Source organism: Gilliamella sp. Pas-s27, assembly GCF_009795865.1.
Taxonomy (GTDB): domain Bacteria; phylum Pseudomonadota; class Gammaproteobacteria; order Enterobacterales; family Orbaceae; genus Gilliamella.
Genome location: NZ_WTEW01000020.1, coordinates 1 through 47075 on the forward strand (window position 1 = coordinate 1; position 47075 = coordinate 47075).

The 47075-nt window shown below is 35.0% G+C and carries 46 protein-coding genes, 3 pseudogenes and 1 CRISPR repeat array; of the genes and pseudogenes, 24 read left to right on the forward strand and 25 right to left on the reverse strand.

All coding sequences use genetic code 11. The features are described from left to right. Both GQ589_RS12295 and GQ589_RS08600 read left to right on the forward strand, forming a co-directional pair. On the forward strand, window positions 1-243 hold a 243-nt coding region (locus GQ589_RS12295; protein WP_237399205.1), incomplete at its 5' end, for a hypothetical protein. A 115-nt stretch (window positions 244-358) separates the two neighbouring features. Next, window positions 359-664: pseudogene (locus GQ589_RS08600) on the forward strand (phosphoribosylglycinamide synthetase C domain-containing protein); the annotation flags it as partial. A 781-nt stretch (window positions 665-1445) separates the two neighbouring features. Continuing rightward, window positions 1446-1773: direct repeats of the CRISPR family, unit length 28 nt; unit sequence CCTTAACGCCGTATAGGCGGTTTAGAAA. Window positions 1774-2184: 411 nt separating this feature from the next. On the opposite strand, the gene ilvA reads toward GQ589_RS08600, so the two are convergent. From ilvA to ilvG, 5 genes are all read right to left on the reverse strand, one after another. Further along, complete coding sequence (gene ilvA, locus GQ589_RS08605) at window positions 2185-3729, reverse strand: threonine ammonia-lyase, biosynthetic (protein ID WP_160425629.1); 1545 nt, start codon at window positions 3727-3729, stop codon at window positions 2185-2187. Window position 3730: 1 nt separating this feature from the next. Beyond that, entirely contained in the window at window positions 3731-5581 is a 1851-nt protein-coding gene (gene ilvD, locus GQ589_RS08610; RefSeq protein WP_160425631.1) for a dihydroxy-acid dehydratase, read from the reverse strand. Between the two features lie 115 nt (window positions 5582-5696). Further along, entirely contained in the window at window positions 5697-6626 is a 930-nt protein-coding gene (locus GQ589_RS08615) for a branched-chain amino acid transaminase (protein ID WP_160400131.1), read from the reverse strand. A 131-nt stretch (window positions 6627-6757) separates the two neighbouring features. Further along, window positions 6758-6988, reverse strand: a complete 231-nt coding sequence (ilvM, locus tag GQ589_RS08620) for an acetolactate synthase 2 small subunit (protein WP_160400130.1) — start codon at window positions 6986-6988, stop codon at window positions 6758-6760. Window positions 6989-6991: 3 nt separating this feature from the next. Beyond that, window positions 6992-8671 carry an acetolactate synthase 2 catalytic subunit gene (gene ilvG, locus GQ589_RS08625; protein WP_160400227.1) on the reverse strand — a complete coding sequence of 560 codons (1680 nt, stop codon included), beginning with the start codon at window positions 8669-8671 and terminating at the stop codon, window positions 6992-6994. A gap of 459 nt (window positions 8672-9130) precedes the next feature. Between ilvG and GQ589_RS08630 the strand changes: the two genes are divergently transcribed. The 6 genes from GQ589_RS08630 to GQ589_RS08655 all read left to right on the forward strand — a co-directional run bounded on the left by GQ589_RS08630 (window position 9131) and on the right by GQ589_RS08655 (window position 13115). Then, entirely contained in the window at window positions 9131-9373 is a 243-nt protein-coding gene (locus tag GQ589_RS08630) for a hypothetical protein (RefSeq protein WP_160425633.1), read from the forward strand. After that, on the forward strand, window positions 9366-9581 hold the full coding sequence (locus tag GQ589_RS08635) for a hypothetical protein (protein ID WP_160425635.1): 216 nt from the start codon (window positions 9366-9368) through the stop codon (window positions 9579-9581). Before GQ589_RS08630 ends, GQ589_RS08635 begins: the two co-directional genes overlap by 8 nt. 382 nt (window positions 9582-9963) lie before the next feature. Next, window positions 9964-10854: an SDR family oxidoreductase gene (locus GQ589_RS08640; RefSeq protein ID WP_160400128.1), complete on the forward strand. Its 891-nt coding sequence runs from the start codon at window positions 9964-9966 to the stop codon at window positions 10852-10854. A 153-nt stretch (window positions 10855-11007) separates the two neighbouring features. Next, window positions 11008-11670 (forward strand): hypothetical protein, encoded by a 663-nt coding sequence (locus GQ589_RS08645; RefSeq protein WP_160425636.1) that lies wholly within the window; start codon window positions 11008-11010, stop codon window positions 11668-11670. Between the two features lie 214 nt (window positions 11671-11884). Beyond that, on the forward strand, window positions 11885-12331 hold the full coding sequence (locus GQ589_RS08650) for a hypothetical protein (RefSeq protein ID WP_160411207.1): 447 nt from the start codon (window positions 11885-11887) through the stop codon (window positions 12329-12331). Between the two features lie 256 nt (window positions 12332-12587). After that, window positions 12588-13115, forward strand: coding sequence for a hypothetical protein (locus GQ589_RS08655; protein ID WP_160411208.1), 528 nt, complete (start codon window positions 12588-12590; stop codon window positions 13113-13115). 117 nt (window positions 13116-13232) lie between these two features. Here GQ589_RS08655 and GQ589_RS08660 read toward each other — a convergent pair whose 3' ends face one another. The 7 genes from GQ589_RS08660 to GQ589_RS08690 all read right to left on the reverse strand — a co-directional run bounded on the left by GQ589_RS08660 (window position 13233) and on the right by GQ589_RS08690 (window position 20401). Continuing rightward, window positions 13233-14441 (reverse strand): PLP-dependent aminotransferase family protein, encoded by a 1209-nt coding sequence (locus GQ589_RS08660; RefSeq protein WP_160411209.1) that lies wholly within the window; start codon window positions 14439-14441, stop codon window positions 13233-13235. 269 nt (window positions 14442-14710) lie between these two features. Then, complete coding sequence (locus tag GQ589_RS08665) at window positions 14711-15952, reverse strand: MFS transporter (RefSeq protein ID WP_160425638.1); 1242 nt, start codon at window positions 15950-15952, stop codon at window positions 14711-14713. A 184-nt stretch (window positions 15953-16136) separates the two neighbouring features. Then, window positions 16137-17249, reverse strand: coding sequence for a cupin domain-containing protein (locus GQ589_RS08670; protein WP_160425641.1), 1113 nt, complete (start codon window positions 17247-17249; stop codon window positions 16137-16139). Next, window positions 17239-18024 (reverse strand): YchF/TatD family DNA exonuclease, encoded by a 786-nt coding sequence (locus tag GQ589_RS08675; protein WP_160425643.1) that lies wholly within the window; start codon window positions 18022-18024, stop codon window positions 17239-17241. The genes GQ589_RS08670 and GQ589_RS08675 overlap by 11 nt, the downstream gene beginning before the upstream one ends. Before the next feature lie 12 nt (window positions 18025-18036). Further along, window positions 18037-19215, reverse strand: coding sequence for a lipopolysaccharide assembly protein LapB (lapB, locus tag GQ589_RS08680; RefSeq protein ID WP_160425645.1), 1179 nt, complete (start codon window positions 19213-19215; stop codon window positions 18037-18039). 12 nt (window positions 19216-19227) lie between these two features. After that, window positions 19228-19533, reverse strand: a complete 306-nt coding sequence (locus tag GQ589_RS08685) for a LapA family protein (RefSeq protein WP_202112418.1) — start codon at window positions 19531-19533, stop codon at window positions 19228-19230. A gap of 148 nt (window positions 19534-19681) precedes the next feature. Then, entirely contained in the window at window positions 19682-20401 is a 720-nt protein-coding gene (locus GQ589_RS08690) for a phosphatase PAP2 family protein (protein WP_160425647.1), read from the reverse strand. Between the two features lie 101 nt (window positions 20402-20502). Between GQ589_RS08690 and ribA the strand changes: the two genes are divergently transcribed. Beyond that, on the forward strand, window positions 20503-21114 hold the full coding sequence (ribA, locus tag GQ589_RS08695) for a GTP cyclohydrolase II (RefSeq protein ID WP_160400118.1): 612 nt from the start codon (window positions 20503-20505) through the stop codon (window positions 21112-21114). 182 nt (window positions 21115-21296) lie between these two features. Here ribA and GQ589_RS08700 read toward each other — a convergent pair whose 3' ends face one another. From GQ589_RS08700 to zipA, 4 genes are all read right to left on the reverse strand, one after another. After that, window positions 21297-21485: a 2-hydroxymuconate tautomerase gene (locus GQ589_RS08700; RefSeq protein WP_160425649.1), complete on the reverse strand. Its 189-nt coding sequence runs from the start codon at window positions 21483-21485 to the stop codon at window positions 21297-21299. 9 nt (window positions 21486-21494) lie between these two features. Further along, a complete protein-coding gene (gene luxS / locus GQ589_RS08705) occupies window positions 21495-22010 on the reverse strand; it encodes an S-ribosylhomocysteine lyase (RefSeq protein ID WP_160411215.1) in 516 nt (171 codons plus the stop codon). A 70-nt stretch (window positions 22011-22080) separates the two neighbouring features. Continuing rightward, the gene (gene ligA / locus GQ589_RS08710) at window positions 22081-24159 is read right to left on the reverse strand and encodes an NAD-dependent DNA ligase LigA (protein WP_160425651.1); all 2079 of its coding nucleotides are present in this window, start codon (window positions 24157-24159) and stop codon (window positions 22081-22083) included. Window positions 24160-24333: 174 nt separating this feature from the next. Beyond that, on the reverse strand, window positions 24334-25266 hold the full coding sequence (zipA, locus tag GQ589_RS08715) for a cell division protein ZipA (RefSeq protein WP_160425653.1): 933 nt from the start codon (window positions 25264-25266) through the stop codon (window positions 24334-24336). A gap of 404 nt (window positions 25267-25670) precedes the next feature. Here zipA and GQ589_RS08720 point away from each other — a divergent pair, with 404 nt between their 5' ends. Then, on the forward strand, window positions 25671-26879 hold the full coding sequence (locus GQ589_RS08720) for an efflux RND transporter periplasmic adaptor subunit (protein WP_160425655.1): 1209 nt from the start codon (window positions 25671-25673) through the stop codon (window positions 26877-26879). 16 nt (window positions 26880-26895) lie between these two features. Continuing rightward, a complete protein-coding gene (locus GQ589_RS08725) occupies window positions 26896-30105 on the forward strand; it encodes an efflux RND transporter permease subunit (protein WP_160425663.1) in 3210 nt (1069 codons plus the stop codon). 133 nt (window positions 30106-30238) lie between these two features. On the opposite strand, the gene ruvC is transcribed toward GQ589_RS08725, so the two are convergent. The 7 genes from ruvC to GQ589_RS08760 all read right to left on the reverse strand — a co-directional run bounded on the left by ruvC (window position 30239) and on the right by GQ589_RS08760 (window position 35527). Beyond that, the gene (gene ruvC / locus GQ589_RS08730) at window positions 30239-30727 is read right to left on the reverse strand and encodes a crossover junction endodeoxyribonuclease RuvC (protein WP_160425665.1); all 489 of its coding nucleotides are present in this window, start codon (window positions 30725-30727) and stop codon (window positions 30239-30241) included. Next, the gene (locus GQ589_RS08735) at window positions 30727-31470 is read right to left on the reverse strand and encodes a YebC/PmpR family DNA-binding transcriptional regulator (RefSeq protein WP_160400110.1); all 744 of its coding nucleotides are present in this window, start codon (window positions 31468-31470) and stop codon (window positions 30727-30729) included. The genes ruvC and GQ589_RS08735 overlap by 1 nt, the downstream gene beginning before the upstream one ends. Window positions 31471-31641: 171 nt before the next feature. Further along, complete coding sequence (gene fis / locus GQ589_RS08740) at window positions 31642-31938, reverse strand: DNA-binding transcriptional regulator Fis (RefSeq protein WP_160400103.1); 297 nt, start codon at window positions 31936-31938, stop codon at window positions 31642-31644. Between the two features lie 7 nt (window positions 31939-31945). Beyond that, window positions 31946-32953 (reverse strand): tRNA dihydrouridine synthase DusB, encoded by a 1008-nt coding sequence (gene dusB / locus GQ589_RS08745; protein WP_160425667.1) that lies wholly within the window; start codon window positions 32951-32953, stop codon window positions 31946-31948. 37 nt (window positions 32954-32990) lie between these two features. After that, complete coding sequence (gene prmA, locus GQ589_RS08750; RefSeq protein ID WP_160425669.1) at window positions 32991-33857, reverse strand: 50S ribosomal protein L11 methyltransferase; 867 nt, start codon at window positions 33855-33857, stop codon at window positions 32991-32993. Then, window positions 33832-35283 carry a sodium/pantothenate symporter gene (gene panF, locus GQ589_RS08755; protein WP_160425671.1) on the reverse strand — a complete coding sequence of 484 codons (1452 nt, stop codon included), beginning with the start codon at window positions 35281-35283 and terminating at the stop codon, window positions 33832-33834. The genes prmA and panF overlap by 26 nt, the downstream gene beginning before the upstream one ends. A gap of 7 nt (window positions 35284-35290) precedes the next feature. Further along, window positions 35291-35527, reverse strand: a complete 237-nt coding sequence (locus GQ589_RS08760) for a YhdT family protein (protein WP_160425673.1) — start codon at window positions 35525-35527, stop codon at window positions 35291-35293. 165 nt (window positions 35528-35692) lie between these two features. Here GQ589_RS08760 and ilvC point away from each other — a divergent pair, with 165 nt between their 5' ends. Together ilvC and GQ589_RS08770 are read left to right on the forward strand one after the other, a co-directional pair. Then, window positions 35693-37171, forward strand: a complete 1479-nt coding sequence (gene ilvC, locus GQ589_RS08765; protein WP_160425675.1) for a ketol-acid reductoisomerase — start codon at window positions 35693-35695, stop codon at window positions 37169-37171. A gap of 295 nt (window positions 37172-37466) precedes the next feature. Beyond that, a complete protein-coding gene (locus tag GQ589_RS08770; RefSeq protein WP_160400097.1) occupies window positions 37467-38030 on the forward strand; it encodes a cell division protein ZapC in 564 nt (187 codons plus the stop codon). A 38-nt stretch (window positions 38031-38068) separates the two neighbouring features. Here the strand turns inward: GQ589_RS08770 and GQ589_RS08775 are convergent, their stop codons facing one another. Together GQ589_RS08775 and GQ589_RS08780 are read right to left on the reverse strand one after the other, a co-directional pair. Then, complete coding sequence (locus GQ589_RS08775; protein WP_160425677.1) at window positions 38069-39766, reverse strand: SEL1-like repeat protein; 1698 nt, start codon at window positions 39764-39766, stop codon at window positions 38069-38071. 92 nt (window positions 39767-39858) lie between these two features. Further along, on the reverse strand, window positions 39859-40959 hold the full coding sequence (locus GQ589_RS08780) for a YcbX family protein (protein WP_160425679.1): 1101 nt from the start codon (window positions 40957-40959) through the stop codon (window positions 39859-39861). 700 nt (window positions 40960-41659) lie between these two features. Between GQ589_RS08780 and GQ589_RS12300 the strand changes: the two genes are divergently transcribed. The 11 genes and pseudogenes from GQ589_RS12300 to GQ589_RS08825 all read left to right on the forward strand — a co-directional run bounded on the left by GQ589_RS12300 (window position 41660) and on the right by GQ589_RS08825 (window position 46410). Next, window positions 41660-41797, forward strand: coding sequence for a hypothetical protein (locus tag GQ589_RS12300; RefSeq protein ID WP_237399206.1), 138 nt, complete (start codon window positions 41660-41662; stop codon window positions 41795-41797). After that, window positions 41745-42062, forward strand: a pseudogene (locus GQ589_RS12565) (RHS repeat-associated core domain-containing protein); the annotation flags it as partial. The gene GQ589_RS12300 and the pseudogene GQ589_RS12565, both read left to right, overlap by 53 nt. A 311-nt stretch (window positions 42063-42373) precedes the next feature. Continuing rightward, a complete protein-coding gene (locus tag GQ589_RS08790; RefSeq protein ID WP_160425681.1) occupies window positions 42374-42667 on the forward strand; it encodes a hypothetical protein in 294 nt (97 codons plus the stop codon). A gap of 96 nt (window positions 42668-42763) precedes the next feature. Beyond that, window positions 42764-42982: a hypothetical protein gene (locus GQ589_RS08795; protein ID WP_160425683.1), complete on the forward strand. Its 219-nt coding sequence runs from the start codon at window positions 42764-42766 to the stop codon at window positions 42980-42982. Window positions 42983-43084: 102 nt separating this feature from the next. Then, window positions 43085-43327 (forward strand): hypothetical protein, encoded by a 243-nt coding sequence (locus GQ589_RS08800; protein ID WP_202112474.1) that lies wholly within the window; start codon window positions 43085-43087, stop codon window positions 43325-43327. Window positions 43328-43844: 517 nt separating this feature from the next. Next, window positions 43845-43973, forward strand: a pseudogene (locus GQ589_RS12570) (RHS repeat-associated core domain-containing protein); the annotation flags it as partial. A 33-nt stretch (window positions 43974-44006) separates the two neighbouring features. Beyond that, a complete protein-coding gene (locus tag GQ589_RS12575; RefSeq protein WP_237399207.1) occupies window positions 44007-44228 on the forward strand; it encodes a hypothetical protein in 222 nt (73 codons plus the stop codon). Window positions 44229-44264: 36 nt separating this feature from the next. Then, a complete protein-coding gene (locus tag GQ589_RS08810) occupies window positions 44265-44576 on the forward strand; it encodes a hypothetical protein (RefSeq protein WP_160425685.1) in 312 nt (103 codons plus the stop codon). A 66-nt stretch (window positions 44577-44642) separates the two neighbouring features. Then, window positions 44643-45206: a hypothetical protein gene (locus GQ589_RS08815; protein WP_160425687.1), complete on the forward strand. Its 564-nt coding sequence runs from the start codon at window positions 44643-44645 to the stop codon at window positions 45204-45206. Window positions 45207-45433: 227 nt separating this feature from the next. Further along, window positions 45434-45919 (forward strand): RHS repeat domain-containing protein, encoded by a 486-nt coding sequence (locus GQ589_RS08820; protein WP_202115062.1) that lies wholly within the window; start codon window positions 45434-45436, stop codon window positions 45917-45919. Window positions 45920-46161: 242 nt separating this feature from the next. Further along, window positions 46162-46410 (forward strand): hypothetical protein, encoded by a 249-nt coding sequence (locus tag GQ589_RS08825; RefSeq protein WP_160425689.1) that lies wholly within the window; start codon window positions 46162-46164, stop codon window positions 46408-46410. The last annotated feature ends 665 nt before the right edge of the window (window positions 46411-47075 follow it).

Sequence of the window (47075 nt, forward strand, 5' to 3'; positions counted from 1 at the left end):
TCGGGATATATTGCAATGGACTATGAAAATGATAAGACTTTAAATCGTAAACGACGTTTAGCTCTTTTTTATTTTTATTTTATTTTTTTATATAGCCTGTTTATGATAAGTCAGCCTGGAGAAGGGCTTTTTTTAGAACTTGTTTTTTTCTGGTCAGCTGTTTTTATTTTTATATTGTATGTATTTTTTATTAGTTTTCTCGAAACCCCACGTAGATACAAAAAAAGAAAAAAATGGAAATGATTAATTGAAGTTAAATAGAAGCTGTTGATATTTTGTATTAATCATATATCTATTTATATTTTTAGCCATATTATGCAACATGCTAATGTGGCTATACCGACATAATTTCTAGCCAAGACCTGCATTAGGTGTGGTGCTTGCCGCTGGCGGTTACCCAGGCAAATATAATACCAAAGATGTCATCCTTGGATTGCCTGCCGAATCAACCGAAGATTGCAAAATCTTTCATGCGGGTACTAGTTTAGAAAAAGGGCGTGTTCACACTAATGGCGGGCGAGTATTGTGCATAACCGCACTTGGTAACACGGTACTTGAAGCCCAACAACGTGCTTATCAGCAAGCCAAAGACATCTATTGGCATGGTTGTTTTTATCAGCATGATATTGGTTACCGTGCGATTGAGCGGGAACAAAACAAATAGTGATGATTGGGTGTTTTTTTAAGAAAAACACCCAATAAAAACTTTAATAAAATCAATACCTTTCCTGACTGTTTTTTTAGCGGAAAATCAGCTTTTTTGTTTTTGTGAATAGAGTGGATTGAGTGCGGTGGTTTCGGACGTTTTGACTTTTTGTGAACAAAATAGCTACAGTGACAACGTCCGAGTCAGGGAATTAAAGCGAATTCCCTGACAACCCACGCTTTGGCTACAGAATGTGGCCTACGGCTAACCCTCCGCCGTCGCTCGGTCTTAACGCACCGTTTGTGGAATTACTCGTATCATCCTGATACTCGCCCCTACGAGGCATCTTCGCCGTGCTCAAATGTTCAAATTTGTTCCAGACAAATTTGTCCTCCACCGACGCTCGGTCTTAACGCACCGTTTGTGCAATTACTCGTATCATCCTGATACTCGCCTCTACGAGGCCACCTTCTCTATGCTCAGGTGTTCAAATTTGTTCCAGACAAATTTGTCCGACGCCGAAACAAGACAACAACATAACCTTAGGTCTTTTTTGTGAGTTGTTTTTGTGTTAAAAAGCAATGCAAAAACCCCAAAAAAGTGGTCAGGAAAGGTACTAATTTTATTAAAGTTTTTTCTATCCGTTTTTTTGAATATAAACCTCTCCAAACCCTTTTTTTTACGATAATTTAAAGTTCAATAAAATCAATACATTAGAAAATAGCTTAAAAAAAGGGTTTTCAAAGTCAAAATTGTTGTTTATCTTTATATAACAAGATTTATCAAATCTTGAGTTCTACCTTAACGCCGTATAGGCGGTTTAGAAAGAACATCTATAGAGTCAACAGCGTAACCGTCACCTTAACGCCGTATAGGCGGTTTAGAAATAGCTCCCTCTAAGCTGAGGAAAGGATAACGCCCTTAACGCCGTATAGGCGGTTTAGAAAGTTTGGTTGACTGGTTAGCTGATTATTACGATCCTTAACGCCGTATAGGCGGTTTAGAAAAACAGTTCGTGAGACTAACTCCGAAATATGGGCCTTAACGCCGTATAGGCGGTTTAGAAAAAAAGGCGCTAGAGTAACTATAAAATACAACTCCTTAACGCCGTATAGGCGGCAATAAAAAATAAAGTTAATCACATAATTAAAAAGCAATCGGCTATGTTATCTGTTTTATTCCGGCGTCAGAATGTGGCAACAACAGAGCGAGTTTGTGGCGCGCTTGACAAATTTGTCTGGAACAAATTTGAACATCTGAGCATAGCGAAGAAAGCGAATATCAGGATGATACGAGTATTGCCGAAGGCCACATTCTGCAGCCAAAGCGTGGGTTGTCAGGGAATTTGCTTTAATTCCCTGACTCGGACGTGGGCACTGTAGCCATTTTGTTCACCAAAGGTCAAAACGTCAGAAACCACCGTACCAACCCCATTCTATGCACCAACAAAAAAACATCATTTTGATGAAAAAATTGGTCAGGAAAGGTGTTGATTTTATTGATGTTTTTTCTTGTTGTTTTTTAACAAAAAAACAACATTACGCCCCCTGATTTGTCAAAAACAACCCAAGTGATGGATTTTGCGTTTCGTTATGAAAACCATACCCCAAAGCTTTCAAATGCTGATTAAATTCACTACTATCACTTTCGCCAATTTCAAACGCAGCAAGTACTCTACCATAATCAGTCCCATGGCTACGGTAATGGAACATCGAAATATTCCAATTTGTCCCTAATGTTTGCAAGAATTTAAGCAAAGCGCCTTGTGATTCAGGAAATTCAAAACTATACACTTGTTCTTGAAGCGATTTGCACGGTTTGCCGCCAATCATGTAACGAACATGCAGTTTTGCCATTTCATCTTCGGTCAGATCCACAACAGGGTAGCCTGCGGCGGTAAGTTCTTGCATGATGTCGTCTTTTTCGTTGCTTTGCGCAATTTTGATGCCGACAAAAATATAGGCGGACTTGTCGTCGTGGTAGCGGTAGTTAAATTCGGTCACTGAGCGTCTGCCAAGGAGTTGGCAGAATTTTAAAAAACTGCCTTTCTTTTCGGGAATGGTGACTGCAAAGAGTGCTTCACGCTTTTCGCCAAGTTCGCAACGTTCTGATACATAACGTAAGTTGTGGAAATTTAAATTTGCCCCCGATAATATGTGGGCAAGATTTTCGCCGCTGATGTTGTGGTGCTCTACGTATTTTTTTAGCCCTGCTAAGGCAACTGCGCCAGAGGGTTCAGCTATGGCACGTACATCGTCAAATAGGTCTTTTACTGCTGCGCAAATTTCGTCGCTACTGACGGTGATAATATCGTCGATATATTGTTGGCAAAGCCTGAATGTTTCGTCTCCAATTCGTTTAACGGCGACACCTTCGGCAAAAAGTCCAACACGATCTAAATCAACAGGGTGGCCGGCATCTAACGCCGCTTTTAAGCAAGCGGAATCTTTAGGTTCGACCGCAATAACTTTGATTGATGGCATGATTTGTTTGATTAATACCGCAACGCCAGCAGCAAGCCCTCCACCACCGACGGGTACAAAGATGCGGTCGAGTTTGGCATTTTGTTGTAATAATTCCATCGCAATACTGCCTTGTCCTGCAATGACAAGTGGGTGGTCAAAGGGTGGAATAAAAATGCGTTTTTGTTCTTTGGCAAGCGCCATGGCTTTGGCTTTGGCTTCGTCAAAATTGGCTCCGTACAAAAGTACTTCACCGCCGAAGCTTTTTACTGCTTCTACTTTGATGTCGGCGGTTGTTAGCGGCATAACAATTAAAGAACTGATGCCTAATTTAGTCGCCGAAAAAGCAACGCCCTGCGCATGGTTGCCTGCTGATGCGGCAATAACACCGCATTTGCGTTCATCTTCACTTAGGCTTGCTATCATGGCTTGTGCGCCACGGATTTTGAAACTGTGGACGAGTTGGCGGTCTTCGCGCTTGACAAAAATTTGATTATTTAATCTTGTTGAGATTTTTTCCATCTTTTCAAGTGGAGTGACTTCGGCCACGTCATAAACGGCACTGCAAAGTGTTGCTTTTAAGTAGTCGGCGCCTGTGAATTGTGTGTTTTGTTGTTTCACATTAACCTCCAAGTTTGCTTTTATCACGAACTGCCCCTTTGTCTGCGCTGGTTGCTAAGCTAGCGTAAGCTTTAAGTGCATAAGAGACTTGGCGGTTGCGGTGGTGAGGCGTAAAGGCTTTGTCACCACGGGCAAGTTCGGCGACTCGGCGGCGTTCAAGTTCATCATTAGGGACATCTAGTACGAGTTTTCGATTTGGAATATCAATATCGATTATATCACCATCACGAACTAGCCCTATAACTCCACCACTTGCTGCTTCTGGTGAGATGTGTCCGATTGATAAGCCCGATGATCCTCCTGAAAATCGTCCATCAGTAATAAGGGCACAAGCTTTGCCAAGTCCCATTGATTTTAGATAGCTGGTTGGGTAGAGCATTTCTTGCATGCCCGGTCCACCTTTTGGTCCTTCGTAAATAATGACAACTACATCGCCTGCTATTATTTTTCCACCTAAAATGGCATCGACAGCATCTTCTTGGCTTTCAAATACTTTGGCAGGGCCTCGGAAAATGAGATTTTCAGCAGCAACGCCTGCAGTTTTAACAATTGCTCCATCCAGTGCTACGTTACCATAGAGTGTGGCAAGTCCACCATCTTGACTATAGGCATGGGCTATATCACGAATACACCCCTCTTGACGGTCATCGTCAAGTGTGTCCCAATAGCAGTCTTGTGAAAATGCTTTGGTAGTGCGAATGCCGGCTGGGCCACTACGGTACATTTTTTTGACGGTTTCGTCGTTAGTTTGTTTGATGTCGTATTTAGTAAAGGTTTCTTGTAATGATAAACCGAGTACGTTGTGAACATTAAGATTGAGTAGGCCTGCTTTGTCTAATTCAGACATGATTGATACCACGCCACCAGCACGGTGTACATCTTCCATATGATATTTTGCAGTACTTGGCGCCACTTTGCATAGGTGTGGGACTTTGCGGGATAATTTGTCGATATCTGACATAGTAAAATCGATTTCACCCTCTTGTGCTGTTGCTAGCAGATGTAAAACGGTGTTGGTCGATCCCCCCATGGCAATATCGAGTGACATGGCGTTTTCATATGCGGCTTTAGTTGCGATAGCGCGTGGTAGGTAAGATTCATCATCATGTTCGTAATAGCGTTTGGTAATTTCAACAATGCGTTTTGCTGCTTGTAAAAAGAGTTGTTCACGCTGTTTGTGTGTGGCAACTAATGAGCCGTTGCCGGGTAGGGATAGGCCTAAGGCTTCAGTTAAGCAGTTCATGGAGTTAGCGGTAAACATGCCTGAGCAAGAGCCACAAGTTGGGCAGGCTGATTCTTCGATTGCTTTGCTGTCTTCGTCGCTGACATTTGGGTTAGCACTTTGGATCATGGCATCGACCAGATCTAATTTTATAATTTGATCTGAAAGTTTGGTTTTTCCCGCTTCCATTGGTCCACCAGAAACAAAAATGGTGGGAATATTTAAACGAAGTGAGGCCATTAACATGCCGGGAGTGATTTTGTCGCAGTTCGAGATGCAGATCATTGCATCGGCACAATGTGCGTTAACCATATATTCAACCGAATCGGCAATAAGTTCGCGCGATGGTAATGAATAGAGCATACCACCATGCCCCATGGCGATGCCGTCATCAACGGCGATTGTGTTGAATTCTTTGGCAATACCACCCGATGCTTCAATTTGTTTTGCAACCAGTTGACCAATGTCTTTTAGATGGACATGCCCTGGTACGAATTGTGTAAATGAGTTAACCACCGCAATGATGGGTTTACCAAAGTCTTCATTTTTAACGCCTGTTGCACGCCATAATGCACGGGCGCCAGCCATGTTTCGGCCTTCGACCGAGGTTGCTGAACGATATTTAGGCATTTTTTGCTCCCAAGTTTTTATTATGCATACGATTTTATTTTGTCTCGATAATAAATCAATATAGCTAATTCGATGTTTAAAAAATTCCCACCAAATTAGTTGGTGGGAGTGATTTTTATTTAATTGGATCTAACCAACCGTATTTGTCTTCGGTTTTACCACTAAATAAGCCAAAAAATGTTTGTTGTATTTGTTTGGTGATTGGGCCGCAACGACCAATACCCACTTGAATGCGGTCAACACTGCGTACGGGGGTGATTTCGGCTGCGGTGCCTGTCATAAACACTTCGTCGGCTAAATAAAGTGATTCACGAGATAGTGTTTGTTCACGCACTTCTATGCCAATGTCTCGTGCTAATGTTAATACTGCATCACGTGTAATACCCGGTAGCGCTGAAGACGATAGCACTGGGGTATATAAAATGCTATCTTTTATGATGAATAGGTTTTCGCCTGCGCCTTCTGATAGGTGACCATGCACATCTAATGCGATACCTTCTTGGAAACCATTTGCTCGTGCTTCAGATCCAATTAGTAATGACGATAAATAGTTACCGCCCGCTTTAGCTGCTGCGGGAATGGTGTTTGATGCGACACGATGCCACGATGAGACCATTGCATCAATACCTTGGTCTAATGCTTCTTCGCCAAGATAGGCACCCCATGGGAATGCGGCAATCATGACATCGGTTTGATAACCTGCTGGTGGGTTGACTCCCATGCCTACATCACCAACAAAAACAAGTGGGCGGATATAAGCACTTTTTAAATTATTTTTTTTGATGGTTTGGCGAGTTGCTTCCATAATTTCTTCAAGCGAATAAGGAACAGGAAAACGATAAATTTTGGCTGAGTTTAATAGTCGTTGTGCGTGTTCTTTATGGCGAAAAATAGCAGGGCCTTTATGGGTGTCATAACAACGTACCCCTTCAAATACTGAAGTTCCATAATGTAAGGCGTGCGACATAACATGTACTTTGGCATCTGCCCATGGAACCATTTCGCCATTAAACCAAATATAATCCGATTTTGCTGTAGAACCCATTTTTGTTTTCCTCTTTATTTTTTATTTGATAAGCATTTTTTGCTGTAAGTATTTTGCTTTAATGGTTAAGCATTATACTCTGAACTTGTGTTTGTTTAACTGTTAAGTTATTTATTAATTTGGTTAATCTTTTATTCAACTGTAATGACATCTTCTAATTTTGCGACTTGGTTTTGTAATGTTGATAGTGATCTTTCGGTCGTTAAGTGTAGCGTCATTGTTATTGTGTTGTTTTCGAATGTTTGCATTTGCATTGATTCGATGTGTCCACCTCGATGGCGGATTACACGCAATATTCGTTCAAGTGTTCCTAAGGCGTCATTCGCTTTTATGGTTAATTGATGTTGCGTTTGTTGGTTCATTGCTTACTCCTTGCCACTTTTGTCTAACATGTTTTCGTTGGCCGCACCAGGTGGTACAAGTGGCCATACGTTTTCTAATTCGTCTATGCATACATGTAAAAGGTAAGCACCTTTGGAATTGAACATGTTGTCAAGCGCACCGTTTATTTGTGACTTTTTGCTGATGGTTTGCCCCGGTATGTCAAACGCTTTGGCTAGCGTTAAAAAATCGGGATTATCAGATAGGTTTGTTTCGCTGTATCTTTCGTTAAAAAATAGCTCTTGCCATTGGCGAACCATGCCTAAGCGTTGGTTATCAATTAATACAATTTTTATTGGTAGCTGTTTGCGTTTGATGGTGGTGAGTTCTTGAACATTCATCATGAATGAACCATCGCCCGATACACAAATAACGCAGTCATTCGGTCTTGCCATTTGTGCACCAACGGCAGCAGGTAAACCAAATCCCATAGTGCCAAGCCCACTTGATGTGATAAAGTTTTGTGGGTGGGTAAAGCGCATGTGCTGGGCTGTCCACATTTGGTGTTGTCCAACATCGGTTGTAATAACTGCATCGGCCGATTTACGCTCTGATAGGGTTTTTAATAATGCTGGTGCATAAATGGCTTCGCCTGGGTGATCATAACGGGTTGGATGCTGTGCTTTTAATTCATCAATCCTTTGATGCCATGCATTTATTGATACAGTTTGATTTAGCAAGGGTAACACGTGTTTTATGTCACCTTGCAATCCTAAATGGCTTTGGCGTAATTTGTTGATTTCGGCTTGGTCAATATCAACATGAAGCACTTTAGCATGTCGTGCAAATTCGTTAAGATTGCCCGTTACTCTGTCATCAAATCGCACCCCTAACGCAATTAGTAGATCGCACTCTTGCACTGCTAAATTAGCTGCTTTGGCGCCGTGCATGCCAATTAGTCCTAAATAATAAGGGTTATTAAGATCGGCTACGCCAAGTCCTTTTAGTGTTGATACACTTGGGATGTTTGTTAGTGCCATGAATTGTCTTAGTTCGGCTATTGCTCCAGAAAGTCCAACACCACCACCAATGTAAAGGATTGGTTTTTTAGCTCGGGCGATCATTTGTTTGGCTTGGTTTATATCATCAGGCAAGATTGGATATAATTGAGAGTTATCTTGTTGAGAAGTTTTGGTTAAGGATGGCGATAAATAGTTTTGGTACTCTAGGTTTGCAAGCTGTATGTCTTTGGGGATGTCAATTAATATTGGTCCCGGCCTGCCTGAATTGGCTAAGTCAAAGGCCTGCTCTAAGGTGTTGGGTAAGTCTTTAGCCTCATCAATTAAGTAACTGTGTTTGGTGCAAGCAAGTGATAATCCTAAAACATCTACTTCTTGAAAGGCGTCAGTACCAATAAGGTTGGTGGGAACTTGTCCTGTTATGGCAACAATCGGTACTGAATCAATTAAGGCATCGGCAAGACCTGTGATGATGTTTGTTGCACCAGGGCCAGAGGTTGCAATGCAGACACCTGTTTTTCCTGTTGCTCGGGCATAGCCTATGGCTGCCATGGCTGCACCTTGTTCGTGGCGACACAGTACATGCTCAATACCACCATCATAAAGCGCATCATATAGTGGCATAATTTGTCCGCCAGGATATCCAAAAACGGTAGTTACGCCTTTCTCTTTTAAAGTTTTTACTATCCACTGTGTTCCTAACATTGATTCCTCACTTATTTTGCCCATTTATTTTTCATAAAAAATAAGGTTCATAAAAAAACCCCCGCTTTTTGAGGGCGGGGGTTTTTGATCTATGTATGAACATATTTTTAATTCAAAAAACGCCCCCGCGCAGGAATAATGACCACGCTGACAATAATGTTGATGAGGACGATTTTGAGTGAAAATTTCATAATGTTATATAATTAACTTTTTGTCATTTTTAAAAACTATTCTTAACAAAATACTCGTTTTTAAAAAAAGTGCAACCGTTTTTTGACGTTTTTGTCATGTGTATCAATAATCTGTTGAAAAGGTTTGGCGATTTTTTTGTTGTAGTATAAAAAAACATCATCTTTGATGCTTTGTTTTGGTGTTTTTGATGATGTGGTGTATAAATAGTAAACATGAGTAATATTAAGAAATATCGTATATCTAAACCATTAAAAATGAGATATCAGTATGAAAATATTGCAACTAATTCTTTTTGCACTTTTAAATCTAGCTTTAATCAGCTGTGATAATGCTAAAAGCCCTTCACAAAGTGCGTCCAATACAGATTCAAAAAACAGCGAGCTTAGCGATACTCAAAATGAAGTGATTGAACCAATAAAAAAAGCGTTACCGATTGATATTGATGAGTTCACTACGTTAGTTGGGGTAGAAAAAGATCATAATACAATTAATTATACTTATAGTGTTTAGTGTTCGAAATACGCCTGAACAAGCTCTATTATTACCAACAACAATTGATGCTATTCGTCAAAAATTGCTTAAGACGTATTGTGAAAATAGTGATGAGATGAAAACACTAAAAAATGATTTTCCGGATGGTATTAACTATCACTACGATATTAATAATAAAGAAATCATTATAATTGAATTAAAATCAACAGATTGCGAAGTTAATTGATCTTTTTTTTAATGCGCTATATCTAGCTTAGTTAATTTTAATTTGCTACACTAAATCCAATACAAAATTATACAACGATCATGGCTTTGATATGACTATTTTCACCGTTCTCACCAAGCCCACTCAAAGCCAGCTTTAATGAATTTTTAGTCCTTATTTTTAATTTTTTTGAAAATTTAGAAGGTGTTACCAAGTAGCAAAATTCAGTTTTAAAAGCAAAAGTCTTTAAAAAAGTCCCAATCTTAAACTATATAATTTATTGAGTTGATTAAGTATTTTTAACATTGATATGAGTACACATAGGATTTTGTGAGTCTTAATTGATTTTATTTAAATTATATTAAGGTTTTATAAAAAATATAGATTAACTTAGGAGCATATTATGCGTAAACAAAAAATCTATAATCCACTTACCAAATATCATCATGACAAGTTTCCAAAACAAAAACAGGTTGCACCAGCTTTACAGTGTGAAATGACCCCAATTCCTGATTGTGGCGAAAAGAGCTATCAAGGACATAATCGTTTAGAAGGGCGTAAAATGCTTGTGACTGGCGGCGATTCAGGCATTGGACGTGCAGCAGCGATTGCTTATGCTAAAGAAGGCGCTGATGTGGCTATCAATTATCTTCCTGTTGAACAAAAAGACGCGGAAGAAGTTGCTAAAGTTATTGAGGCCGCTGGGCGTAAAGTGGTGTTAATTCCCGGTGATTTAAGTGATGAGGCGTTTTGTAAAAAATTAGTTGATGAAGCTCATGATAAATTAGGTGGGTTAGATAATTTGACGTTAGTTGCCGGTAAGCAAACTGCAGTCGAAAATATTATGGACCTTACCACAGAGCAAATTAAAAAAACGTTTGAAGTGAATGTGTTCTCGCTTTTTTGGATGACTAAAGCAGCTTTAGGATATTTAAAACCCGGTTCGACTATTATTACTACTTCGTCAGTTCAGGCTTATCAACCTAGTGGTAATTTATTAGATTATGCTTCAACTAAGACGGCTATTATTGCGTTTACTCGTGGTTTAGCTAAACAATTAGCACATAAAGGTATCCGTGTAAATAGCGTGGCGCCGGGACCAGTTTGGACTCCACTACAAATTTGTGGTGGTCAACCAAGTGATGTGATTCCTGAATTTGGTAAACAAACCCCATTACAACGAGCAGGTCAACCTGTTGAGCTTGCTGGTGTTTATGTGCATTTAGCATCAGAAGAGTCAAGCTATACAACAGGCGAAACGTATGGTGTTACTGGTGGTATGCATATTAACTAATTAAGTAATTAGCTAATAGATAATGGTCACTGTAAAAGTGCTTTTTATGCGCTTTTACAGCTGATTTATAGGTAATCAATTTTTAAAATCAATAGGTTATTGCGAATCCAAATCACTATAGCCAATATAAATTAAAAATAGAAGGGGAATAATATGAAACTTTTTAAAGTAATCTCTTTAGTAGTATTAGGGTTTTTTTTAGTTAATTGTGATAATTCAAAATCAAAAGCTGATGATATCAAGCAGCAAGCCGAGCAGACAAGTTCAGAAATAAATGACAAGGCTAATCAAGTAGGATCTCAAATTAGCGAAAAAGCGAGTCAATTAAGCTCTGAAATTGGCGATAAAGCAAGTCAATTAGGCTCAAAAATTGGCGATCAAGTTAAGCAAGTAAGTTCAGCCATTAGTGATAAGGCTAAAGATTTGTATGAACAAACAAAATCGGAAAAAGAAGATATGCTTAATAAGATTAAAGAAGGTAATTATGGTGTTGCTCAAGGTTTGATGATCAAGGCGATTAAAACAAAATTGCCTGCAACTATTGATTCGAGTATGACTTTGGTTGATGTATCAACAGATAGTAATGCAATTAATTATAAATATGTTGTGAATAATATTACTAAAGATGCATTGCTAGCTGAAACTAATCAAAAAAATTTACAAAATAAATTAGTTGCGTTTTATTGTGGTGATGATGCTAGTATGAAGACGCTAAGATTAGTATTCCCTAGAGGTGCTAATCATAATTATTACATCAATGACGATAAAGTTTTTTCAGTGGATGTAAAACCGACTGATTGTGATGATAATGATTAAATATGGTTTGATTAGATCCAATAAGTATAAATAGTTAAAACTCATTAGCAATAAAAGGGCTTATTAAAGCCCTTTTTATTTATTATTTATTTTTGTTTAAAAATGTAAAATATGACAATTTTTATACCTATTTGCTTTCAACTATTTTACAATACTAATGCCTGAATAATCGGCAAAAATAAAATTAGTAACTTTAAAATAAAAAGGAATATTGATGAACGATTTAAAACCAGCGGCAGTAGTCGCAATTTTGATGAGCTTAGCTCTTTTTGGTTGTGATAACTCAAAATCCGATGCCAACAAATCAGTTGGTGATTCTTCAAAAAATACTGATCTTACTCTTGTACAAGATACTATTATTAATGAAGCTAAAAAAATGCTTCCAGTTAAAGTTGATGCAAACACTAATTTAGTTGAAATAGCAAAAGATAGTGAATTACTGAATTATAAATATATTATTAATGCTTCAAAAGATGAGATATCAATCTCTGACACAAAAAATCAAACAGGAGAGGCATTGAAAAAAGTTTATTGTGGTAATAACCCACAACTTAAACAGTTTAGAGACGCATTTCCAAATGGTGTCAGTCATAACTATTATATTGGAGATGAAAAAGTAATGTCATTTGAGTTAAAACCGAGCGATTGTGATACTAAATAACGATATATTTATTTTGTATTATTTTGTTTAAGATTATCAAAAAAGTTAAAGTTTATGGATTATATCTATCAATTTTGACGAGTTTAGATAAAAAGGGCCTATTAGAGCCCTTTTTATTGGTTATTTATTTTTGTTTAATATGTAAAATATGATAATTTTTATACCTATTTGTTTTCAAAAATTTTACAATGATAATGCCTGTATTTTAAATAATTGGTAAAAATGAAATTGGTAACTTTAATAAAAAGGAATATCAATGAAAGGTTTAAAACTAGCAGTAGTTGCAATTTTGATGAGTTTAGCTCTTTTCGGTTGTGATAATTCGAAATCTGATGCCAACCAAGTAGTTGGTGATTCTTCAAAAAATACTGATCTTGCTATTTTACAAGATACCATTATTAATGAAGCTAAAAAAATGCTTCCAGTTAAAGTTGATGCAAAAACTAATTTAGTTGAAATAGCAAAAGATAGTGAATTGCTGAATTATAAATATATTATTAATGCTTCAAGAGATGAAATATCAATCTCTGATTTAGTTGAAATAGCAAAAGCTAGTGAATTACTGAATTATAAATATATTATTAATGCTTCAAAAGATGAGATATCAATCTCTGACACAAAAAATCAAACAGGAGGGGCATTGAGAAAAATTTATTGTGGTAATAACCCACAAATTAAACAGTTTAGAGACGCATTTCCAAATGGTGTCAGTCATAACTATTACATTGGAAACGAAAAAGTAATGTCATTTGAGGTAAAACCGAGCGATTGTGATACTAAATAACGATATATTTATTTTATTTAAAATTATGAAAAAGTTAAAGTTTATGGATTACATCTATCAATTTTGACGAGTTTAGATAAAAAGGGCTCTATTTGAGTCCTTTTTATTGGTATGAATCTACATTATTATTGGGCTTTCTTCTAGTATATCTGACCAGTTAGCGATTAATTTAGCTAATGTTTTGATGCCTTGTTCAATTTTTTCTTCTGGTACTGTGACAAAAGCAAGTCGCATGCAATTAGTTCGAATAGCATTAGCAAAAAAGGTTTCACCCGGTACAAAAGCAACTTTATGTTGGATTGCTTCGCTAAGTAGTTCTGTCGCATTGATATTTTTTGGTAATTCAATCCAAATAAACATGCCTCCTTCGGGTTTATTCCAAGTGACTGTGGTTGGCATGTATTTTTGTAATGCATTTAACATTGCTTGGCAACGATGACCGTATAATTCACGAATAGTTGGAATATGCTTATCAAGAAAGCCATCTTTTATTACATGGTAAGCAATACGTTGAGTTAGACTTGGGGTATGTAGATCTGCTGCTTGTTTTAGTTGTACCAATTTGTTGATTAATTTTTCATTGGCAACGATATACCCAAGGCGTAGTCCTGGGGCTAAGATTTTTGAGAAAGAACCTAAATAAATAGTGTTTTCTGGCGCTAATGTGTATAAGCTTGGTAAACGATGTCCTTGGTAATCTAATTCTCCATAAGGATCGTCTTCGACCAATGCAAGGTTATTGCGGATTGCTTTTTCTGCTAATTGTTGGCGTCGTGCTAATGGTAAACGGCGTCCTGTCGGGTTTTGAAAGTTAGGGATTACATACATAAAATTGGCATCGGCTGCCGTTTTGTCATCAAGTTTTTCAGGAATAATGCCTTGTTCATCACCTTCTAGCGAAATATACTCAGGCTCATATTGAGTGAAAGATTGTAATCCACCTAAATAGGTTGGGGTTTCAACTAGGACTTTACTTCCTTTGTCTATCAGTGCTTTGCCAATAAGATCTAAAGCTTGTTGAGAACCAGTGACTATCAAAATTTGGTTAGGTTTTACGTTAGTGTTATCACGCTGAGATAAATATTCAGCTAACCAGATGCGTAGCGGTGCATAACCTTCGGTTGGTCCATATTGTAAAGAACCACTCATTTCGTCAGCGGTAATAATATGGTCGAAGGCGTCTTTTATTTTTTGAACTGGAAAAGTATTTGGCGAAGGTAAACCTCCAGCAAATGAAATAACATCAGGCTGTTCGGTAATTTTTAAAATTTCACGAATAGCAGAGCTTTTCAATGCTATAGCTCGGTTAGATAGTTTCCACAACATAAATACTCACCTTTATCTTGTTTATAGTTTTATAGTCGGTTTTATCAGTGCATTATTGTATTTTAATGAATAATGCTTTTTTAGAATGATTTAGATATCGACAATATTTTAGTTACAATATTATTTTCGTGCTCACTATAATATGGCATATTTAATTTGTCATTAAAACAAATTAAACAATTTAGCCGTATTTTAATTGTTTAATATAATAAGTTTGTATTGATATAAAAAAACAGGGCTGTTGCCCTGTTTTTTATTTTTGAGATATTTTATTCGAGTGCTTTGCCTTTTGTTTCAGGTATTAAAAAGACAAATGCAGCAGCCGATAATAAATAAGCGGCAGACAATAAAGCTAATGCATAGCTAATTGAGTAGACAGTGGCCAAATAGGCAATAAGCACTTGTGATACGCCAGCAAGACCTCGACCTATATTGAAGATAATGTTTTCAGCACTTGATCGTGCATCTGTTGGGTAATGCTCAGCAAGCAACGCACCATATCCACCCATCATGCCATTGACAAAAAAGCCAATCACTGAACCAAATATAATAAGTATAACCATATCAGTTTGTTGGAAATAGAACCAAATCGAAACGGCTGAAACAAATAAAAACAGAATGTAAGAAGGACGACGGCCAAATTTATCGCATAACCAACCAAAAATTAAAATCCCTAATGACATGCCAATAGTGGTTGAAATGGTCCAAAACATGGTGTTTTTAAATGGCAATTTGAGTTCGGATGCAATCATGTTTGGCATCCAAACCATGAGTCCATAAAAGCCAAAGTTTTGTACTGCACAAGCAATGGTTAATCCTATTGTTGTTGCTATTGTTCGGGGATTTTTAAATAATTTGCCAATGGCAATTTTATTTTTGTTTTGGTTTTTAAGGTTTTGCCAAATTTCAGGTTCTTTTAGACCTTTACGAGTCCATGCAACAAATAAAGCAGGTAATACACCCATGGCAAAAGCCCAGCGCCAGCCATAAATTTCACCAATAAAATTGACAGTCAATGCGGCTAAAATAATACCTACTTGAAAGCCTAGTGCAACAATTGATGTTGCTCTTGAACGTTTATTTTTAGGCCAGCTTTCAGAAACTAGCGTCATGCCAATACCAAATTCGCCACCAAGACCAAGCCCACTTAAAAAGCGAAATATTAAAAAGCACTCATAGTTGGGTGAAATTGCGCATAGTCCAGTAAAAAAGGAAAATATTAAAATCGTCCATGAAAAAACTCTAACTCGACCATATTTATCAGCAAGTACACCAAATAAAATGCCACCTAATACTGCGCCAAGTAGGGTCACTGATGTTAAGGTGCCTAAATCTGCTTTAGTTAGGTTAAAGCTTGTCGAAATCAGGCTAAAACAAACACCTAAAATCATCATATCCATGCCATCAAGTGCATAACCAACGGTGGAAGCAAAAAGTGTTTTCTTTTGGTATGGCGTTGTTTGTTCACTTTCGCTTTTAGCTTGCTGGGCTGTGTTTGCTTCAGTTTTCATGTATACCTCTAGTTTTTAAAATTAGATAGTTACTTAAAATTTTCATTTTATAATGTTTAATTTGTGATTAAACGGCGGGTAAATAAAAGCGGGGGAAAGTATATACTTAAAACTCATAAAAAGCCAAACTTAAAGCTTAAGTAGCTGTTTTATCCGCCGATTTTAATATCGGCGGGATGTTATGTCATTCTTCTGCAAAATACCAGTAACCTTTGTTAACAAACTCAAGCATTATTTGAAGCACGTTTTTATTTTGTAAATGCTTGTAATATAATGTTTCTGTTTCACAAAGTAGATCGATGATAGGCATTGGTAAGTCAATTTTTTCACCATGAATGTAGCCAAAATCACCTACTTTAAGAATGCGAATGCTAGGTACTTGGTGTAGCTTTGAACCATTTTTTAGTAGTGATTCGAATTCATTGTAATCGTAGGGTGGTTCAACAGGTACAATATTTAGTTCGTGCATTGATTGTGTAATGTGTTTGCCAAACCAATCGTTAAATAATTGGGGTGTTTTGATTAAGTCGATAATTTGATCCTGTAGTTTTGTTAGTTCATAAGGTTGAACTCGGTGTGGGTCGTTAGGTAGTTTTAAATTCGGGTCTTGATAATAAATACCATTAGGTAGGTTATCGATGACATAGTCGGCAAAGCTACTAAGTAGTTCTTGCGATGTTTGTGTCATAAAACCAACAGAATAGCTAAGTGATTCACCAATAGATATACCATTATGAGGGCAACCTATTGGAATATATAAAATGTCGCCTGTCGTGAGTTCTTCATCTATGATGGATTGGTAGTCTTCAACATGTAATAATACTTTGTGTGCATTAAATTGTTTATAATTTGGGTTGCGATCACCCACTTGCCAACGCCTGCTCCCCATGCCTTGAATAATAAACACATCGTAATTATCAATATGAGGCCCAACACCTGCTCCTTGTGTTGCATAAGAAATCATTAAATCATCAAATTGCCATTGTGGTATGCATTTGAATGGTTCAACTAATGTGGCAGCTTGTTCATGCCAGTGATCAACCGCTTGAACAAGTAAGCTCCAGTGATCTTCTCCTAAGTTATGATATTCAGTAAATGGTCCATATTTTGCATCCCAAACGCCATCTTTATTGGAAACAATTCGGCTATCAATTTCTTCTTCCATTGCTAGCCCTGCAAGTTCATCTGGTGTAATGGGATCAATAAAGTTAGTAAATGCTTTGCGTAAAATAACTGGTTTTTTTTGCCAATAATTTGTTAAAAAATCATTCCAATCAATGGTTAATTTATAATTCATTTAATTTTCCTTGCAGATTGAATAATCGACAAAAGTTAGCTGTGGTTTTTTGGGCTATCGCTTCTAATGAGACGCCTTTTAAAGCGGATAAATATTGTGCCACTTCACGAACATACGCTGGTTGGTTTTCTTTCCCTCTGTGTGGTACTGGAGCAAGGTAAGGGGAATCTGTTTCGACCAAGATACGATCAAGTGGTACATATTTGGCAACATCGCGTAGGGCTTCGGCATTTTTAAAGGTGATGATTCCTGAAAATGAGATATAAAAGCCGATGTCTAAGAGTTGTTTGGCTGTTTCGATATCTTCAGTAAAACAGTGTAAAACGCCAGAATGAACGTGTTCGTCTTTTAATATTCTTAATGTGTCTTGTTTGGCGTTACGGGTATGGACAATAATTGGTTTATTTAATTTGCGACCTAATCGAATATGCTCTTTAAAATTTTCTTGTTGCTGTTCTAAATTATCTTGTTGATAGTAGTAATCAAGACCTGTTTCGCCTAGTGCTATGACGTTATTTTCTTGCGCTAAGCTTTGAAAACGATCGGCATCATACTTTTCATCGTCTAAATTAAGCGGATGAATCCCACACGAAAAAGAGCATTGATGTTTATAAGGGGTAAGTTGATGTTTCATCGATTCATAGCCCGATAATGTTGTTGCTACACTTAAGCAATGTTTAACATCGTTGTTTACAGCTTCTTGTAAAACATCTTTGATGGATTTAGTACTAAAGTCTAAACTATCTAAATGACAGTGAGAGTCAATTAAAAACATAGAAATCTCTTTTTATTTATTGGTATGTTGTTCAAAATCACGAACAGGTTTTATGGTTGACCACGAACGGCAAGCAGGGCATAACCAGTAGATGGAGTTGACCGTAAATCCACATTTTTGGCATCGATAATTCGGGACAATTTTTATTTGCTCACCTACCATGTTACGTAAAAGCAACAGGCTTTCTTTCGCTTTGCCTTGTTCTGCATCTGCAACATGATAGTTCATTAATCGATAAAATCCTTTTAAATTAGGATGTTTAAGTAATTCACGGTACATGTAATGTTGTGCTGCATCTAAGCCTTTTTGTTTTTCTATAAGATCAGCAAGCATTAATTCGGCTACGCTACCGCTATTTTGTTCGACACATAATTGTAAAAATTGTTGAAATTGCTGTTGATTATTTAGTTTTAGATAGCACTCTTTTAATAAAGGTAATGCTTCGCCAATAAAGGCTTTGTCTTGTTGTAATATTTCTTGAAATGATTCGATAGCTTGCTCTATTTTGTTTTGAGCCATAAAAACGCGACCCAGCATGAGTGAAGTCCGAGCACATGTTGCATCTGCCGTTGCTGATTTTTGTAATAGGTTATTTGCTTTGTCTAGTTCATTATTGGTTATAGCTTGTGAGGCGAGTTCACAATAAAATTGTGCAATATCAGTTCTGTATTTTTCATTGCCAAGTTTGACTAGTTTAGTTGCTGTGTTAATGGCATTTATCCATTCACTGGTTGATTGATATATGATGATAAGTTGTTGTAATGCATGTTGTTGAAAGTCTTCTTCATCTATTAATTTCAAAAACATCTTTTCGGCACGGTCGTAAAAACCTGCAACCATATAATCTCGGCCTAATTGTTGAATGGCTAATAGTTGTTGTTCAAAGGTTAATGATGCGCTGTCTAACAGTGTTTGATGAATACGTATCGCTCTATCAACTTCGCCTCGAGAGCGAAATAAGTTACCTAATGTTAAATGCGCTTCAAGTGTACCATCATCTTCTTTTAATAGATCTAAAAAAAGATCGACAGCTTTATCTTTTTGGTTAGACAAAAGAAAGTTTAAACCATCTACATATTCACGAGATAGCCGATTAGATTCATTTAAATATTTTTGTTTTGCATTTCTGTTACCCATATACCAGCCATATCCGGCAGCAATAGGAAGTAACAGAAATAACAGCTCAAACATAGTAACCTATTCTTAATTGGGTTTAGTTAAGGTTGTTTGTTGATGATTTGCTATATCTTCATCGTATTTTTTTTGTAATTTGTTTAATTTACGTTTTGTTGATGAGTGTTGGAATTTAGATTTTAAAAAGAAAACGCCTGTTAATATCCAACCAATAATAAAACCAGAACCAAACAAAATAGCTAATAATACAGATAAACGAATTTCAGTTTTAGCAATCAAATAATTAAATGTTACAAGTTGATCATTCGCTGAACCTATTGCTATTGATATGGCAAAAATGATAATTATCAATAAAATTGATATAACAAATTTCATAATGTTAACCTTTTTGTTTTTAGTTAAACGTTTTTATTATATGTGTCTGTTTCTATAAATTGCTTTGGTTCGTTAAGCTGTTAATTATAACGTTCAAAAATTAAATTCGTCTGTTATAAATTGAATTTCTTTTATTTTTATTTAAGCGTTACTTATCTACTATATGCCATTTTTTAGCATAAAAACAGCAGATTAATGAAATTATCCAAGCGATTAATATGCTTGTTATTAAATCAATTGGTCGATGCATACCTAGTAATAACCGACTAATTTCAATTAATACCGACCAGATAATGGTGCTTGATATTATTACATAATGCCGTTTAAATTTTAGTAATGTTAAAGCTAAAAATGCCCAAGTGACAGAAAATAACGTATGCCCAGAAGGAAAGGAATATCCTGTTTCATGTTGCCAGTGGTTAGATAACCAACTTGGGATTGTTATTGAATTATTTAGTAATTGTTGGATAAGTTCTTTTCTTTCTGACTTTGTTTGCGAATAAAATTGTTGATCAGTCATATTAAATTCTTTTGCCATCCAAAGTACATAAGGCCTTGATTCGGCTGTTTGCGATTTTAAAAAGCTTTTAATTACTTGACCACTTAATATTGCGCTAACAAGTAGCAACCATAACAAAACAATTTTTGTTTTTGTTTTGTTGGGTAATAATAGGAGAAATACTAAAAATAAAATTGCCGATGTTATTATTGCCCAAGGAAAACTGGCCGTTTCGGTTATTAAAAATAAATATTTAGATGTATTATTTAATGACGTTGGTTGCCAGTGCCAATTTATGGCTATAATAACTAAAGGCACAGTTAAGAAAATAGCTAGTATAGCTATTGTTTTTTTTATTACTAACCCCATTTATAAACTCAATTAAGTACAAATTGCTTAATATTTTAGCATAGAATGTAGATTTATTTTTATAAAATCTTATCTATGTTTTATTTAAAACGGAGAAAATAATGCAATTAAAACGTGTTGCACAAGCAAAATTACCAACTCCTTGGGGATGTTTTACTATTGTTGGATTTGAAGAGATTGCAACAAAGAAGGATCATGTAGCATTGGTATTTGGTGATATATCTAGTGATGCACCTGTGCTTACAAGGATTCATTCTGAATGTTTAACGGGGGATGCACTTTTTAGTTTACGCTGTGATTGTGGTTTTCAGTTAGAAGCAGCTTTAAAACAAATTGCAAAAGAAGGTAAAGGGATTTTAATTTATCATCGTCAAGAAGGGCGTAATATTGGTTTGCTGAATAAAATTAGAGCTTATGCATTACAAGATCAAGGATTAGATACAGTTGAAGCCAATGAACAATTAGGTTTTGCAGCGGATGAACGCGATTTTACTTTATGTGCTGATATGCTTAATTTATTAGGTGTGTCTCAAATTCGTTTATTAACCAATAATCCAGAAAAAATTAGAGTACTTGAAAGCTCAGGTATCAAAATTACAAAACGAGAGCCATTGGAAGTCGGTGAAAATCCAAATAATGAACATTATTTAGAAACAAAAGCGAATAAAATGGGGCATATACTTCATTTACATCACTGCAATTGCAAGCATTAAGCGATTTAGCTGAATTACGAATAATTTATTGGTGGCTGAATTTATATGAAATAGTGATAAATGTTTAGGTAAAAATCTCAAAATATATTTATTTTGAGATTTTTTTATGAAGCTTAAATATACCCAAAGGGTTTTAGCTTATTTGCGTAATTATTTGTATATGTAAAAATGAATCTTTGTCACTATTCTTTATCACTACGTAGTATGCCACCATTAGCGATCTGATCTTTTGTTATTTCGTGCATGATGATTTGTACTGCTTCAGGTTTGCAGTTAAGTGTTTCGGAAATTGCATTTGTTACGCGTTTTGCCATTTCTCTTTTTTGCTCTATGGTGCGACCCTCTAAAAAGTCGATAACGACGTTTGGCATAGATATCTCCTAGTGATTAATTTGAGCTAGCTGTTCATCAGTCAATGCGATTTCATCATTATGGCATATGCTAATGCCTGATTTTATAATTTTTTCAGCAATAGCTTTGGCTTCATCTAATGAATGCATTTTGTAGGTACCACATTGATATTCGTTTAATTCTGGAATTTGATTTTGTGATTTGACATTTAAAACATCATGCATTGATTTTAACCATGCATCCACTATTAATGCTTCGTTTGGTTTACCAATTAAACTCATGTAAAAGCCTGTACGGCACCCCATGGGTGAAATATCAATTATTTCAACTTTGTCGCTGTTTAGGTGATCACGCATAAAGCCAGCAAATAAATGCTCTAATGTATGAATCCCTTTTTCTGGTAGATTATCTTTATTAGGAATAGTAAAGCGTAGATCAAACACAGTGATGTGATCACCTTTTGGGGTTGCCATAGTTTTTGCAATTCGCACAAAAGGCGCTTTCATTTTGGTGTGATCAACTTTAAAACTATCGAGTAAAGGCATAATTTCCTCCTTGTTTTTTGATACTTGCTATTGTAATCAATTAACCAACAAGTACCAATGAATTTTATTTTTATTGAGCGAACAAATTTAGCATTTCTTGTTCATCAATAACTTTAATTCCCAATTCTTGGGCTTTGTTAAGTTTAGAACCAGCGGCTTCTCCGGCAATGACTAGATCGGTATTTTTTGATACGCTACCCGTTACTTTTGCTCCTAATTGTTTTAATTTATTTTTGGCTTCATCTCGAGTTAAAACTGATAAGGTGCCTGTTAATACCACTTTTTTACCAAAAAAAGGTGAATCAGTATTAACTGCTTGCATCTGTGGATTTAAATTTTGCCAGTGAATACCAATTTCATGACTGGTTAATTGTTCAATGATATTACGATTATGAGGTTCTTGAAAAAAGTCTATAATACTTTCTGCAATGATAGCACCGATATCTTTTACCGTTTGTAATTGTTCAAGCGAGGTGTTCTCAATTGCCGGTAAGTTGCCTAGTTGGTTAACTAGATTTTCGGCAGTAACTTCGCCAACATTTGGGATGCCAAGAGCAAATATAAATCGACTTAATGTTGTATTTTTAGATTCCTCTAGTGCATTTAATAAATTATTGGCAGATTTTTCACCAATTTTATCTAAACTACATAGCATTGGTCGATTTAGTTTATATAAATCTGCAGGTGTTTTGACATACTCTTTATCAACTAGTTGTTCGATGACTTTATCACCCATACCTTCTACATTCATTGCTTTGCGTGAAACAAAATGCTTTAAAGCTTCTTTTCGTTGCGCAGGGCAAATTAGTCCACCTGCACAGCGTGATATAGTTTGACCTTCATCTCGAACTATTAGTGATCCACAAATAGGACAATGTGTTGGGAATACGATCTCTTTTGTATCTTTAGGTCTTTTATCCAATATTACGGCTACAATTTTGGGAATAACATCACCGGCCCGACGTATTGTAACATAGTCTCCTTCACGTACGCCTAGTCGGGCTATTTCATCACTATTATGTAATGTGGCATTGCTAACAATAACACCAGCGACAGAGACAGGTTCCAATCTTGCAACAGGTGTAATTGCACCTGTTCGTCCAACTTGAAAGTCTACTTTATTTAATTGTGTAATTTGTTCTTGAGCAGGAAACTTAAATGCAGTAGCCCATCTAGGAGCACGAGCAATAAAGCCAAGTTCATTTTGTTGTTCAATACTATTAACTTTTATAACTACGCCATCAATATCAAAGCCTAGCGACATGCGTTGTTCGCCAATTTTTTTGAAGTAGTCTAAAGCAGCCTGTGCACCTTGATGTTTTTCCACTTTATTGCTAACAGGTAAGCCCCAAGCTTTGAATTGCATTAAACGGTCATAATGAGTATTAGGTAATGTAGCACCTTCAACTATACCCACACCGTAACAAAAGAATGTTAATGGACGTTTTGCTGTAATTTTAGGATCTAATTGTCTTAATGAACCCGCTGCCGCATTACGTGGGTTGGCAAAGACCTTTTCGTTGTGTTTTATGGCATCAGCATTAAGTTTTTCAAATCCTTTGTGGGTTATAAATACTTCTCCACGAATTTCTAATCGAGTTGGAATATTGTCTCCTCTTAAAACTAGAGGAATTGTTTTGATGGTTTTTACATTTGCGGTTATATCTTCCCCTGTTGTACCATCACCTCGGGTTGCGGCTTGTGTAAATTGCCCATTTTGGTAAAGTAAGCTGACAGCAAGCCCATCAAGTTTGAGTTCGCAACAATATTCAACATGTTCAGTATCGCTTAAATGAAGACGATCTTTTACTCGTTTGTTAAAAGCAATAAAACTTGTATCATCAAAAACATTATCAAGTGATAACATAGGTATTTCATGCTTGATCGATGCAAATTGTGCTAATGGAAAACCCCCAACGCGTTGAGTTGGTGAGTTGGGTGTAATAAGGTCTGGATATTGTTGTTCTAATGTTTGCAGTTGTTTTATTAATTTGTCATATTCGGAGTCGGGAATTTCAGGTGTATCAAGTACATAATAGCAATATTCGTGATGTCTAATTTTTGTCCTTAATGAGGTCAGTTGTTCTGTTATGTCTTTAACAGATTTATATGTATTTGCTGAGTTTTCGGCTTTATTAGATAGTGACATAATCATAGGCTCTTAAATTAAAACGTAGGGTTAGGAAATATCATTACAATTGCATTAATTTAACTGTCAATAATGCATAGCCAAATTAAGTCATTTAAATAAATATTTAATACTTATCTGTAACCACCAACTTTGGTTGGTGGGGGTGCTAAAAATTTGTTGAAAATTATGTGGTTAAATTTCGTTACAGGATTTTTTTATGCGATCTTTGTAACTGTCTATCTTTTGCGGAGTTAACATGTGATGTTCGTCATCTAACACTACGCCGTTGACATCATCAGCAATACGTTGCGCTGTCTGTAACATTAATTTGAAGTTTTGTTGGTTGTTACCTTCTGTTGGTGCAATCATGAAAATAGATACGCCGGGTGTTGTAAATTCATGCATAGTTTCAGGATCCAAATACCCGGGTGTAATCATATTTGCTAAGCTAAATAAGACTGGACCGTTACCTGCAGGATCCACATGACGGTGAAAAATTTGCATATCACCAAACTGAAACCCTGATTGCATAATACTAGCAAGTAATACATCACCTTGTAGTAGTTTTCCGTTAAGACCTGTAACATTTAATACAATAATTTCTGTTTTAGATTGTTCGTCTTTAATGCCTAGTTTTTGATGTGTATCATGATTAATTTCATTATTGGCCTGCTCATTAGTATCAACTTGTGTTTCTTTTATTTTTTTAGTTAAACTAAGGTCTTCTTCATCTTCAAAAAGATCTTTATTAATATTAATAGCTGATTTTTGATCTTTGTCTGTAGTAATTTCTAGTTGATCACAATTATCAACAAATAAATCTTTTTGCTGAGGTTTATTTTCTTGTTCTTCTGTAAGCTCATCTACAGTGGCGTTATTTTCAGCAGTTTCATTGTCTTTTGTTGTTTTAGGTTTGAGTAGAATTACATCATCTTCCTCTATATCTATATCTATATCGCTTATAGAAGGATTTTGGTGTAGTTGAGTATTTTGTTCAAATTTTCCTTTTTTATTTGAACTAAAAAGCGAAGAATGTTCTTTTTTATTGATCCAAAATCCATGGATAAGCAATGCAATAATAACCAAGGATGCAACAACAATTAGAACAATACGTAAATTATCCATAATAACCATCTCTGTATTAAATTAAATATAGATTTAAATTATTTAATCATATTTTAAAAAAATGATTCCGGAATGCAGTAATGTAAATTTTTGCTTCTTTTAGCAATTTGAATTAATCTTCATTAAAGCAACCGTATTTGATATTTGTAGTATAACATTTTCTTTAAGATACTTTATAGTACAAAAAATCAGTTAGTCTATATTACTTTATTTCTAGTAATAATCATAATTATCAATATACTTTTTTATTATCATGGTTTATTTAGTTATTTTTTAGAACTCTGTGCTATTAAGTAGTAGGGCTACTTACAATCTATCCATATTTTTTGTAAAATTACTGACCACTTTTGAATAAGAACTATTAAAAAATAAATAATTATTAAGTTTACTGAGGTTATTTTTATATGAGATTTAACAAGCTACTATTAGCCTTGCCTGTGGCGTTTGCCGGCCTGCTTTTATTAACAAGCTGTGATAATGGTAAATCACAAGACGGTAATAATCAATTACCAGGAGTCACTGTATTTAAAGTTCAACCATTAAACTATACGTTAAAAATCAGTTTGCCTGGCAGGGTTGTTGCATCTCAAATTGCTGAAATTAGACCTCAGGTCGGTGGTATTGTTTTAAAACGTGAATTTGATGAAAGTTCTAATGTTAAAGCTGGGCAATCACTATATCAAATAGACCCTGCTATTTATCAAGCTAATTATGATAGTGCTGTTGCTAGTGTTGCCAGTGCCAAAGCAAATGCAAATATTGCACAGCTTACATTAAAACGTTATGCAGGGCTGTTAAATACCAAATCAATTAGTCAACAAGATTACGATAAAGCAGCAGCCGATGTTAAACAGGCGGAAGCGGCTGTATTGGTTGCTCAAGCCGCTGAGCATACAGCCAAAGTTAATTTAGAGTATACGAAAGTGTATTCACCAATTGATGGATATATCGGTAAATCAAGTGTGACTGAAGGAGCATTAGTAGCCGCTGGTCAGTCAACACCGCTTGCGCTAGTTCAACAACTAGACCCTATTTATGTCGATATGACAGAAGCGGCTACTCGTTATAATAAATATCTTCAAGATGAAAATGTTATTTATGAACCAGCAAAAGAAAATAATGTAGAATTATTTTTTAACGATGGTTCAAAATATGCTCTACCTGGTAATATTAAGTTTTCAGATATGACTGTAAACGAAACGACAGGTACAGTGACATTACGTTCTCAATTTGCCAACAATGACGGTAAAATTTTACCGGGTATGTTTGTTAAACCTCAGGTGACATTAGGTTATATTAAAAATGCCATACTTGTTCCGCAACAAGGCATCACTAGTAATAAGTTGGGACAATATACTGCAAAAATCTTAAAGCCTGATAATACAGTGGAATATCGTCAAGATATCCAAGTATACACAGGTATTGAAGGTTATTGGGTTGTGACAAAAGGAATTAACGTTGGTGAAGAAGTTATTATTACAGGATTACTCAATTTAACTTCTGTCGAAAACCCTAGACAAGATACCCCACCACTGAAAGTAGAAAAAGTTGGTGAACCAAGTACACTTTCACAAAAGCAGCTGGACAGTATCACCCAAAACAGTGTGAAATAGAATAGGGGTAGTAATTATGGCTAAGTTTTTTATTGACAGACCTGTTTTTGCATGGGTAATTGCTATCATGATGATGTTGGGGGGGGGGTTATGTATAAAACTACTAGCTGTTGAGCAGTATCCTGATATAGCCCCTCCGGCTGTAACTGTTAGTGCTGTTTACCCTGGTGCCGATGCACAAACTATTGAGAATACTGTTACTCAGTTGATTGAGCAAAATTTAACTGGTCTGGATAATCTAATTTATATGAAATCAACCAGTAGTGCACAAGGTGTTGTCCAAACAACGTTAACTTTTGCTCCTGGTTCTGATCCTGATTTTGCCCAAGTACAAGTGCTAAATAAAGTAGAAAGTATTAAATCTCGTCTTCCTGAAAGTGTGCAAAAAAATGGTGTTTCTGTTGCAAAAAATAACACCAGCTTTTTAAAGGTTGTTGGTTTTTATTCGACAAATCCTCAAAAAACACAAGCGGATATTGCTGACTTTGTGTATTCCACTGTCCAAGACCCGATTCGACGTGTACAGGGTGTTGGTGATACTCAATTATTTGGTTCTGAATACGCAATGCGTATTTGGCTTGATCCAAATAAATTGACCTATTTTAATTTATCAATTGAAGAAATCATAGCTGCTATTAAAGCGCAAAATGCACAAGTAACAGCAGGGCAATTAGGTGCTTTACCGTCAATTGAGGGCCAAGAGCTTAATGCAACAATTACTGCACAATCACGTTTAAAAACGCCGGAGCAATTCCAAAATATTCTTGTTCGTGTTAATACCGATGGTTCTAATATCTTATTAAAAGATATTGCTAGAGTTGAAATCGGTGCGTCGGATTATAACTTTATTTCTCTTTATAACGGTAATGAATCAACAGGTCTTGGAATATATTTGGCAACAGGTGCTAACCAATTAGATACGTCAGATAAGGTAGATAAAAAATTAGAAGAGTTATCTAAAATCTTTCCAGAAGATATTAAATATGATTTTCCATACGATACAACTCCATTTGTTAAATTGTCGATTAGTAATGTAATTCATACGTTAATTGAAGCAATTATTTTAGTTGTTATTGTCATGTATGTGTTTTTACAGAACCTGCGTTCTACACTTATACCGACTATTACCGTACCTGTCGTACTATTGGGGACATTTGCGATTCTTTATATTTGTGGATTCACCATTAATACTTTATCTATGTTTGCAATGGTACTTGCTATTGGATTGTTGGTGGATGATGCCATTGTTGTTATCGAAAACGTTGAACGTATTATGCATGATGAGGGGCTATCGCCTTATGATGCAACTGTTAAGTCAATGGAGCAAATTACTTCAGCATTAATAGGTATTGCGGTTGTATTATCTGCTGTATTTGTGCCGATGGCATTTTATGGTGGTGCTGCAGGTGGAATATATCGTCAGTTTTCGATTACTATTGTAACCGCAATGGGATTATCAGTATTGATGGCTATTGTATTAACACCTGCTCTTTGTGTGCAAATTTTGAAAGCGCCATCTAAAAGTAAAATTAAAGAAATTTCATTGGGTGAAAAATTAGAATCAGTACCGCCATTTAGTTGGTGTTCAAAAGGAACTAAAGCTTTCTTTAAATGGTTTAATCATTTTTATGATAAATCTTTACGTTCTTATGAAAAGGGTGTTATTAAAGTTATTCGTAACCCAATAATTGCTTTTGTTTGTTATGTTTTAATATTGGTTGGAGTATTATTCGGATTTAATCGTTTACCTACAAGCTTTTTACCGAATGAAGATCAGGGGGTTCTTTTCGTAATTGTTGAATTGCCATCAGGTTCGACATTAGAAGAGACGAAGTCAGTATTAAATAAGACTGCTGATTATTATACAAAAGAAAAAGCTGATTCTGTTAAAGAAATTTTTACCGTTTCCGGCTTTAGCCCTGTTGGTCGTGGGCAAAATATGGGGATGGGTTTTATTCGATTAAACGATTGGGATAAGCGTAAACGAGCTGATCAAAAGATTAATTCGTTAGTCGAAAGTGGTAAAAAATTTGCTTCTACTATAACTGAAGGACGAGTAATTATTGCCAATTTGCCAGCAGTACCTGCATTAGGTATGACCGATGGTTTTTCTTATGTATTGAAAGATACAGCTAGTTATGGGCATGATGCATTAGTTGATGCATTTTTCCTAATGTTCGGTCAAGCCTCTAAACATCCAAAACTGCAACAAGTTAGACCCGGAAGTATGTTAGATGTCCCACAGTATAAAATTAATGTTGATTTTGAAGCTGCACAAGCATTGGGTGTTTCGGTAAATTCAGTAAATACAGTATTGTCGACTGCTTTGGGTTCTGCTTATATTGATGATTTTGTTTATAACAATCGAGTTAAAAAAGTATACCTGCAATCGGATGCACCATATCGTATGCTTCCAGATGATTTTGGTTATTGGCACGCGAAAAATCAAAATGGTGAAATGGTTCCATATGATGCATTTGCTACCACGACAAAAACTTATGGTTCGCCATCATTAGTCCGTTATGATGGTGTGTCAGCAATGGAAATTAACGGTTCTTCTATTCCTGGAGTGAGCTCAGGGCAAGCAATGGCTGTGATGGAAGAATTATCAAAAAATTTACCTAAAGGATTTACGTTTGATTGGACATCTATTTCTTATCAAGAACGTCAAACAGGATCACAAACTACAACACTTTATATCATTTCGATCATTGTAGTATTTTTGTCATTAGCTGCATTATATGAAAGTTGGACAGTACCTATTTCAATTTTATTTATTATTCCTTTAGGTATATTAGGTACAGTATTTGCTACTATGTTTAGAGGACTTGATAATGATATTTACTTCATTGTTGGTTTATTAACTACTATGGGACTATCAGCCAAGAACGCTATTTTGATTGTAGAATTTGCTAAAGATGCAATTGAAAGAGAAGGTAAATCATTAATCGATGCAACACTTGAGGCCTGTCGTCTTCGCTTGCGTCCGATTTTAATGACTTCATTTGCCTTTATTTTAGGCGTGTTACCATTAGCATTAAATAGTGGAGCAGGTTCTGCTAGCCAAAATGCGGTAGGTACAGGTGTAATAGGTGGTATGTTAACTGCAACATTTTTAACCATATTTTATGTTCCATTATTCTTTTTGTTTATCACAAAACTATTTACTAAACATAAAAATAAAGTGGTATTGCTAACTAACCGTTCAAAAATGAAGTCTGAATAGTTGATTTTATATACATGAGTTATATTATTTAGCTCATGTGTTGAAAATTAAGATACTAAGAAATAAAAATGCATCAATTTAGTGGTGCATTTTTATTTATAGATATTTATTAAATATTGATGTTTGGTTTATTTTACTTACGCGATTGTATTTTCTGTTGATAGGTATGAGCATGAGTAATTGCTATAGCTAATGCATCTGCCGCATCAGCTTGAGGACTAGCAGGTAATTTTAATAATAACTTTACCATGTGTTGTACTTGTTTTTTATCCGCAGCACCTGTTCCGACTATACATTGCTTAACTAAACGAGCAGCATATTCAAAAACAGGTAAATTACTATTTACTGCTGCGACAATTGCAGCCCCTCTTGCTTGACCTAATTTTAATGCAGAGTCGGCATTACGTGCCATAAATACTTGTTCAATAGCAAACATATCAGGTTGAAATTGTAAAATAATTTCACTGATACCAGCATATACACGTTTTAATCTAGTAGGTAAATCATCAACAGCGGTTCGGATGCAACCACTGCCAAGATAGGTAAGTTGACGTCCCGATTGATGGATTACACCGTAACCCGTCAAACGAGAGCCTGGATCAATGCCAAGAATAATGGCCATTAGAGTGTTGCGGCAACCTCATCAGAGACTTCACCATTATGATAAACTTCTTGGACATCATCACAATCTTCAAGCATATCAATTAAACGTAGTAGTTTTGGTGCTGATTCAATATCAAGATCAACTTTGGTTGCTGGAATCATTGAAACCTCTGCTGATTCAGCAATTAATCCTGCTGCATCAAGTGCATCTTTAACTTCACCAAATGTTTCAGGTGTAGTAAATACATCTATTGCACCATCATCATAAGTCACAACGTCGTCAGCCCCTGCTTCGAGTGCTGCATCCATAACTTGGTCTTCATCAGTTCCCGTTGGGTATGAAATAACCCCTTTTTTGGTGAACAAATATGAAACTGAACCATCAGTACCTAAGTTACCACCTGTTTTTGTAAATGCATGGCGGACTTCTGATACAGTACGATTGCGATTGTCACTTAGGCATTCTACCATCACAGCTGTACCAGCAGGTCCATAGCCTTCATAAATGATCGTTTCCATATTGCTGTCATCTTCACCACCAACACCACGGGCAACAGCTCGATTCATTGTGTCACGAGTCATATTATTCGATAATGCTTTATCCATTGCGGCACGTAACCGTGGATTTGACGCTGGATCGCCACCACCTAGTTTTGCTGCGGTTACTAATTCACGAATAATTTTGGTGAAAATTTTACCGCGTTTTGCATCTTGTGCGGCTTTACGATGTTTGGTATTGGCCCATTTACTATGACCTGCCATAAAAATCTCCAGATAAATAATTTAGAATTCGCTGTATTTTAGCAAACTTTTACTTAAAATTCATTATCAATATATTTATTCATTTTTGATAGCTGACTGTATCAAATTTTATTTATCAACAAAAAAGCGCCTTAATATGAAGGCGCTTTTTATCGTGTTATAATTAAACAATTAACTCATTCCGTATTGTTTTAATTTTTTGCGTAGTGTACCGCGGTTGATACCAAGCATATTTGCTGCTCTAGTTTGATTTCCACGTGTATATTGCATAACCATATCAAGGAATGGGTGTTCAACTTCAGCTAACACTAAGTCATAAAGATCTGTAGGATCTTCACCATTTAATTGCGATAAATAGTTTTTTAAAGCTTGCTTTACTGAATCTCGCAAAGGCTTTTGTGTTATTTGGTCTTGAGAATTTACAGTTGTAAATTGAAGTGCTGCAGCTGTAACGCGTTGTTCTGACATAGTATTCTTAACTCTTTGTTTTGTTTCTAATTTGACTAAAAAATGCTTTTAGAGTGTTTACTTGCTCACTTGTATTGCTAAGTACACTAAATAAGCGCCTGAATTGATCGCTGTCAGCATAATTCTTGGTGTACCAATTTACATGCTTTCTGGCAATCCTTAATCCTTTGTATTCTCCATAAAACTGATAAAGCTCATCAAGATGCGACAATACAACTTGTTCTACTTCATCAATCGTTTTATTTTTTTGTAACTTTCCATGTGTTAAATAGAATGCAATTTCTTCAAATATCCAAGGTCGCCCTTGTGCCGCTCGGCCGATCATTATAGCATCAGCTTGCGTATATTGAAAAACATCTTTTGCTTGTTCTGGTGTACAAATATCACCATTAGCAATTACAGGAATAGTAACCTTTTCCTTAACTGCTTTAACAGATTCATATTCAGCTACACCGTTGAATAAGCAAGCACGAGTTCGTCCATGAATAGTAATTGCCTTTATGCCACAATCCTGTGCAATTTGTGCGATTTCTATGCAATTTCTATGATCTTTATTCCATCCAGTCCGCGTTTTTAATGTTACCGGAACATCAACTGCACCGACAACTTTCTGCAAAATAGTTTTAATAAGTTCTGGATACTGCATTAAAGCAGATCCTGCCAATTTTTTATTGACCTTTTTAGCAGGGCACCCCATATTAATATCAATTAATTGAGCACCGTGCTTGACGTTAAATTCGGCAGCTCTAGCCATTTCGTCGGGATCTGAACCAACAATTTGTACTGCACGAACACCAATATCATCATCTGCGATCATCCGCAAAGTAGATTTATCGGTATGCCAAACATCCGAATTTGCTAAAAACATTTCTGAAATAGTTATTCCTGCACCAAATCGATGACACAAATTCCGAAATGGTTTGTCGCTGATTCCAGCCATTGGTGCTGCAATTAAATTATTCTTTAATTTAACTTCACCAATAGTAAGCAAATTAAGGTCGGCTATATTACGCATTTTTTCTCAAACTGAAAAGGGGGATAACGTTAATTTTTTATTTTTTTTTACCAGTGATACGACACCACTCTTCCTGTTCGACAACAGGATCCAGCTCAAAATGAGGCTGATAAGCTATACAAACACTTTGTGATTGATTTGCTAAAACGCCAGATAACCCTAGTTCACCTTGTGGTTTTACTAATTTATTTATATGTGGTTCAAGCTCCTTTAAAGGTCCTGCTAATATGTTGGCAACAACGACGTCGGCTTGTAAATCATGTGGAATATCTTTTGATAAATAGAGTTCTAACTTTTCACTAACATTATTACGTTGTGCGTTGTCTCGGCTAGCTTGAATAGCTTGAGGATCAATATCAATGCCGATTACACGCTTGGCACCTAATTTTAAAGCTGCAATAGCTAAAATACCAGATCCACAACCATAATCAATAACTAATTTATCTTTAAGTTCTAAACTATCAAGCCAGGTTAAGCATAACGCCGTGGTTGGATGAGTACCTGTACCAAATGCTAATCCAGGATCTAGCATAACATTGACAGCATTAGGATCAGGAACTTCTTGCCAACTAGGACAAATCCACAGACGTTTACCAAATTGCATTGGATGAAAATTATCCATCCATTCTCGTTCCCAGTCTTTATCTTCTAATTGTTCAATTTTATAGGAATATTGCTCTAGATTTAATATTGCCTTTAATTCATCAATATCTATTTGTGCATCATATAGACCAACGACATCGGTATTGCCCCAAAGCTTAGTTTCGCCAGGCAATGGCTCAAAAACAGGAGTATCATAAGTGTCTTGAAACGTGACAGATACTGCACCCGATTCTTCTAATTGCTCACTAATTTGTTCAGCAAGTTCATTGGTTGTATTAATTCTGAGTTGAATCCAAGGCATAATTCTTCCTTTTATTGTCAAACATATTGGCTATAATAAAAATAATAAATCCAATAGTTAAAGAGGGGACTATTGGGTGTAGCGATAATAATTTAATATTATAACTTGCCAATAATGTATAACTTACCGCTCCAGCAAGCATTGAACAAAGAGCACCAGTAGCATTAGCTCTTTTCCAATATAATCCAAGCACTAATGGCCATAAAAAGACAGCTTCAAGCCCACCAAAAGCGAGTAAATTTAGCCAAATAATCATATCAGGTGGGGTCCATGCTGCCCAAATAAGTAATCCACCAAAAATAAAGGTGATAGTGACCGAAATACGAGTAAGAAACTTGTCACTGAAATTAATATCAGTTTTGATGCTTAAAAAGAGATCTTTAATAATAACGGATGATACTTGCAATAATTGAGCGTTAATGGTTGACATAATAGCTGCAAGTGGAGCAGCTAAAAAGATTCCAGCAGCAAAAGGCGGTAATACTTTTATGATCAATGCCGGTACTATTTGATCAGGGATAGTTAAATCGCTAATAATTGCACGACCTAAAGCACCAGATAAGTGCATGGTTAGCATAATAATGGTAACAACAATAGTGCCAAGAATAATTCCTTGGTGTACTGCTTTGCTATCTTTATAGGCCATACATCGCACAGCCGTATGAGGTAGGCCAACTACACCAAAACAAACTAATATCCAAAATGAGGTCATGAATGGAAAGTCCATAAAATCATTAGGTCCTTGTGGTGTTAAAAGAGCAGGATCAATTTTTATTAGCTGATCAATTATTGTGGTAATTCCACCACCCGCATAGATAATAGCACCAAGTAATAATATAGCACCTATGATCATCACTAACCCCTGAAAAGCGTCATTTAATATACTGGCTCGAAAACCGCCAAATGCGGTATAAATAACTGTTCCAATACCAAATATTAATAGCCCAGTATGATAAGGTATACCTACTGATGATTGTAGTAAGCGTGCTCCACCAACAAACTGTACCGTCATTGCACCAATAAAGGCAACAACAAGGGTAATACTGGCTAGCCAAACAATAGTTTTACTTTTATAGTGCGCATAAAGCATATCACTTAAGGTTATTGCATTATATTTGCGAGCTAATATGGCAAATTTCTTACCTAAAATACCTAATGAAAGAAGCACCGTTGGAACTTGAATCATCGACAACAATACCCAACCAAGACCATATTTATATGCAGCACCCGGCCCCCCGATGAATGAACTTGCACTAATATATGTTGCAGCAAGTGTCATGGCGAGCAAAAATCCGCCCATAGTTCGATTACCAATAAAATAATCAGTGAATTGATTTATTTTTTTGCGTTTAACATAAGCATAAATGGATAAAGCAAACACAAAAATAAGATAGATGATAAGCGGTAAGATAATATCAAAATGCATTGTTTAATTACTTAGTTTGTTCTAATGAAATATTTTTGAATTGAAATTTGACAACCAACCAACAAAGCAATACAAAACCCAAAGGTATCACAATGCAAGATAGCTCAAACCACAATGGTAATCCTAAAAATCCTATTTTATTGCTAATGCAGTAAGCACAAATAACCCATCCAAGAAGATAAATAAAAGTTAGTACTAACGATAGTTTAGCTTCTTTATTTGCTTGCTTATATCGAGCATCCATATTGATTTATTGAAAATTGAAAACAGTCTAGATTAAAGGAAACCACTTAACTTGGCAAGTTTATTGCAATTTATGCAACATTGTGTTTTAAATATATCAATTTTCGCAATACAAAAAGTACTATATAGTAATTAATTATAAATAACCCAATTTTTGGAGAGAATAATGTCAAATTACTTTAATACACTAAATTTGCGTGAAAAACTAGAACAACTAGGACAATGCCGTTTTATGAGCCGTGATGAATTTGCATCAGAAGCCAATTTCTTAAAAGGCAAAAAGATTGTTATTGTTGGTTGTGGTGCACAAGGTCTTAACCAAGGTCTTAATATGCGCGATTCAGGTTTAGATATTGCTTATGCGTTACGTAAAGAAGCCATTGCTGAAAAACGTGCATCATGGAAAAAAGCGACCGAAAATGGTTTTAAAGTAGGAAGTTATGAAGAATTAATTCCAACTGCTGACCTTGTTATTAACTTAACACCAGATAAACAGCACTCAGCAGTAGTAAAAGCGATACAACCGTTAATGAAGCAAGGTTCAGCATTAGGTTATTCTCATGGTTTTAATATTGTTGAAGTAGGCGAAAAAATTCGTTCAGATATTACTGTTGTAATGGTTGCACCTAAATGTCCAGGAACTGAAGTGCGTGAAGAGTATAAACGCGGTTTTGGTGTTCCAACACTTATTGCTGTTCATCCTGAAAACGATCCTAAAGGTGAGGGACTAGCAATTGCAAAAGCATGGGCGGCTGCAACAGGAGGTCATCGTGCGGGCGTTTTACAATCATCATTTGTTGCTGAAGTTAAATCAGATTTAATGGGAGAACAAACAATTCTTTGTGGTATGTTGCAGACTGGTTCATTACTTTGTTTTGACAAACTTGTGGCTGATGGCGTTGATCCTGCTTATGCATGTAAATTACTTCAATTTGGTTGGGAAACGATCACCGAGGCATTAAAACAAGGCGGAATTACGCTAATGATGGATCGCTTATCAAATCCCGCTAAGTTAAGGGCAAATGTACTAGCAAAAGAATTAAAAGTGATCATGACTGATCTTTATCGTAAACATATGGATGATATTATTTCGGGCGAATTTTCATCAACAATGATGAAAGATTGGGCAAATAACGATGTTAATCTACTCAAGTGGCGTAAAGAAACTGGTGAAACTGCATTTGAAAAAGCGGCTGAATACCAAGGTAAAATTGATGAGCAGGCTTACTTTGATCAAGGTGTCGTTATGGTAGCGATGGTTAAAGCAGGGGTAGAACTTGCATTTGAAACAATGCTTGAATCAGGAATTTTACCTGAGTCAGCCTATTATGAGTCATTGCATGAATTACCACTTATCGCTAATACTATTGCGCGTAAACGTTTATACGAAATGAACGTGGTCATTTCAGATACAGCGGAATATGGTAACTATTTATTTGCCAATGCAGCAGTACCATTATTAAAAGAAAAATTTATGCCAATGCTACGAGCAGGCGATCTTGGTAAAGTGATCCCCGAAGGTAGCGTTGATAACGCGCAATTACGCGATATAAATGAAGAAATACGTAATCATCCAATTGAACTAATTGGTCGAAAATTACGTAGCTATATGACTGATATGAAACGCATTAATGTGGCAAGCTAATTCATAATTCATAATAAAATAAAAGGTGCTGAAAGGCGCCTTTTTTTATGTTTACGGTTCTGTATAAAATTTTCATAAAAGAAAAATTAGATATAAAAATAAAGTTGATCCAAAAGGATCAAGGATGATCTGGATCAGATCTAACTTAGATCTTTTTGATCTTTTAAGTTTTTGTTTAAAGTTTTTAAAAATTATATAATTAAATAATTTTTATTTTAAATTTATATTTATTTCTTATATTAATTATGTTATCTTTTTGACCAAATTTAGTTCAATTAACGAGGGTAATATATCAATGAAAATGACTTTTCGTCCAACGGATTGTTGGCGATGGTATTTTGATAGTGAATACGATAGCTTAATGCTCGAAGTTTCATCTGAAATGTTATTTCGCTCCTGTTACCCAAGTAAAATGCTCATTCCTGATGTTTTTGGACAGTTTCCATTTTCTGTTAGTGATGCAACGTCTTATTATCAATTCCATGATAGTTGTCAGTTGCTTAATTTAACTGATTCTCAAAAAATTGAACTATCTATTAACGCTATTGTAGCTGCTAACTTTTTAAAACCTCAAATGCCAAAAAGTTGGTATTTTTCTCAACAACCAATGCTATACACGCCTAAAATAGCTGATATTGTTGAGGTAAATTTACAAGAGGATGGTAAAAAAGTTTGTCTAATGGTGGTTGAAGCTGGCGAAAATGCTTCGTTATGTATCATCGCACAACCTACTTTTATGGCAATGAACAAGACGTTCAGTTTTTCTGAAGCTATTAAAATCATGAATGACAGACTAAAGCTTATTCAACACAATGTAGTACAGTATCCAGAACATCTGGAATTAGAAGCCATTTCATAAAATTAAAACCATGGCTTATCGGCATGGTTTTAAATTATTTAACCGGAAAAATTAATCCAATGGCGATCTTTATTTATAAGATAAAGAATTTTGGCTTTTTCATGACCTTGATCAGCAGCCAGTGCAAGATAATATAGTCCTATCTCATAGAGTTGTCCTAGAGCAACTATTTTCTCTCCTAGTTTATATTGTGCATTCTTATCACCGCTGTTAGCTTTTGCAAGCAAATCAAACACTTCTTTATTACCGTAAAGAAACGGTTCACAAAATTCTTCAAAAGGAAATCCAATTTTAACTGAAATACTGCAATAGTTACCATACCAATACAGTGCTTTAGAATAGTCTTTGGGCAAATAACTTCCGGTTTTGAATCGCTCAGCCATTGCCAATCTTGCCTCGGCAGAACCTGCTTTGGCTGCTTTTTCCAACCACTCTAGACCTATTTTATTTACTTCATAAGTAGGATCATCATGCATCATTGAAGGATAGTAAAGTAAAAAAATTTTATATTTAATATCAGCATTATCAACATAACTATCATACTTAGTATAAGTTTTAATTAATGCATCATTTAATTCACCCGAAGATTTTATATTTGCTTTTTTAAATAATTTGGCTATTTTAAGCAATAACTCAGGATCTTTATAAACAACATATGAATAGTAATCGATAGCTGTTAAATTTTTACCTAAATCCTCATACCATTTAGCAATATCTATACTTACCTTAATATCAGGATTATTCTTGTCAAATTTACGAAGTAATGAATATATCTTATTTTTATTTGGTTGATTTAACTGTTGTTCATAAAGATCACATGCTCTAGAGGCTTCTAACTCACAAGCTTTTTCAAAATATTCAATCGCTTTATTTAATTTTTCTTCATCAGCATAATAATAGCTAAGTTTTGATATTGATAAAAAATCATTTTGTTCCAGCTTTTCTTCGATTTGATTTATAGCATCAGCATGCTCACTCCAATCTTCAGTTACATTATCTCGTAAATAAAAGTGATTAATAGATTGATGTTGTGCAGCGATCACATCTTCTATTTTTGCAAATGCAAGAAAATACCATAAATCATGATGTTGAATATCTTTAGCCTGATCAAAAAATGTTATTGCTTTTTCAGGATTGTAGGTAAAAAAGTAATCATCAATATATAATTGACCAAGTAGAAAATTAGCATAAGGATTATCATTTAAATTTTCATCTTCCATACTAGCAATTGGAATAAAATAACTATATGGAATTTCTTGGGATTTAAAGCGATTTAATAATATTGAAATAGATTCAATATCACCACCTAATATTGCAGTTTTATATAACGAGACACCTTTACCAATTAACTTAGGTAACAAAATATAATTTATTTTATCATCGCTTAATGTTTTACAGCCAAATTTTTTATCATTACTCTCTGAATCGCCTTCTTCGTCATAATCTGATTCAGGATCATAATACAAAGTAAACTCGGTTTTCTTTGTTGTAATAAGATTATAAAGTTTTTTCAACTTATTACAGTCTTTAGATGAAAGATTATTAGCTAAATCAACATAAGCTGTTGCTAATTTTCTAATACTAAGTAAATCATCTTTAACTTGATTTAATTCTTTCTGGTTTTGTTTATTTTTGTTCTTTTCAAGGCTGCTCACCACGATACTAAAATCACTAGATGAAAAAACCGCAGGCGAAAATATAAATACTAAAACAAACAAACATATTTTTTGAATCATTAATATTAACCTTATATTTCTATTTTAATTATTGATGTTATTATCATTATAAAGCAATTTTACATGATATATTTAATAAACAAGCTGTTATATTACTTTTTTAACGTTATTACAATATCGCCTTTGGGCACACAACTACAGGCTAAAATTTGATTATTTCTTTTTATTGCTGATTGCGTTAGTGGGTTGACTTTGCCTTTTTTCAACACAACTAAGCAACGTCCACATATACCAGTACGGCAAGAATAAGGTAATGTTATTTTATTTTGTTCCAATTGTTCTAAAATAGGTTGTTTATTATTACCTTTAATGGTTTTATCTTCGAAAATAATTGAATAACACTGTTCTTCACTTTTTGCTTCAGGTGGGAAAGCTTTAATATAGTTTTTGGCTGGTTGCCGTTCTAATACTTCTATTTTATCACCAACTGAAATTTTTCCATGATTTCGAGCAATCATATTTACACCAAAATCGATCTGTCCTTGTTCATCGGTTCTAAAATCCCCTAATGTTTTAAGTGGTTCATTATTAGTTAATGGTTTTCCTGTATTAACATTCATCGTGATTAACATACAACGAGTACAAGGCTTAACAATATCAAAGATTACCTCACCGATTTTAATTGTTTTCCAACCATCTTCCGCAAAAGGCAGTGCACCTTGAATAATAATATTTGCACGAAACTGCCTAATATCGAGTTTTTCTGGGCATTGATGTTGTAAATAATCAAATGAAGCTTTGTTTAATAACAAATAAGGATAACCATCAGCAAAACTGACAGGTACTTCTTGATAGCGTTTTGTGCGTCGTGATAATTGATGGCCAAGCCAACGTAATTGCACATCTTTCTGTAAAAACTGGCTTATGAATTGGTTAACCTTAATTGGTGCTATATATGAAGTAAAGCGATTTCCAAAGACTTCGGTTGGTTCAGCATTATTCGAAAAATCGTCCAGATTTATTATGATCTTTTCTTCTGATGGAAGTGTGACATGGATATCATTTTTTATGATAGCTGTTTCTATTTTTAAAAGCTCAGGATATTGTCTTGCAGTAATGAATGAGCCATCAGGTTCAGTAATCATCAAAATACGATCATTCTTAAAACCACCTTGAACGGTATTTACTTTTGTTAATGATATACCTTGCATTGATTTGATTGGGTAAATGTGAAGTTGATTAACCGATATCATAATGTCTTAAATAATTTATCAAAATTGGTGTGATTATATAGTTAATAATAGTTTATAGGCATTAGACAGTCTAGCATATTAAAAGAAGTGTTTGTGGACGATAGTTGTCATAAAAATCCTGATAAATGACAAACTAATTTGGGTTTAAGTTATTTCAAAATAAATATCATATGGCTGAAGAGTTCTGCATTTGTAATGGACAAAGTAGATAATCTAAAAATCAGTCAGGAAATATATTGATTTTATTGAAGTTTTTTTTGATAAAAATGTTTTAAAAAACTTCAATAAAATCAATACCTTTCCTGAACACTTTTTTAAAAGCAAAGTCCATGTTCAACATAACCATTTTGATCAATTTATTTGTCAGTTTTTTGCATATTTTAGTTTTATTGTCAAAATAAAGAGACTATTGCAAGTCATAGATAAAACAATGTCGTTGAAAGCCATATTATTCTCATAGCTCAAGTATAAAAATAAGTAAATTTGTTGCGTAGACTTCCTTAACCAAAAAATGTTTCAGCAAATTTTATCAAAAAATTCGCAAAAAACGGGAGTAATAATAAATTATCATTTTAATCATTTCATTTTAAATATGCTATTACATTATAGAGATAAGTTATGCTGAGTTGTAACTATCCCCTAAAAGAGCACAGCAAAAAAGTAGAAAATTCTCTATGATAAAAGTAAAGGGGATTTAATTATGGAAAAAATGACTGAACATCAAATCGTAGCTATTTTAAAAGAAGCTGAAGCTGGTTTTACACGACAACAACCAAGAACAATATATCCGCTACTACCACACCAACCTGAACGACTGTCCGGAAAAGCTGACCGATGAAAACGGTGGCATACTGTGGGAATGCAGCTACCAGCTATGGGGTAAACACATTCATGAAATCAAACACCAACCCATAGAGCAGAACCTCAGATATCAGGGACAATACTTAGACAGAGAAACTGGCTTGCATTACAACATCTTTAGGTATTATGATTCAGATATAGGACGCTTTACCCAGCCGGATCCGATTGGGATGCTGGGTGGTTTGAATCTGTATCAGTATGCGCCTGATGGGGTCACTTGGGTGGATCCGTGGGGATTGAGTTGTTTCAAAATTCATTCGCGAATAAAAGAAAGTAATAAACTTGTTAAAGAAGCCGAGATTACAGGAAAATCGCATCAATCAAGTATCGATCATTTAACAAAACAACTTTCTTTGAATAATAAAAATTCGGGTATTGGAACCAAACCCATAGGTCATGGAATTTCTGAAGTTAGAGCTCGAGATGGGGCACGTGTTCATTTCAGGGAAATAAATGATAGTATAATTGTAATATTAGGTAAATCTGATAAGGCTAACCAGCAAACAGTTATCAATGAAGTTTTAAAAGTATTTGGTAGAGGTGCTTAAATATTATGAATATTAAAATTTTAAAATATGATCAAGATCTTAATCAGGTAACTGATAATGTTGATGTTGAAGTTTTTTTAGACAATGGAAAGCGGTATGCTGCAACATTTTTCACTATCGAAAATATAATTTCTATTTTAAATAAGTATAAAGAGACAAAAGAGTGTTGTAATGGCTTATATTTTTGGGCATCAGATATGATTATTGTTGAAAATTTAAATGACAAAGTGATAAACAAAACGATACAGGATTTGATAAAAAACGAAGAATTTCATCATGCTTTCTCATTATTAGAGTAATTAATAAATGTAAAAAAGATCGTATATCTAAATCTTCATAGCTTTTATTTCTTTGCTAACTATATTAAGGTAAATAAACTAATTAGGTGACATATTATGAAAGATAGCAGTTGGGTATGGGTTTTTAAGAAAGATGGTATTCCAATGGTTTCTGCTGTATTTTCTTCTCTTGAAAATGCGGACAATTGGTTGAAACTTAATAAATTAACTGGGGTATTAACAAAAATGCCCATAGATATTGGCGGTTATGAGTGGTGCATTCAAAATAAAGAACAAATGCTTGAACACTATCATTACGAAAATGGCGTCAGATAATGTTACAGTCAAATTTTGTCATAGAGCTAGCAATTCTAAGAGCAATACATTGACTGTAACCTAGTTTACATTACAACACATTTAGGCTTATTGACGCTAAATTTGGGCGCAGATGTTAATGCTTTTGGTAAACAAGCAAAAAATGGAGCTTTATATGTTGAATTTGATATTTCTAAAAAATCTATAATTCCCACAAATGAAGGATGGGCAAAAATAGTAGGACAAAATTCTTTAGAAGGTCGCTTAGCGCAACGTAAAGGACTCTCCGTGCCTGAGATGCCTAAAGCAAGCAACATTCGTGTTAAGGCAGAAAAAATTAATGAGGAAATACAATCAAAATGTTAAATAAATTTAAATTTTGGATATCCAAAAATACTAACTACTCTTATATTTATAATAAAAATGTAAAATTAATAAAAGGGAAGAATTTACTTCGTTTAATGAATTACTATCTATATTTAGAATTTTTTCAGATTATTTAAATATAAAAAATTAAAATAAAAAAATATATTTTTACATATTTATATTATTTATGGCGCCCTTGGTCGACGTATCGAAAAACATCAACTCGACCGTGACGGCAACCCCTGCAACCGTACCCGATTCCTGTAGGACGGACTCAGACTATTGCAGGAAACCCACTACGACAAACAGCAAAGTGTCTATCTCTACACCGACCAGAAGAGCTAAGAACCGCTGGCGCGCATAGACACCGACAACAACCAAGAACAACATATCCGCTACTACCACACCGACCTGAATGGCTTGTCCGGAAGAGCTGACCGATGAAAATGGTGACATACTGTGGGAATGCAGCTAGCAGCTATGGGGTAAACACATTCATGAAATCGAACACCAACCCATAGAACAGAACCTCAGATATCAGGGACAATATTTAGACAGGGAAACTGGTTTACATTACAATACGTTCAGGTATTATGATCCGGATATAGGTAGGTTTACGCAGCCGGATTCGATAGGCTTAGCCGGTGGTTTAAATCTGTATCAGTATGCGTCTGATGCGATGACACATATAGACCCATTTGGTTTATGGACTGTTAAAATTGGTGGCTATATCATTCCTGTTCATGCTAATGATGTAGATCCTTGGCAAAGTACACCACATGGTCATATTTATGATAAAAATCTTATCCTTGATAAGGATGGTAATATTTTTAAAGCTCATAATGGTTCTCAAGTTGATTCCTTATCTAAAAAGATACCAAATTATGGAAAAAGGAGTTAAAGAAACGTGGTTGCTAAAATAATACTTGGAGAAAACATGGATGAACAAGATTTTGTTATATTTTCAAAGAAATGGGAAGAAAATTCATCTATTATAATAGAGTCAAAATTGAAACATTTAAAAGTAAAAAGTAATATATTTAATATGGCATTGAGTAGAATTCCAAATTCATTTGCTGAAGCGGTTGTTGATATTTTCCTTGAAGATAATGATTTTCCGATTGATGATAGCGATTTAATTATATGCATTAAGAATGGATCTTTAGGATTAAAAAAAAGCGTTTTCTATAGAAAAAACATTTCTAAAAAAATTATTAACTTATGCAAAATTAGTTTAAAAAATTCTTAGGACAATATCTTTATCTTTCAAAACCTTTAATTTTTACCTATGTAACTCTAGCTAGTATAACATACTATGATTAATAAAATATATCTCTTAGAATCAGATACAAGAAATTATTCTATATTTATTCAGGACTGGGATCCAGATAAGACAGAAAGTATTATGGGTATCGCAATGGATCAGAAATGGAAATCTTTTAAAAATTATGAACCAATTAAACTTGAATTATATAGAAGTGATACCGGTAAAAAAAATTACAAGCTAGATTTTAGTGGATTTTTGGGGCCTTTTTATATTTGCAGCCAGCTGACTTTAGAAAAACTAAAAGATATTCTGCCAGTAAAAGGGCAAATACTACCTGTCATCACGGATAGCAAAAGAAAGCAATTTTTTGGTTATTACCCAACCAATCCTTTATCAGGTTGTTTAGATAAAGAAAAATCAATATATAGGGAAGCGGAGCGAGGATTAATAATTGAAAAACCTGTATTAATAGCCGACAAGATTACCGAAGAATATATATTTTCAATTGAAGAAGATATTAGCCGAGTATTTGTAACAGATAAATTTAAACAGCGCGTTGAAGAAGCAGGTCTACTTGCTTTCGATTTTTCAAGAGAAATAGAGCTTTCATAACTATATTATTAAAAATAAAGCATATAAAATAAGTATGGGATAGTCAGTAAATAGACTACCACTACGATGCCGAACATCGCTTAAGCGATACATATTGAACAATCAGGTCGCAGTGAGAAATACCGCTATATTTATGATGCCCTCGGCCGACGTATCAAAAAACACAACTCGACCGCGACGGCAACCCCTGCAACCGTACCCGCTCCCTGTGGGACGGACTCAGACTATTGCAGGAAACCCACTACGACAAACAGCAAAGCGTCTATATCTATACTGACCAAAACAGCTACGAACCGCTGGCGCGTATAGACCGAAGAGGCGATGAAGCTGAACAGATACGCTACTACCACACCGACCTGAACGGCTGTCCGGAAGAGCTGACCGATGAAAATGGTGAAATACTGTGGGAATGTAGCTATCAGTTGTGGGGTAAACGGATTCATGAAATCGAACACCAATCCATAGAACAGAATCTCCGATATCAGGGACAGTATTTAGACAGAGAAACTGGCTTGCATTACAACACCTTTAGGTACTATGATCCAGATATTGGTAGATTTGCGCAGCCCTACCCGATTGGGCTACTGGGTGGTTTCAATCTGTATCAGTATGCGCCTGATGGGTTGACTTGGATTGATCCTTTAGGATGGAGTTGTTATTTTAGAGGTTCAAAAAAAGGTGAACCTGTTTCTTTTAAAGCAAAACCGGGATAGTATAAAATTGATAAATCAACAGACTTGGTAAAGACAACGCACGGTGTTTCTGTTTTTGATAATCCTACTAGTGTATCTAGTAAAGGGTCCAGTCCTCATAAAATTGATATGACTACTGTTAATGATAATTTAAAAATTATCCAACGAGGAAGTGATCCAAAACATTATGAAATTGTTCCATCGCATCCAATGCATGTAGAAGATTATCAGGTTGCTCTATCAAAAATAAAGGTATTAGATTAATGAGTATTATATTCCCTGATTGGTATGATGATTTGTTTCAATTTGAATGCGAATCTAAAGGCGTTGTATTGAATTTTGAAGTTACAGTAAATGGAAATATATACACATTCAATTTTTATGATCCGATACGATTTATTCAAGATGCGGAAGATGAAATATCTGATGTAGGATATTTTAAAGATGAATATGCTGTAGTTCTTAAAAAGGTAACAAAAGATAATATTATTAAATATTTGTCATCTATTTAATTTATAATTAAAATTTAAAGAACCTGCTGTATCTAAATTACCTTTGCTCATATTGGAATACAAAATTCAATATACTTTCCTGCTTTATCTGGCAGAAATCATGGAGATTAAAGAATATAATGTCAGCAGAATTTCAATTATTTTTTAATAATGAAAAATGGTATATAACCCATAAAGATAAAATTGCAAATAAAATTAGATCATTAAATACTTATATTAAAAAAATGACTCAGCATATCTTTTATCAGGTACAGAATCTATTTCTAATGAAGGAAATTGGCTGTTTGATGTTCGATTTTTTTTTGAAGATAAAAGTATTTTTATTGAAATAAGTGCTCATCCCTTAAGTATTGAGAAAGATTTAGAGGCTTTATTTACATGGTTAAGAAAACAGACAGGAATAGTAATATTAGATGAAGATGGAGAATTAGCAGGATGGTGAATATTATCCACTAAAGAGTCATCAGTCTACGTTGATGGTGCACTAATGAATGAATAATTGTAAATATCCCATACTTAGTACAATAATCACATAGAAAATTATATTATCATTTGTAGTAGCTCAAACTTAATCTGACATACACCTATTACTCATCGGTTTTCATTTTAACAAAATGCGTGTCCGATGAGCAAAATAAATTCTCCAATTGCTTTTCCTTAACCAA

Excerpts from the sequence above, each read along its gene's own strand:
- ilvD (WP_160425631.1), bottom strand. The coding sequence starts at position 5,581 with ATGCCTAAATATCGTTCAGCAACCTCGGTCGAAGGCCGAAACATGGCT.
- GQ589_RS08615 (WP_160400131.1), bottom strand. The coding sequence starts at position 6,626 with ATGGGTTCTACAGCAAAATCGGATTATATTTGGTTTAATGGCGAAATG.
- ilvM (WP_160400130.1), bottom strand. The coding sequence starts at position 6,988 with ATGAACCAACAAACGCAACATCAATTAACCATAAAAGCGAATGACGCC.
- ilvG (WP_160400227.1), bottom strand. The coding sequence starts at position 8,671 with ATGTTAGGAACACAGTGGATAGTAAAAACTTTAAAAGAGAAAGGCGTA.
- GQ589_RS08630 (WP_160425633.1), top strand. The coding sequence starts at position 9,131 with ATGAAAATATTGCAACTAATTCTTTTTGCACTTTTAAATCTAGCTTTA.
- GQ589_RS08640 (WP_160400128.1), top strand. The coding sequence starts at position 9,964 with ATGCGTAAACAAAAAATCTATAATCCACTTACCAAATATCATCATGAC.
- GQ589_RS08645 (WP_160425636.1), top strand. The coding sequence starts at position 11,008 with ATGAAACTTTTTAAAGTAATCTCTTTAGTAGTATTAGGGTTTTTTTTA.
- GQ589_RS08650 (WP_160411207.1), top strand. The coding sequence starts at position 11,885 with ATGAACGATTTAAAACCAGCGGCAGTAGTCGCAATTTTGATGAGCTTA.
- GQ589_RS08655 (WP_160411208.1), top strand. The coding sequence starts at position 12,588 with ATGAAAGGTTTAAAACTAGCAGTAGTTGCAATTTTGATGAGTTTAGCT.
- GQ589_RS08660 (WP_160411209.1), bottom strand. The coding sequence starts at position 14,441 with ATGTTGTGGAAACTATCTAACCGAGCTATAGCATTGAAAAGCTCTGCT.
- GQ589_RS08665 (WP_160425638.1), bottom strand. The coding sequence starts at position 15,952 with ATGAAAACTGAAGCAAACACAGCCCAGCAAGCTAAAAGCGAAAGTGAA.
- GQ589_RS08670 (WP_160425641.1), bottom strand. The coding sequence starts at position 17,249 with ATGAATTATAAATTAACCATTGATTGGAATGATTTTTTAACAAATTAT.
- GQ589_RS08675 (WP_160425643.1), bottom strand. The coding sequence starts at position 18,024 with ATGTTTTTAATTGACTCTCACTGTCATTTAGATAGTTTAGACTTTAGT.
- lapB (WP_160425645.1), bottom strand. The coding sequence starts at position 19,215 with ATGTTTGAGCTGTTATTTCTGTTACTTCCTATTGCTGCCGGATATGGC.
- GQ589_RS08685 (WP_202112418.1), bottom strand. The coding sequence starts at position 19,533 with ATGAAATTTGTTATATCAATTTTATTGATAATTATCATTTTTGCCATA.
- GQ589_RS08690 (WP_160425647.1), bottom strand. The coding sequence starts at position 20,401 with ATGGGGTTAGTAATAAAAAAAACAATAGCTATACTAGCTATTTTCTTA.
- ribA (WP_160400118.1), top strand. The coding sequence starts at position 20,503 with ATGCAATTAAAACGTGTTGCACAAGCAAAATTACCAACTCCTTGGGGA.
- GQ589_RS08700 (WP_160425649.1), bottom strand. The coding sequence starts at position 21,485 with ATGCCAAACGTCGTTATCGACTTTTTAGAGGGTCGCACCATAGAGCAA.
- luxS (WP_160411215.1), bottom strand. The coding sequence starts at position 22,010 with ATGCCTTTACTCGATAGTTTTAAAGTTGATCACACCAAAATGAAAGCG.
- ligA (WP_160425651.1), bottom strand. The coding sequence starts at position 24,159 with ATGTCACTATCTAATAAAGCCGAAAACTCAGCAAATACATATAAATCT.
- zipA (WP_160425653.1), bottom strand. The coding sequence starts at position 25,266 with ATGGATAATTTACGTATTGTTCTAATTGTTGTTGCATCCTTGGTTATT.
- GQ589_RS08720 (WP_160425655.1), top strand. The coding sequence starts at position 25,671 with ATGAGATTTAACAAGCTACTATTAGCCTTGCCTGTGGCGTTTGCCGGC.
- GQ589_RS08725 (WP_160425663.1), top strand. The coding sequence starts at position 26,896 with ATGGCTAAGTTTTTTATTGACAGACCTGTTTTTGCATGGGTAATTGCT.
- ruvC (WP_160425665.1), bottom strand. The coding sequence starts at position 30,727 with ATGGCCATTATTCTTGGCATTGATCCAGGCTCTCGTTTGACGGGTTAC.
- GQ589_RS08735 (WP_160400110.1), bottom strand. The coding sequence starts at position 31,470 with ATGGCAGGTCATAGTAAATGGGCCAATACCAAACATCGTAAAGCCGCA.
- fis (WP_160400103.1), bottom strand. The coding sequence starts at position 31,938 with ATGTCAGAACAACGCGTTACAGCTGCAGCACTTCAATTTACAACTGTA.
- dusB (WP_160425667.1), bottom strand. The coding sequence starts at position 32,953 with ATGCGTAATATAGCCGACCTTAATTTGCTTACTATTGGTGAAGTTAAA.
- prmA (WP_160425669.1), bottom strand. The coding sequence starts at position 33,857 with ATGCCTTGGATTCAACTCAGAATTAATACAACCAATGAACTTGCTGAA.
- panF (WP_160425671.1), bottom strand. The coding sequence starts at position 35,283 with ATGCATTTTGATATTATCTTACCGCTTATCATCTATCTTATTTTTGTG.
- GQ589_RS08760 (WP_160425673.1), bottom strand. The coding sequence starts at position 35,527 with ATGGATGCTCGATATAAGCAAGCAAATAAAGAAGCTAAACTATCGTTA.
- ilvC (WP_160425675.1), top strand. The coding sequence starts at position 35,693 with ATGTCAAATTACTTTAATACACTAAATTTGCGTGAAAAACTAGAACAA.
- GQ589_RS08770 (WP_160400097.1), top strand. The coding sequence starts at position 37,467 with ATGAAAATGACTTTTCGTCCAACGGATTGTTGGCGATGGTATTTTGAT.
- GQ589_RS08775 (WP_160425677.1), bottom strand. The coding sequence starts at position 39,766 with ATGATTCAAAAAATATGTTTGTTTGTTTTAGTATTTATATTTTCGCCT.
- GQ589_RS08780 (WP_160425679.1), bottom strand. The coding sequence starts at position 40,959 with ATGATATCGGTTAATCAACTTCACATTTACCCAATCAAATCAATGCAA.
- GQ589_RS12300 (WP_237399206.1), top strand. The coding sequence starts at position 41,660 with ATGGAAAAAATGACTGAACATCAAATCGTAGCTATTTTAAAAGAAGCT.
- GQ589_RS08790 (WP_160425681.1), top strand. The coding sequence starts at position 42,374 with ATGAATATTAAAATTTTAAAATATGATCAAGATCTTAATCAGGTAACT.
- GQ589_RS08795 (WP_160425683.1), top strand. The coding sequence starts at position 42,764 with ATGAAAGATAGCAGTTGGGTATGGGTTTTTAAGAAAGATGGTATTCCA.
- GQ589_RS12575 (WP_237399207.1), top strand. The coding sequence starts at position 44,007 with ATGACACATATAGACCCATTTGGTTTATGGACTGTTAAAATTGGTGGC.
- GQ589_RS08810 (WP_160425685.1), top strand. The coding sequence starts at position 44,265 with ATGGATGAACAAGATTTTGTTATATTTTCAAAGAAATGGGAAGAAAAT.
- GQ589_RS08815 (WP_160425687.1), top strand. The coding sequence starts at position 44,643 with ATGATTAATAAAATATATCTCTTAGAATCAGATACAAGAAATTATTCT.
- GQ589_RS08825 (WP_160425689.1), top strand. The coding sequence starts at position 46,162 with ATGAGTATTATATTCCCTGATTGGTATGATGATTTGTTTCAATTTGAA.